This window comes from Reticulibacter mediterranei (genome assembly GCF_016587455.1).
Window position 1 is genome coordinate 517,075 of record NZ_BNJK01000001.1, and the last position, 55,658, is coordinate 572,732.

The following is a 55,658-nucleotide window of genomic DNA, read 5'->3' on the forward strand; positions in this document are numbered from 1 at the left end:
CCGTGCTCGCGCCACAGCATGGGTTCGATTCTGAGCCATCAGTTTCAGCAGAAGGTTGCTAACATGTTTCTTGACCGTCCTGAGTGATATCACCAGCCGGGTGGCAATCTCCTGGTTGGAAGCTCCTTGCGCGAGCAGACACAGAACCTCTTGTTCACGTGGGGTGAGTGGCTCAGCTAGCAGGGGAACGGCTTGAGAAGGTGGATAGGAGAATGATGAGGAGCCAATGAGGATGGGCTTCTTCTCAGCTTTCGGGCGTTGCTCATTTGCGAACCCGGCGAGCAATGTCTGGGCATAAGAAATCAGAGTGGGAGAAGCACCATGCAGCTGTTGTATATGTGAAGCAAGCCATATCTGAAGGATCTGATGCATTGGCTCTCCGACATCGAGAAAGACGCGCTGCTCACCCTCGGGTTCGGCTTCGGCGAGCAAACGATCAAGAACCTGGAGCGCCTCGTGGGTAGCCCCCGCCGCTTGTAGCGTGGCAACGTAGAGCGAGAGAACGGTGATCAGACTCCTCAGACGCGCTTCCTGCTTAGCTGCCTCCAGCAGCGCATCGAGCATCTGCAAGGCTTGTGAATACCGCTGTTCAGCCACAAGGACGCGCACCAGCGACAGAGAGGCACTTTCGTGGTTGTAGACGAGGAACTCCCGACGATAGGAGGTATGTTCGGCCCAGTCTATCGCACGAGTAAGGTTGCCCTGAGCCAGCCAGAGATGTACCCAGAGGCTTTCAATCCGGGAACGAAAGAGCAAGGTGCCGACAGATTGATGCAGGCTTTCCATCTGGCGCACGGCGTCTTCTGCGCCAGTGAGATCGCCCTGGGCCATGCAGCAACGTGCTGTGACCTCATAGGCTTCCATGAGAATATCCAGATATTGCATGGGTGCCGTCTTCTCGATGGCTCTCTGCGCAGCGCTGTTCGCGCGCTCAAGCTGATTCCAGGAGTACGCAAGCTGGGCCTGAAATAAATCGGGATACGCTGCTATCGGAAGTGGTCCTCCCAGATGATCGACTAACTGTTGGAATTCCTGACAATGCTCATGTGCCAGTCGTAACTGTCCAGAGGCGATCAACGCGGTAATCAGCCCCCAGAGGGTTTGGACTTCCTGATAATGATTCGGAGCCATCCTGGTCATTTCTCTGATTTCCTGTAAAGCTGCCACCATTATAGGAATTTTTCCCGACAGACGCGCTGTCATCGCAACACCGCCCTTCAGTTGCTGCCTCCACACCACATCGTCATCCAAAGAGAGGTGTTGCAGCGATTCCACGAGGCTGTTGAGCTGCTCTACGTTGCCATCGGAGAGCGCCTTTTTCCCCAGTTTCCATACCTGGAGAATCATCATCCGATGATGCAAGCGGTCCCGTTCAGCGTCCGTAAGAATAGCCTGATCTTTGTTCTGTAATGTCTGTTCCATACTCATCCAGAGCAAGTTCAGATACTCCTTTTCCACTCCATCAGTGAAAGGGGATAGCATATTGAACGCTAAGATATAGCTGGTGGCAAGGCGTGGATGTGCGTGTAAGACCTCCTGGGGGAGGTGCTTGATCCAGGTCAGTAGAGTTTTGAGTTCCCCCTGCAAATACAAACGTTCTGTATAGCCTTCCAGCAACTCAGCCACAAACCAAAAATCCTGCGAGGCCGTCGCATGAGAGAGCGCCTCGTGTAGCCATCCCTGTTGGTGATACCAGAGCGCTGCCTTTCGATGCAAGATGGGCACCTGCTCTGGTTGAGTAGCCTGTAAACGCGCCAGCAACACCTCGCGGAAGAGTGTATGAAAGCGATACCAATACCGCTCCTCGTCGAGAGGCACCAGAAAGAGATTGGCGCGTTCCAGAGCTTCCAACATTTGCTGACTGTCCTGTTCCCCGGTGAGTGATTGACAGGTCTCGGCATTCATCCGCTCAAGTACCGACGTATGTAGCAAGAACTGTTGCTGCTCTTTAGGCAAAGGTTCGAGGATCTCCTCTTGTACATAATCCCGGACTAGGCGATGATTGCCTGTAAATGCCTGGAGAAAGGCTGAGACACTAGTGTGTCTGTGCAAAGAGAGAGCTGCCAACTGGAAGCCAGTAATCCACCCTTCTGTACGTTTCTCCAAGTGAGCGACCTCTTCTGCTGAAAGAGAAATATCCATAACCTCTTTCAGAAATCTGGCAGACTCTTCGCCACACAAGCGCAGGCCCGTCTCGCGGACCTCGATTATTTGTCTTTTTGCTCGCAAGCGTGAAAGGGCCAGTGGTGGATCAGCGCGACTGGCCAGCAGAAGATGCATACTGGCTGGGAGATGATCGAGCAAGAACTGTAAGGAGTCATGAAGCGTCTGTTCGTGAATGAGATGATAGTCGTCCAGAATTAAAACAGTGTCTTGCGAAAGTGCTGCTAGCTCGTTGATGAGTGGAGTCAGAGCCACTCGAAGGCCAGGGGGTTGTAGGGAATACAGCATCGTGAGTGTGGTCTCTCCGATAGGAGGAGAGCACGCTTTCCGCAGGGCGGCAATCACATAGGTCCAGAAGCGCGTAGGGTCGTTGTCATGCTCATCAAGGGTGAGCCAGGCTACCTGACTGGTACTTTGGCAGGCCCAGGTTGAGAGCAACGTCGTTTTACCAAAGCCCGCTCCAGCCGAGATGAGAGCGAAGGGAATCGAGTAACTTTGATTGAGAATGGTGAGCAGGTGTGGGCGGTGAAGAGCCACAGGACGAACCGGTGGAATCGTGAACTTGGTTATTATCAAGTCTGGTTCAGGCAAAGAATCAGCCACCTTTCTTAAGGCCAGCTCTTATGGATATGCAGGCTTTGTTTATTAAGGAGGCAGACCTGGATCAATAGCTGCTTCTTTAGGTGTTAAGAGCTGTCCAAGTTGACCCACAACAGTACCCCAAACCCCTAGAGTATAACACATTCGTGACTTCGATCCGCATGCGCACGTCGATACCGCCTTCCTCGAACGTATATTTGCTATTGCTCAAGCTGACCCTCATATTGGAGGGTGTTGTCAACTTGGCAATAGAGCTGAACACTGTATTAGAATAGCTTCATGAAAACAAGCACGAGTACTCCCGATTACACAGGCTACCGCTTCCCACCTGAAATTATCAGTCACGCAGTGTGGCTGTATTTCCGCTTCTCGCTCAGTTTCCGTGATGTGGAAGAACTTCTGTCACAACGCAGAATCGTGGTGACCTATGAAACAGTCCGGCAGTGGTACCTGAAATTTGGGCAACCGTATGCTCCTGCCTCCGGCGCGCGAACCTGACCCATGCCAACTCCTTGCACCCTCGCGCTTCCTCTGATGAACCGTACACCCCTCACACCAAATGTTTAAGTTCTCCCAGCAAGTCGAAAACGACGAGTATGCTCTCTTGTTCAAAAACCACTACCAGATTTCACGGTAAGTCGCATATGTTCCAGTTTCTTGTAGATGCGCTCATCGAGGCGATAATGCCTGACGCCAAAGATGAAAGAGTCTAAAGGGAACCAGACGAACACCCATCCAACAACGGTCAGACCTTCCCCAATCACCTGTATCAGAAATGATGGGGAATACGTCAAGAGGCTGCCTACGCTGATGAAAATTATCAGGCCCACAATAGCCATCACGGCGGCCTCAACCGCACGCTTGCGTAATCCCTGCATCTCCTGTTCGATTTCCCTGATGCGAGTACGACAATACCGCGACACCGCAGCATTCGTCTTCTGCTTTAGATTCGGTGTGCTCTTCTCAGCAGGCAATACAATGGTCACATCTACTTCTTTGATTGTTGGATGAGCATACAGTTCTTTCGCCAGATATTCAATGCCCGAAGTGTAGCTGTACTCTCTGTACTGCTCTGAAAAAGGACTCAGATCGGGTTTACTGAAGAACTGTTCAATTGTGTCCAGATACAACGTGGTTTCATAGACTTTGTTTCTGCTCATAAAACACCTCGTTAGCGATGGTAGCACCTGTGTTTTTCCACTGTACATCGCTGTAAAGATGTACGCCTCCCTGTAGCGCTCCTTTCCCTGGTAGTGACACTACCAGTATTCGCACGCTCTGGTATAGCCTCACAAGCTGTGGCATGCTACTACCAGAATGAACACGCTCATAATAAGAGCTGTAATGTCACAATGAAAGGAAGTGCTCTATGAAGGCAGCAATGTTTAAAACTATTGGTCAGCCTCTTACTATTGAAGATATTCCTGAACCGGTGCCTGGGGCTGGCGAGGTCCTTGTTCGTGTGCTGGCGGCTCCAGTCCTGTCCTATGCCCAGGAAGTCTTCACCGGGCAAAGGCATTACCCTCTCTTGTTGCCACTCGCTCCGGGCTGTGGCGCGGTCGGGATTGTCGAGAAAACCGGTCCAGACGCCACTCGACTCAAACCCGGCCAACTTGTCCTCTGCGATCCTACCGTGCGATCACGTGACGATGCACTTTCCCCGGATATCATGCTGCAAGGCTGGACTGCACCCGGAGAGGGAGCACAGAAGCTCCAGGCCCACTTCAGGCATGGTTCTTTTGCCGAAAAAATGCTCTTACCCCTTGAGAATGCCTTCTCTCTCGACCATCTGCGTTCCATTGATCCTGCCAAGCTGACCTGGCTGGTAACGCTGTTAGTGTCCTACGGTGGACTCTTAGCGGCGAACCTCCAACCGGGGCAAGTGATTATGGTCAATGGAGCAACCGGCCACTTCGGCAGCGCCGCAGTAGCCCTTGCGGTGGCAATGGGAGCGGCTCGCGTCGTCGCACCCGGGCGCAATGAACAGACCCTCAACAATCTCGTACGCCGCTTCGGTCCACGCGTCCGCCCTGTTCTCCTCTCCGAAGATGAAACAAATGAGAGCAAACGCTCCGAAGCTGCTACAAGCTCTTCTATAAAGTATTCGGCCTATTCATTATCTGAACGTGAAGCGCTGAACCGCCAACGCTTTATGGAAGCGGCCGAAGGTCCAATTGATTGCCTGCTGGATCTCCTGGGACCGATCCATGATCCCGCACCCACCCGCCGGGGCATCATGACAGTGCGCCCTGGCGGAACAGCGGTCTTGATGGGAGGTGTGCAGACCAATCTGGATATACCCTATAACTACGTGATGCGCAACAACCTGGTGATTCGCGGCCAATGGATGTGTCCCAGACATGCGCCCAGCTTGCTCGTTGAGCTGATCCACAGTGGCCTGCTCAATCTTGAACCGTTCTCCGTCTCCACCTTTCCGCTCGAACAGGCCAATCAAGCCGTTCACTATGCTTACGAGCACGGCGGAGCTTTCCAACTCACGGCGCTCCAGCCATCTGGCATATAAAGGCGATCTTCTGACCTTGACCCGGTTTTCGGATCAAAGTCAGAAAGAGCTTCCTGACGCCGACTCATATGAGTCTTGACATATATTGAAAGTATTCCTTGCGATAAAAAATTGGCCCGGGCGAGGAAAGCGATCTCTCCTCATGAGCATCTGGTGGTCTTGACTGGAAGCCTGGAAGGTGTAAAGTGGGGAGAGAACGCTTCCCCAGAGAAGGATAAGACCAGATCCTTACGTTGATCGGCGTCTAGGTATTCTGCTCTTCACGCTGGATATAGCCCTTGAGGGCTTGCATATCACACATTAAAGGATGAGGATGCCAACCATCCCAACCAAGGCGTTCACGGGATAAGCCAGACTGGTCGAGGAGTCGATGAACCTCCTCGCAAATGGTGTGTACGAGTGAACCCCTTACTTCAATATCGAGGGTTTCTGCTAGTGATTGGAGCAGGGGTCAAGCTGTTGGGCAGAGGCTCGCTTGCGAAACTCGAACGCCAACCATTTCCAGTAGGGTCCGTAATCGTGTTCAAGCAGCAGGCAGAGCCGCATGACGGCTTCGGTAAAGTGTCCGAGCGCTATCTGGATGGCAACTGGATCACGCCTGTAGGTTAAACGATCCAGGAAATTGTACTGTCCATAGTGCCACACGTGAAAGAGTTCCTGCTCCACACGCGCCAACCAAATAGATCGAGGGTACGTGTGAAAAGCCGCGCGCCAGCGGGCAAACAAGCCCGCAGGATCGTAGAGCACATGACCGTGGCGAATACGATACAGAGCAAAATCGCGGTTGTATGTCCGATCCTTCATCTTCTGCCATGCATCTGGATCGTCATAGCCGATTTCGTCTCGAAAAAAGCGTTCAAGGGGCGTCACCTCGATATTCTCATCAGGATAGTGAAAGCGGAAGCCTTGCCACTGGCGGGGCGCGTCAGCACGCACCCGCCGAGCCAGTTCTTCCCCAGAGACAGTGTAATCCTCCTCAGAGAGAAACAGCGTGAACATCGGTCCCCACCCATGATCCTGTGAGAGGTCGTCGTCTGCACCATAGATTTGTGATCCGTGAAAAAGTCCTGCCATCACACGCTTCTCAAGGTGAGCAAAGTTCTCTCGGAGATAGGGGAAACCCCACTCCTGAAAAAAAGTCTGCGCGATCTCCAGTCCCTTTGTCATTTCATGTTCCCCTCATGGCTCGGCTCTCGACGTTCATAACGGCGCCTTGGCATGAACGTTCCCTCTCGGGTAATAAGCAGATTGCTTCCCCTGAAGTCCATCTTACATGCTTTCCTCGCCTGGGTCAATTTTTTCAGAACCAGCACTATCCATTCAAATGGCGTCATTTCCAGGCCGACACCATATTTGAACTGGCCCTAAAAGACCGTTTCCCTGGCATGCAGCCCACCGCGAAGACGCTGGATATCTCTGATCGGGGGCTGACCGAACAGGCGCGTGTATTCGCGACTAAAGTGCGAGGGACTTTCATAGCCAACCTGGAACGCAGCATCTGCCGCTTCTAGTGGGGTGGAGAGGAGCAGGCGGCGCGCCTCTCGCAGTCTGAACTGCTTCTGATACTGTATCGGACTCATCCCCGTGACTTCCTTGAAGTAATAATACAAGGACGAGGCGCTCATCTGGGCCTCTGCGGCTAATTCTTCAATACGCAGGGGCAGCGCGAAATCATGGCGAAGCCGCTTCATCACCTTCCCGATCCGTTGCGCATAGCTCCCGCGCAAAGCGAACTGCTTGATGACATCGCCCTGTTCGTTGTGGAGGACTCGATACATGATCTCACGGACCACATATGGCGCAAGCACTGGAATATCCTGCGGCGCATCCAGCAACCGGACAAGTCGTAGCGCGGCATCGTAGAGTGTCTCGTTCATTCGGCCTATCACCAGGCCGCGCCCGGATTCATAGCCGGGCTTCACTGGTTGGTCGGAGGCCTGGATTACATCGAGCATTTGGTCCATGTCAAATCGTAGATACAGGCAGAAATAGGGTGTTTCCGGCGAAGCCTCTACGACCTGCCCTATAACCGGCAAATGGACGGAAGCCACCAGATAGTTCGTTGCATCAAACCGGTAGCTCTCCTGTCCCAGTATGACCACCTTCGAGCCTTGCGCCACGACACACAGGGTGGGTTCATAGACGGTATGGATTGGCCCGGATATTCGGGACATACGAACAATGCGTAAAGCAGGAATCGCCGTCTCCTGCATACCATCCTGTTTCGCGAACCGCTCGATCACCTGTGCCAGGCTTCCCCCCCATTGTACCGACCTTTCATCCATGCATATCATCTCCAGTTTTCTGATCTCATTCTCTTCATCATATGCTATTTTGGAGGATTAGGCAAGAACGCTGGATCATTCAGCTACCGCCTTGCTTCCAAATGGCACTATCATGGATGTGTCTGAAGCAGTCAACAGATCATTCTTGGAAAAAGAAAGAGGGAGAACATGTCTGGTATTCAAAGAAAAGTTGTTGTCATTACGGGTGCAAGCAGCGGAATCGGCGAAGCAACGGCACGCCTGCTTGCCAGCCAGGGCGCTCATGTTGTGATCGGAGCCAGACGCCTGGAGAGATTGGAAGCCTTAGCCTCCGTCATACGTTCAGAAGGAGGATCGGTTGTGTATCACAGGCTCGATGTAACGGAGCTTGAACAGGTGCAGGAGATCATCCAGCTGGCAATGAGTCAGTTCGGACGCCTTGATGTCGTCGTGAACAACGCCGGGGTGATGCCGCTCTCACCCCTTGCGGCATTGAAGATCGATGAATGGAACCGCATGATTGATGTCAATATTCGCGGCGTCCTGCATGGTATTGCCGCCGGGCTTCCCATCATGACGGAGCAAGGGTTCGGTCAATTTGTGAATATCGCTTCCACCGCAGCCTATACGGCAGGCCCAACGACTGCGGTGTACAGCGCTACCAAATATGCGGTCAGAGCGATCACCGGAGCATTGCGACAGGAGGTTGGGCAACAAAATATTCGCGTCACACTCGTCTCCCCAGGGGTCACGGAATCCGAACTGGCCGAGAACATTTCGGACGAGGCAACGAAACACTATGTGGTAAATGTGTATCGTCGCCAGATCATTCCGGCGTCTGCTATCGCTGGTGCCATCGCTTATGCCATCGCGCAGCCAGATGATGTGGATGTGAACGAACTCGTTATCGGGCCAACCGCTCACATCTCTTAATGTTCTTCTCTCACTCAGCTCCCTCTCCCCGTTTTCCGCTTACGCTGAGAACGGGGAGAGGGAGCTGTTCACACACAAGTGGTCAAATGACAGCGCTTGTATGCGCATAGATGGATTAAATCTTGCGTTGGACATGTGTTCTGGTTGCTGAATGTTCAACCGCACCGCTCAGAAGCGCGTCGTCAGGTGGATTTGAGCGTGCGTAGCACGTATAATATATTATATAAGATTTAATTGCCGCAGCAATGCTTATATATTATATTGTGAGGTATATTTCGCATGAGAATAAGAGCTTGCTTATTTTAGTAGTAACGCGTATGAAAGGTCAGGTGCAAATACCTGAAATGCATTTCATGCTGCATCAGGGAGAGTACAGACTGCTCAATAATGTTGGTAAGATCAACGTAGCAGTTGTTTTGTTCTCGCCACCAGTAAGCATGATTGGGAATACCTGCGAGGAGTGCGGTGCGCCCACTTTCCTGTTTTGCAATCGGGATCATTGTATTAAGTACATCACGCAAAGTTTTCTTTACTGAGGAGTCAATATGAGGGATTACCATCCTTGAGCCTCGTAAATTTCTTGCCTGAGCTGTGGCGGCAAATCATCTAAGATAGCGTGAATGTCAATACCCTCATTATGATATTTGATCGTTTCTCCTTTATAGCTTTCAGGAGAGATTTTGCGTGCCGCACAGTGCATCGCGACGCCGAGCCAATCATCGTCACATACCGGAGAGCCAGATGCTCCTGCTTCGGTATCGGTAAGGTAGCGGAGGAGGTTCTTCAGGCAACGAGTGCTCCGAGTCAGCAATGACGACACTGCGTACATGCGCTGCATCCTGCTCCCATCGTCAGGACAGGCATGGAGTGGGAGGCTCCCTCGCGCCCTGCCGGAGAGAGCGAGGGGATCATCCGAGCCAGGAAAGCTGGCTGAGCCTGTGTGGGGCGCTGGGGATGAGAGGCGTCAGCAGTCTCAACCCCCAAAGAGGATAGCCCCACTCCTGCCAAGTGAGGAGGTCTCGCCAAGATAGCCGGGAGACGCATCCGTCTCTCATCGCGGCTCGGACGACTGTTCTGAGGGAATCGCTCGCAGGCAGGAGCTTCATGTGCTTGTTGAGCCAGGCCAGATAGTCAGTGCGCCCTTCCTCACCTAGAAGGGCCAAACCTCATTTCAGTTCAAGGAGGGGATCACGGGCAGGTGCGGTCCATCTCCCACGGGATGCGCAACGAGCTGATAACAAGCAAACAAAGAAGAAACGAGTGAGCATCTCAAGAGGATCTATCTCCGATATACGGGCATAAACAGTAAAAGAGGGTGCCAGAAATGTACCGGAGCAAAAAGATGGTGCGAACAACTCTTCCTAACTCCCGAACGCCTGGCAGAGACGATTTTTTCGACTCTCATGGCCCAGCTTGCGCGAGCCTTATCGAGGGTTGCAGCTTTCCGACACGAACGGAGAGCGCTACCTGCATCAGATCCGTCCGGTGTGTCTCCAGCAAGGCCCAATCGATGGTATCTTTAACAAGATATCGATATGCTTGTAGACAGCCACTTTGCTTGGGCGATAGAATTTGCTGGATTACTCTTGACATGTTACTGAATGTGTCATAGAATTGGAATGAGGGTTCATTCCAATTGAAAAGCAGGCTGTATGATGAGCAGTAAACGTGACCAGATCATTCTGGCGACTCGCGATCTCGTTTTCGAGCAGGGATTGCAGGACGTGGCCATGTCCCAGATTGCGCAGCGGGCGCAGGTTGGGATGGGAACCATCTATAATTATTTCCCCAGCAAAGAAGACCTCGTGTTTTGCCTGTTCAGCGAGATAAAGGCCAACATGAGCCTGCATGTTCTGGAAGGCTATGACGCAACGCAGCCAGTGGTTGACCGGGTTTTATACTTGCTGGGCAGCCTGGTTCGGCACAGCATTCAGCATCCGCGCGAATTTCTCCTCACAAATCAACTGGCGCAGATTCCTTTTATCCACGAACGGGCCAAAAGCGAGAAGGTGCCAGCGCTGGTCGTGGCTTTCAATCAAGTGATGATCGACGCCCAACAGCAGCACCTGCTCAAAGCGATGCCGCTCGACGTGATGTCAGTGTTGCTCTTGGGGACGACGAATGCGCTGGTCGAAGCACACATGAGGCAGCAAATTCACCTAGATCAGGCCACTATTGAGCAAGCGACGTCGGCCTGCTGGGATGCCATCAAACGTTAATTTTAAACGCTCGTTTTTTTTGTCTGGTATTTGGAATGAATGCTCACTCCAACTTCAGATTGAATACAGGAAAGGAAATCCTTCTGCAGAGCATTCACTATCACCGTTACGGCGGCCCGGAGGAGCGGATCGCCGTTGACCAGCAGAAAATGTCCAACGGATTTGAAATGGAGAAATGAGATGTCACCACAGAGAAGCAGAGCCGTCATCATGGATTCGTTCGGTGGGCTTGAAAAACTAGACCTGCGTGAGGTCGCTGAACCGCATGCCCACACGGGACAAATCCGGGTCCGCGTGGCTGCTGCTGGCTTGAACCCGATGGATTGGATCATGACTGCGAATGATACGGCAGGCGCCAGGTTCGGTCTGAGTCTGCCAACCGGTTTTGGCTCTGACTACGCGGGAACAGTGGACGAGGTCGGTATCGGAGTGACCGGGTTCGCCATCGGCGATCGAGTCTTTGGCAGCGCCATCTCGCGGTCCGTCGCTGACTATGTGATTATCGACCTTGAAGGATCTCTATCTCTGGGCGATGGGGTGCATCATACGCCAGACGGTATTGATGACATCACCGCCTCGACGCTCAGCATCGCGGCGAGGGCGGCTTCAGCAGCACTGGCCGTGCTCAAGCTTGAGCGGAGCGACACCATCCTGATTGGCGGGGCAGCCGGAGGGGTGGGTGTCTTCGCAATCCAACTCGCCCGCTTGGCCGGGGCAAACGTCATCGGCACCGGCTCCGCATCATCGTTTGACTACTTACGAGGCCTCGGTGCCGAACCGGTGACCTACGGCGCGGGCCTGGCCGAACGAGTACAGGCCCTTGCCCCCGATGGAATTACCGCAGCTACCGATTTATACGGATCGGAGACGGTAGAAGCCGCGCGTAAGCTCGGCGTTCCAGATAACCGTATCTCCGTTATCGCAGCTCAAATTCCGGGAGTAATAGGAGTTTCTGGAATCAATGCCGCCCCAGATACCCTTGAATACATTGCCGAACTGGTTGCTACTGGCAAGCTCCAGGTCCCCATTGCGGCGACCTACCCGATAGAACAAATCCGCTCGGCAGCCGAGTTTCAGTCCAGTCGTCATGTCCACGGCAAGGTTGTCGTCAAGTTCTAAACGTGGGTCAGGCCCGTGGGGCTCGTTCTCTGGCAAAAGAGGCGAAAAGCAGGCGCACCGGCAGCGCCGACGCGCCTGCTTTTCGCCTCTTTTTCTCTGTGGGATGGAGCGTTCACTTCACGATCGCATTCGCCAACAGGATCCCCCTTGCGATAGGGCGGCTGCACAAAAGGGATAACTTCGAGCTGCTCCTGAATTGGTTCGATGGCCTGAACCGATGATAACTCAGCCGCCGGGGCAAATTCAGTCAAACACAGAGGAAAGGGTGAGAGATGCTGTCCCAAATCCAATCGCAGGTTCCAGATCCATTGGTTCAAAATTTGCCAGAATTCCTGGCCACATGCAGTGCGAGCACACCAACGATCGGTGTCTTGTTCCTGATCTTCGGAGGCTCGAATGGTTTCGAATGAGCCTCAGTGCAGATAGAGATCAAGGACATCAGTGCAAGTGAAGGCAGAAGGGTTGACTGTTGTGAGAAACAATTCGTACACCGTCTCAGCCTGTAGAACTCCAATGGGCGGTTTGTTAGGAGAGGGAGATGGGTGGGTCGCAACGATCAAGCGCACTGTAGGTCCGGTTGGAGTGAGTGGCACCTCGGGGCAATCGAAGAGTGAGCGACTGGCTCCACTTGTCTTCATGAGTCCTCTGGTGATCGGGAGGGGATTGCAGACGGGTTTGAACTAGTGGGAGATCCAGGAGGCCATAATCTTTACAGCGAACAGTGATTCCCACGCCGGACTGCACCAGATCTTTAAGGACCATCCCATTGCCATACAATCCGTCCAATCGGATCATGATGTGGGACAACGGCATGCAGAGCCATCCTGCATAGCTGAGAATGGCGTCAAGTGCACGAGCCAATTCGCCACGATAGTCTCCAGTGCCAGGACCGCCAAACGTGCCGAGCCACTGGTGGGAATGTGCCTGGAGCACGGTCGTCCGCACGCGTGTGACTTCTCCCCTCTTGTCCCACAAACCACCAGGCGGAAAGGTCTGGGTAGTTCGCAGAACCCACGGGATGCGCAACGAGGTTGCTCCCTGGCATGAACTGGGCCACAGATGCGCTTGGAGGTGGCTAGCGACACTGTTACCTCCTCGCCCCCCGCCATCGGTGTTGAACGAGATGGTATTGTCAGGAACCATCCCGAAAGGCCGAAACTTTCGGGATGGTTCCTCTTACACAACCTTTTGCAGGTCTCTATCCCTTTACCGGTTGGTAGGTGAGGATCACTGTACCCGTCCTGGTTGGTTTTGTGGAGACGAGTTTCATCCTTTTGAGGGCATCCCCATCTTTGAAAAGTCGTTTCCCGCTACCCACAACCACAGGGTGGATCATGAGCATCAGTTCATCGAGCAGATCCTGTTGGAGGAGAGCGTGTACCAGACCAGGACTCCCGGCGATGCCGATGTTCTTGCCTGGCTGCTGTTTGAGCCGAGCAAGCTCCTCGGCGAGATCGCCCTTGAGGAGGATCGAGTTGTTCCACTCGACGCTGTTGAGCGTGTGTGAGGCGACATATTTGGGGACGGTATTAATATAGTTGGCGAAGAGATCATCAGTAACGGTCGGCCAGTATGAGACCCATTCTTCATAGGTCACTCTTCCTAGAAGCACTGCGTCCTGAGACGCAAGTTGTGCGTTCAGAGCTTCCCCCATATCTTCATCGAAGTGTTCTTGCCAGGTATTAGGAGCTTGGACAACGCCATCAAGCGCAATAAACAAACCCGAGACGATTTTTCTCATAAGAGATCCTCCTTGTGTTGTCATGTTACAGGGAAGAGTCTACTATGAGGGAAAGGGGTTGTCTTGTACAAAAACGAAAGCTGCTCGGGCCGGCTGTGATGGAGCAGTTGAGCAGGAGTTTGACCAATAAAACGCTGAAGTGATCTCGTCAGATGTGGTTGATCGTAATACCCTGCCAGCTCAATGGTATCAAGGATCGAGACACCTTGCTGCAAGAGAAGAGTAGCATAGCGGACACGTTCGATTTGGCGAGCCATGCTCTGGGTGACCCCGGTTGTCTGCAAGAAGTGATACTCGACGGAGCGGAGCGAGAGATCTTTCATCTTCCCTTGCAAGGCAACCTCGATGAGGGGATCGTGAGCCAGCAACCCGGCACGCACCAGCCGGTTCACAAAGATCTCCGCATTCTCGTAGGTAGGAAATTCCCAGGCAGAGCCAGAGAGCCAGAAGGTGTTCCTCGTCGCTTCAGGGAGAGTCACCCCTGTATCGATGAGACTTCTGGGAGGCAGATGCGTGAGATGCGTACCCAGCTTCAAGAGGATGCCAAACCACTCCCCATCAGAGGGACTGTCCCCAAGAGGCGTGGCTTTGGTCTCTGGTCCTCGCACGGTCATCGTCATCTTGCCATGCAGTTTGGTGACCACCAGTTCGCAGCGGCTCACGGCAATGGAGAGAAACGGGGTTGTGCCTTCGCTATGGCTACGCCAGATCCGTTCGACAAAAGGCGAGTCCGAGAGCCTTTCAGAGTCAATGATAATCATGTTTTTCCTTCCGTTTCCAGACTGCATTTTCATCCCATGATAGCACAAAGGTGCTGATTGCAGAAGGGCGACTGGTCTTCTGACTATGGGGTGCCACGCGTAGCCGCGAAGGGGTCCGAGAAGAAAGAATCCGGTGGCCGACAAGCGCAGGGGTAAGCCGTCGCCAACCCGAACAAAGCAGCAAAGGTGCTGGGGTGCCAAAGAGCTTGATCGTGACGTGAGCAGTTGTTGGGGAACGTGTATTGCGAGTTAGTGGGTCACTTGCCAAGTTCGTCACTGTTCATGACATGCTTGTAGAAGCGCGAGGCAGGCTCGTGATGGACGTCGAGACAGGGCATCTCCCTCGTTGAAGGGAGAGGCGAGAGCGAAGATTGAGCCGAGAACGAGGAGGCGTGTCACGCGCTCCCTCGCTTGGTCTGTATTGCTTTCTTCTGTCTGAGCTGTCGTATCATCTACAGAATGCTCAAATCGATCCAGACCAAGCATTCAATCGCTCAGTCGCGAAACCTCCCATTACCACTCATATCGGTGTTCGTAGTCTTTCAGTGAAATCAGGTTTCAATCGCTCAAACGAGGGGTGCAACTAACTCATTTCTGGAAATCGGGAAAATTCCCGATTCTGGATCGAAGAGCAGCGGCCAGCGCTCTTTCCATTGCGCCTAGATGATGTGGTGATAAACACGACCAAAGCTTGGGCGGCTGATGTACTACGCCGTCGCTGGCATAGGTGAAGGTGGTTTCTATCCACTGGCCTATGAGGGCACTTCAGGAGTGGAGTGGGCCATCAGAATAGTTATACCAGAACGGCCATTTTAATGTTGAGATTTACAGATTTACATGCAAAATCCGTCACTTATCAGATCAAATACTCTTGATTTTTTCACTTCTCTATGTTACTATTTCCTGGTTGGTCTTCCAACCAGGAAATAGCGAGAGATTATCAGTGAGTAAGGAAAAAGCGTCAACGACGCGCGAACAGATTATAGCTGCTGCATATCGAGTGTTGGCGGGGCAGGGATACGATGCGACAACTATCAAGGCGATTGCACGCGAAGCTGGTGTAGCACCGGGACTGCTGCACTACTACTTCGCTAGCAAAGATGATCTCTTGATCGAAGTACTCAAGGATATCTCGTCTCGCTACATGGTACGTATGCAACACCTGTTTCGGGAGTTGCCTGTCGATCAACTCGGGAAAGCCGGGATTGCCGGCGCATTGCACCGCACGTTTGAGGAACCAGAAGTCTATCGTCTGCGCTATGAACTGTTTGCTCTCGGCTTGCGTAACCCTGTGCTCCTACCAGTCGTTAGGTCTTTGTTAGAAAATAGACGGCAAGGAATCGGTCAGGTGGCACAAAGTGCTACTCAAGGACACGACATCGATGTTGAGGCACTCACCGCTATTCTTCTTGCTACCTTTGATGGCCTGGCTTTGCAACATCTTGTCGATCCCAATTTTGATGTTGAAAGAGCTTATCGAACTCTTTCGAAAATGATCGATGCACTTCTAGCTACCACGTAAAGCGTTTTTTTGTGTATAAAATTGGTTGGTCATCTAACCAATTCCTAACTTCGTCGGGAAATTTTGTACGAATAACTTTCATTCTTCCGTAGGAGCCCGATTTATCGCTATACCATTCAAATAAGGAGAAACTGAACTTATATTGATGAGCTAAAATCAATCGAATTGAGCACTTACAGGATCTCCTGCCCATCCTACCTGGAGGCTGAACTTGAAAGCTCATACGCGTGTTGGTCACATCCTGATCGCCCGGATACGTTCATCCACCTCTCAACAGACAGGTACAACGGTCGTGGACTATCGTGGTCTTCACACGATCTCCACTTCTCGACTTTGTTGCGATCAATTTGCGATCATTCTTAGATCAGTGTCAGATCAGCTTTCTCTGGCGCCTCTGCCTCCTCTCGACAGGCCCACTGGCGCGTGGTAATACCAGCGACGATTGATCCCAAGCCAACGGCATAAGGTTCGCACAGAGATCTGAGGGAACTGCTCCCGGAGTTCTTTGATTACTTCGTGGCGTTGGTGGACGGAAGCAGTTGCAGCGCTTTTTTTAACACGGAGTTCTCCAGCGCCAGTTGCCCGCAGAAGCGTTCGAGTTCGGCGACCCGTGCTTCCAACACTTCGACTGATGGTCGTTTCTCTACCTGGTTCTGGTCATCAGCATAGGAGCATCACTGCTCTGGTTCTGGCTCTTGAAAAGCAGCATTGGAGAGTTCCATCTCCCAATCGCCCACCAATCCCTCAAGGGGGCGTCTTTGCCTGAATATGGATGGAGTCACTGTCCGTGTTTTCTCCTTTCCATTCTCAGAGAGACGCGCGCCAGTCTTACTTCACCACACGAAACGAGAGATGGGTGGCGCCCGGCGTCTCAAGCGTGCGAATATGTTCCAGGTGGATCGGTTTTGAGCCAAGGTGATCGAAGAGGCGCACGCCCTCACCCAGCAGGACATGGGCCACGCTCATATTGATTTCGTCGAGCAGGCCCGCCGAAAGCGCCTGTTGGACGGAGCTTCCCCCGTGCAGGGCAATATTTTTCTCGCCTGCAAGCTCCCTGGCTTTGGCAATCGCGCTCTCGATGCCCTCGGTGACAAAGTAATACTGTGTTTGGCCCTGTTTGAGGGGTTCGCGAGCTTGCGATTGCAAGACAATCACCGGGCCGGGAAGAGGTGTGCCATCAGGCATGATCCACCCCTGCTCATTCTCAATCTGATGAAAGCTTCGGTGTCCCATAATCACTACGCCGCCCTCGTTGAGTTGATCGCCTATGACCTCATAGAAATGTTCCATAGCGCGTCCCATCCAGGCGAAGACTTCTGAGACATTATCATTTTTATCGGCGATAAAGCCGTCGAGCGAGATTGAAAGGCCAAACGTCACTTTTCCCATAGTGTTTCTCCAATCTTTGTGAATGCTCTGCTACTTCATCGTTTCCAGCAGCTCTGTGAGGCGCGCATAAGAATCGTTGAGTCCTTCTTCCATGCCGCTCTGGAGCGCACCATCACGGTCGGCAACCGACTGGAAGACGGATTGAGCGGTAAGCCTGGTCCTGCCGCCGGGCAAGGCTTCCAGGGTGAGCGTTTCGAGGCACACATGTCCTGCTTCCGGCAGCCCTTCGAACTCAAAGGTGTCGATTATACGTTCGGGCGCGCAGACTTCGTGATACACTCCATGAAAGCCGTATTCGTTGCCGTCAGGGTCTTGATTGATAAAGCGCCACAGGCCGCCAGATCGCACGTCCATCTTATCAACCAGGGTTGAAAGACGTCTCGGCCCCCACCATTGCGGGACAAGCTCTGGATCGGTGAAGGCTTTAAACACCAGCTCACGCGGCGCGTCGAATTCGCGCGTGATGATCATTTCCTGTTTCCCTGGCTCTGCGGTAACGATTGTTTTGTTCTTGCCTGCCATTTCTCGTTGCTTCCTTTCAAACTCCACTGCTTAGCGTGGCCGGTAACACACGCGCATAACGCCAGATTTGTATGTCTTCACGCGAACCCTCTCCAGATTGACCTTAGTGGTAAACACACTTTGCCCCTGGCCGATGACGACAGGATGAACCGTCAGCACGTACTCATCAACCAAACCGAGGCGTACAAACGTTTGCGCGGTGCGAATGCCGCCGGGCACGGCCAGGTCTTTTCCGGGCTGCTGCTTGATCTTTTGTACTGCTTCAACTAGCTCGTCATCGCTCTTTACCACAAGCTGCTTTGTATTCTCCCACTCGAGTTTTTCTTCCCTGTTCGAGAGAATAAACGTGTGTAATCTATTTACGGCCTGCGCAATGGCACGCTCTTCCGAAGGTGCCGAAGGGTTTTGTGCGACGCCCAGCCAGTAGGGAATCATCCCGGAAGCAGTCGGGTAGCCAACAAATCCATCATCAACTTCTTGAAAGAAGGCAACAATGTCATCGTTGAGCTCTTGGTCCGGCTTCTGCGACATCCAGTCCAACTCGCCGTTTGGCCCGCAGAAGAAGCCATCAAGCGTCATCGTCATATTGAGAAGAACTTTTCTCATGGGTCCTCCGTATGCATATTCATCCTCTCATCTACTTTTTAGTTCGTTCTTCACCCATTTCTGTTTTTCCCGTTCGAGCACCTTATCCAGTGCCTCAAAGCGCTCTTCCCACCTCTGTCTCGTCTGCTGAACCCATGTTTCAAATTGAGACAGTGTTTGTGGATTGAGGCGGTACAGGTGCCTCTGCGCGCGTTTTTCCATCACCACCAGTTTGGCCTCGCGTCGTAAGATCTTGAGGTGCTGCGAGACCGCCTGCGGGCTGACAGGAAAGTGCCCGTAGATGTCTGTGGCAGTGAGTTCGCCGCAGTTGGCAAGGAGTTCTAAAATGGCCCGTCGTGTCGGATCGGAGAGCGCAACAAACATATCCATGGACACATTATAAACCATTTGCTTTATCAAGTCAATACTTAAATACGGTTGGCCGGTAGTATCTAAAACGCTCACGCAGACGGAGACGGCTTCTTACCACGCATTCCTATCTGAACAATCGATTAGAACAAGATCAATGTGGGATCAGCAGCGCTCTTCTCCCATGCGTGGGTTTGGCAGCTTCACCTCGGCTTCGCGCTTCTGCCGCGCATGTGAAGAAGTGCGCCAGTTCTTTCGCTTTCGCACCACCATATCGCAACACGTTTCTTTGTCAGACCGACGTGGTCTGTTTCGTCAATGATTGGATGCATTGAAAGACATGATGCTCGTGGCTTCACCTTTCTGTAGGTGAGAAGTCCTAACACGTTTTGTTGCTTCCTGTGTTTTCAGTTCTAACACAGCCCCACCCTTGCCTGAAGGCGCAATACCTGAGTAAACTAGTAAATGATGGGGTTCTAGAAAAAAAGGCGATTACCGCCCTCCCTCATCATCACCTGTCCGCCGCAGGCGGCCCGAGCAGTTTGCACATAGTGTTCGTTCTTAGCTCAGGAAAAGCTCACAATGGATCATAAACAGCGAGAGAAAACGATTATTCAGTGGCGCCTCCTCCTTGGTGTTTTTTTCGTCGCATTGATTGCTCTAGGAGCGCTTCTCGCCTTCTGGATAAATTCCACCTCCTTCCTTGAGGATGGACCCTGGATATTTTTTCCAGGCGTTCCATTACTGATGCGCTCCCTCTATAGTGCTGTCTTCATTGGCATTTGTTCCGTCGGTCTATGTTGTTGCTTTTTCAAAATAGGAGGTCGTTGCTGGGAGGAGGCGAGAAGGCGCAAACAAAACTGGCTTACCAGATATGGAGTTCAGGTCTCTGCCACGGTGACCGATCAGAAAGAGGAAGAGTCGCTTGACGCAGATGCGAAGACCTCCTACCTCCTGCAACTCACGTGGTCGGATCCAAAAACAGGAGCACCACTGTCTTTTTGGAAGAAGCCGCCTCACCATGGAGATGTCTTTGCCGCCTATCCTCGCGGAACCACCCTTTCGGTCCAGTATGATCCTGCTGATCTCTCCTTTTCCTTTGTGCAATGGCTATCAGTACCACGACGGAGAGCATTGAGCATTCTTACCCAGACCACCGCAGGTATTTTTGTTGGCGGTAGTGTAGCTCTACTCGCTGGCGACGTGCTCTGGTGGCAAGAAGCGCGCAAGAGAACTACACACTCCATCTCCTACCGGGGTCACTCGGACCCAGTGAGAACGGTTGCCTGGTCCCCTGACGGGAAGCTGATTGCCTCTGGCAGCACTGATGGAACAGTCCATATATGGACTGCAACTGACGGGAAGCGTCTCTTTCTTTTTAAAGGCAGCGAAGAGAGCTCGGGGCGAGATGTCACCGCAGTCGCCTGGTCCCCTGATGGCACACGCATCGCCTTTAGTCTGAGCGGGCTGTCAACAAGCCTCGCACGCTCTTATGGGCTGAAACCTTCACCCTCAATTGTTCAGGTATGGAACGCGAGCGATGGTCGCATCCTTTTCGTCTATCAGGGCCATACAGATCGTGTGAATACAGTGGCCTGGTCCCCCGACGGCATGTGGATTGCCTCCGGTAGCGATGATAAAACGGTCCAGGTCTGGAATGCCAGTGATGGGAGGCGTGTGAGTGTCTCCCCCCCTTCTAGTCACATGGTAGATACTAGCGTAGAAACGCTCGCCTGGTCCCCCGATAGCCAAAAGATTGCTATCGGCAATTTGGATGGGACGATCCAGGTATTGAATGCAGCAGATGGGAGCCTGATCTCGACGTATAATAATGCCTCGCCATCTACGAATTCAGATCTTACAGAGAAAAAATCATTTCTCTCTACGGTGGCCTGGTCCCCCGACGGCACGCGTATCGCCTCTGGGGGCGATGACAAAATGGTCCAGATCTGGAATGCCACCAGTAGCGACGACAACCCGATCTTCACCTACATCGGTCATTCAGGTGGTGTAGAGACAGTTGCCTGGTCCCCCGACGGCACGCGTATCGCCTCTGGCAGCGCAGATAAGACGATCCAGGTCTGGAATACCGACGGTCAGGGCAATGACATCGTCCTCGCTTATCGAGGCCACACAGATACGGTAGATGCAGCCGCCTGGTCTCCCAACGGTATGTGGATTGCTTCTAGCAGCGAAGATAAAACGGTCCAGATCTGGAGTCCCACCATATAGGGACCCAGAGAGGGAAGACTTCTCTGCAAACCCAAACCATTTCTCACCGTCGGGTCGGCGGCAGAACCTGCTGCCAATCGGTATAACCACGCACCCGTATATGGCGCGGCGGATGGGGAGGCCGATAAAACTGTGCTCCATAGAGAAAGGTGGCATCCATTTTTCCTCCAGATAGTTCTGTCCATATATGGATAAGATGCGTATAACTATTTTTCATGCAAATAGCATGATCACGTGCTATCCTTTGATGGCTCCTAATGTGAGTCCACGGGCCAGGTATTTTTGTACCAACAAGCCCAGCACAATCATTGGGAGCATAATCACCGTCGCAGCCGCACTACTTCCCCCCCAGTCTACCGACTCAGCTCCGACAAAACTAAAGATGGTCACGGGCAGCGTTCTGGTATTCACACCGGTCAACACGACCGAAAAGAGGAATTCATTCCATGAAAAGAGAATGCAAAGAACCGCAGTTGCAGCCAGCGCTGGTGTAGCCAGCGGCAAAGCTATATGCAGAAAAACCATCCAACGCGAACATCCATCAATCTGGGCAGCTTCCTCCAATTCAACAATCACATCTGCGAAGAAACTCTGCATCATCCAGATCACAAAAGGGAGGCTAAAGGTTGTATGAGCGATAATCGCAGCGGCGTAAGTGTTCAGCAGAGATATGTTCTGCATCAGGCCATAAATTGGAAGCACCAGCGCAATCGATGGAACCATGCGGCAGATGAGAATGCCTAGCGAGACAAATCTGGCGCCTGGAATAGATAACCGTGAGAGGCTATAGGCCGCAGCGGTCCCGAAAAGCAGTGAAAAGGCTGTGGTACAAAGGGCTACAATAACGCTATTCATAAAGTACCTCAGAAAATCGGTGTGCAAAACTGCGTTACTATAGTTCTTGAGCGTTGGCTGAAAGATAATTCGTGGAGCGCCTGTAAAAATATCGATGGGATCTTTGAAAGACGTGAAAACGATTAACGCCACCGGCCCTAACGTCCAGACCAGGAAGGCACCGATAACCAGACCACGTACCACTGGCTCGAAGCGAAAAGAATGCGACTTCGAGGTTTGCACAGATGCCTGCATCTCCTGACTCCTTCTAAATTCTTCCGCGAATTAAACGTATCAAGATCAAACTAAGCAGAATAAGCACTAGCAGCGTCACGACTGAGAGCGCCAGACCATAACCGAGTTGAAAGGTCTTGAAGACTGTGTTGAAGTCATACAAACTCATGGTCTCCGTTGATATTCCTGGTCCACCACCAGTCAGAATGTAGATCATATCGAATGTACGAAATGCATCCATGAAACGAATGAGAATGGTAAGCAACAGCACCGGGGTCAAGAGGGGAAAGGTGATGTACCAGAACGATTGCCAGCGCGAAGCTCCATCGATCTTTACCGCCTCATACAGCTCACCTGGGAGAGCAGAGAGACCCGCCAGAAGCACCAGAATAACAAATGGTGTCATTTCCCAGGTATCGACGATCATGGTAGAGAAAAGAGCTGTTCCAGTGGATGTAAGGCCGCCAAAGTGGCTTCCATTCGGAATAAAGCTGAGCAAATAGTAGATAACCCCATTTGAAGGATCAAACATATAGTGCCAGATTAATCCGACAACGACAGGTGTAATCATCAAAGGGATGAGAATTGCCGCATTCACAACGTTCTTCAAGAAACGCAGTTCTGTCAGAAGGAGCGACATCCCCAGACCAAGCGCAATTTCTATTGCACACGCGCCGACCGCAAAGATACCGGACGTCTTGATCGCATTCCAGAAATACTGATCAGCAAATAGTGCCTGGTAATTCTGAAAGCCGATGAACTTCTGGCTAGCTTCTGGATCTGTTAAATTCCAGGAGCGCAGACTCATTATGATGGCATAGATCGTAGGGCCGACAATGACGACCATTAGAATGAGCAGTGCCGGAAGAAGCATCAGATAAGGGAGAAGATGTCGATCGAACTGATGAGTTCTTACCTTTTGGGCCAGAGATACCGCCTTCAAGGAGCGAGTAGATTTTGCAATCATAGCATACCTTCTCATTATTTTATGCCTGGTGCCCATAGATGACAGGGCTTTTCAGTTCTCCGCTCAAAGGGGGGCAGGGGTCTCCCTGCCGGGGTCTGGGGTGTCCCCAGTTTCCTTCCCTCCTTCGCGCGCCGCCTGCGGCGGCGCGCAAAAGAGAAGAAAAAAGGTTTTTGCGGGGACACCCCGCACCCTGGCAAAGGGCTGCCGCCCTCTGCACTCCTGCTAGATGGGAGAATTGGAAAGCCCTGCCATAGATGATGAGTTTTGCCGAAGAGAACCTGTGACGACCATTCTGGATGGTCACGTGGGATTGGATGGCAAAGACTGATTGCTCTACACCATCCAGTCCGGGAGATCAATCATCTGGTGACTGATCTCCCAGACTGCTTTACCTCCTCTACGTTAGCAGAGGAAAAAAGCAGAAGGCAAAAGTTATACGGTCGCAGTTCGAGCGTGAGTCAGCAGGTGGGTTCGCATACTAACTCTTCATCGCCTGGGTAATCTGCTGTTGCGCCTGATTAAGAGCAGTTTGGGAACTGAGGTTTCCGCTTGATACCAGCGCAATCTGACGCTGCATAATCTGAGAGATTTTAGCGCTTCCTGGTATCAAAGGCTGTGTCTTCCCATTTTTTAGCGCATCCTGAACGGCTGGAAGCCAGGGTTGTTTTGCGACAAGACCAGAAGCAGTAAAGAGCGAAGCTCTTGCTGAGATGGTAGCATCCAATTCACCCAGTTGCTGAGCAACACGTTTACTGGTCAGATAACTGATGAGAAGATACGCAGCTTTGGGATTTTTGCTATCCTTATTCATAGCCCAACTCCAGGATGCCAGTGTGCCTGATAACTGGTCTTTATAGGGCAGAGCGAGATATCCAAAGTCGCTGGAAAACTTTGTCTGAGAAGGATCAACAAATTGGTTCGCGATCCCCGAAATGGTGATGCCCATCGCGACATTGCCATGCAGGAGATTAGCATTGACATCATCCCACTCCCACTGGAGGCTGCCAGTTGGCCCGGTTTTCAAGAGATCGCTCCAATACTGAAGGGCGGCTACCCCCGCGCTGGAGTTCACTGTTGATACTCCCTGAGCGTTAAAGTAATCGCCTCCCGCCGAGCGCATGAATGATGCCCACACATCGGTTCCATCGGCAGAACTTTTTGCGGGCATGGCGATTCCACCCATACCATGCTGTTTAAAGTACTGCGCATCTTTTAACGCGTCATTCCAGGTAGCGGGAACTGGGAGATGTGCGCTCTGAAGAAGATCTTTCCGATAAACCAGGATGGGAGTTTGCACAAACGAGGGTAACGCGTAAAGTGTTCCATTGTATTTTCCGGTTTGGAGAACGGAAGGCATGAAATCGTTGAGATCGAAATTAGCCGGGGTCAGCGAAGGATCGTTGCTGTATTGCTGGAGAGGCTGAAGCCAACCTGATTGCGCATACTGCGGGAGCCAGACCTCTGGCACCCAGAGCACATCGTAGTTTGCAGTGTGGCTGGTGAAATCAAGAATCTGTTTCTGCTGCAAGTTGTCATATGAAATGGCATCCATGGTCACCTGAATACCCGTCTCTTTGGTAAATTCAGGGAGAACTTTTGCCATCGCATTCGCATCTGGACCCGCCCAGCGCGAGAATGTCAGATGGACGCCCTGGTAAGGTTGGGCCGAGTTCTGGACAGATGTGCCTCCACATCCTGTTATCACCAGCAGTAGACAGCCGGTTGTGAAAATAGCGATCAATGCTTGAGAGAGCTGCTTCATTGAATACTCCTCCTGAGGGTATTCCCTTTTGCTTTAACCAGGAATAGACAATCATGAACGGGAAATAGATGTGAAAACTACCTTCGCACTCAATGGACTCTTTTCTCATCCCTCCTTCCTAAAAAGGCGATATTTGGAGGTCATTTCTCTTTGGAGAGGATGACTTCCGTTTTGCTACGCGCAGCTTCATAGCCTGCGGCGATAATACGACACGCCTGTAAACCATCTTCGACGCTGGTACGAAATGGCAAATCCTGGCGGAAACGGGCAATGACATCTTCGACTTCGCGACGGTAATGGAGCGCATTTGTGGGCCAGCTCTGATAGTCGTGCGGTTCACTTTCTGCAGGCTTTATATGTGGCACAATCCAACCAGATAATACAGGTGAAGTCTGGGTCTCCGTGTAGAGACGCAAGGAAGGTGCTGGCGCGGTGAGTTCGACAATCATAGTACCTGCTGTGCCATAAATCTCAATGACATTGCGCATCCCGATATCTATGTGAAGACTCCAACTTGTCTGCAATTCACCTAGTGCTCCATTGTGGAAGCGCAAGGTTGCCACTGCTATATCCTCCACCTGTAGATGCTTTTTTTCTCTATTTATCATTGTTGCGTATATTGCATCAACGTTACCAACGTACCAGCGCAAGAGATCGACCGCGTGTGATCCTTCATCGATGAAGGCACCACCACCACCCTGGATAGGATCTTCCATCCACCTAGCCATGTACTCAGGACAACCTATCTCGCGTATGCCGGACAGACCGATCATCGCTCTGGCTGAAAGAATAGTACCCAGCGTGCCCGTCTCGATAATAGCCCTGGCTCGTTCAGCTTCTGGAATATAGCGACTGACAAAGCCAACAGTAAAGCGAATATTGGAATTGTTTACCATATACGCGATGCGCTCGGCATCCTCGATGGTTGTTGCCATTGGCTTCTCGCAGAAAATATGTTTCCCTGCAGCTACCGTAGCTTCGACGATCTCTACATGTCGGTTATTCTCCGCGTGGATAAAAATCAGATCGAGATCTTCGCGCGAGAGTAAATCGTGATAGTTGGTATAAAATGTCTCTACTCCATAGGTGGCCGCTGCCGCGCGCCCGCGTTGTTCATTATCATCAGCAATGGCTACAATTTCTACTCCCTCAATTTCCCCAAGGGCGCGGGCGCGAAAGTCTGCGTGGACGTGGGCAAAACTGATCATTCCCACGTTTATTTTCTTACTCATGCTCCTCTTCTTTCGTGCGAACTAACCTGTTCCGCTTTCCCACTGCGAACGGAACGATAGGCGGCTTCGGCCAGGCGCAAAATAGCCAGCCCGTCTTCACCAGTCGAGCGGCAAGGTTTGTTTTCCTGGATACAGGCGAAAAAGTGGGTAAACATGGCGTCTGTGCCGAAGAAAATATGCTCGGCCATCGGAAGTGGATACGTCCATCCTTTACTTTCCTCCGAACGCTTTCCCCAGTAGGTGTAGCCCGTCTGGCTGTAAACTCGCAGATGCTGCGAATGCAGCATATCGATCAAAACTCGTCCGGCTGTGCCATAGACTTCAAAGCGTGAATCCATTTCTCCAACCATTGACCAGCTATCTTCAGCCACCCCGATGACCCCATTTGCAAAGCGCACGGTCAAAACAGCCGTGTCTTCCAACGGAATGTCATGTACAAACGTATCGGTTTCCGCGTACACCTGCGTGGCTTCAGAGTCCGCTATAGCGCGTAAGAAGGCAAGACTATGGATTGCCATATCCAGAATACAGCCACCGCCAGCGATAGCAGGATCGTAAGACCAGGGAGCATGCGGACCCTGGATGCCCTCGGACGCTCTAACGCGAAAAACTTTGCCAATCGCCCCTTCGTCGATGGCTGCTTTCGCCTGTTGCACTGCCGGGATAAAAAGACCGTTCTCGGCATAGAAAATTCGCACATTCGCCAGGCGCGCCGCTTCTAGCATTGCTTCTGCCTGTGCTGCATTCGCAGCCAGAGGCTTAATACAAATAATATGTTTCCCTGCCTGTGCTGCCGCGATAGCTATTTCGGCATGCAAACTGTTAGGTGTACAAATATCGACAATCTCTACCTCCGGGTTCGCCAACAAATCGCGATAATTGGTGTACCAATGGGGGACTTCAAAATCCCGTGCAGCGGCTTCAGCGTGTTGTGCTGAACGCGAAGCTACTGCGACCACGCGTACAGCTGGATTCGCTTGCAAGGCGGGAAGATGCACGCCCGTTCCCCAGCTTCCACAGCCAATGAGGCCGACTCCTAACTTGTTCATCGGCGCACCTCCTTTTGTGGTCGAGGGGCAACAGCAGATACGGCCTCTTCACTGCTTAAAGGAAGCGCTACACTTGCCGCGTTTCGCATCATGGAGAGTTCTGCGGCGAAAGCCAATTCCAGGGCAGCTTTTCCATCAGTGCCCGAGGCCACCAGCGGTTCAATCCCTGCAATAGTTGCTGCGAAATGTTGTGCTTCTGATGCGTAGGTAATATCCCAGAGCGTATCCTGAAAGTTCCAACCGACCTTTGGCGTGAGCAACGAAACTCCAGAGGCATCTTTTATATGGACAACTGAGGGTTGGCGTTGCAGGAAATCCACAAAAGCAGAACCTTTCGTTCCATAGACCTCGAAGAAGAAATCTCCATAACCTGTTGTCCAACTCCCGTAGATGTTGCCAAAGGCACCACTGGTGTAGTGTAACGAAACCTGGGCATTATCAGTAGACTGAAAGCGCCGCGCGCCATCCAGGACGTAGGCCCCCCCCTGAGCTTGTATCGACTGGATGGGTCCACCCAGCCAGCGCCATAAATCCAGAAAATGAATCATCGTATCGATAACCAGCCCCCCACCCTTATCCACCTGGTAGAACCAATCGTTATTGGGCATCCAGCCAAAAGCGGAGCCGCGCAACGAAATAATATCGCCAAGAACTCCATCCTCGATCAGGCGTTTGATTTGTGCAATTGGCGGCGACGAACGGAGCATAAAGCCGACCTGGAGCTGCACTCCTGCTTCCTGGCAGGCTGTAGTAATCGTATCAGCTTCTGCTAGCGTCGGCGCAATTGGTTTCTGGCAAAAGACATGCTTGCCTGCTCGTGCGGCATCCACTGCCACCTGCGTATGAGAAGGGGTTGGGACTGCAATGATGACGCCATCAATATCGGGGCGTGCCAGCAATTCCTGATAATCGTAGTAGGCATCCAGGTGAAAGGCAGCGGCGAGACTATCCGCCGCTTCAGGAACTACATCAGCAACGGCAAGCAAACGCGCACCTGCTACATTAGTATACGCTTTCGCATGAACCCTGGCGATTCTACCCGCCCCAATCAGACCTATTCCAACCATTGCAATTTCTCCTTACTTCTGCGTTTCAAGAAGAATTTCACGCCCCTCGCGGGCTGAACGGTAAGCAGCGAGGATAAGTCCGAGGGCAGCCTTTCCATCCTCGCCAGTCACATCTGGCTGGAGGTCTTCCTGGACACATTTCACCATATGTTCAACAATGCGCTTGTAGCAAATATCCGAGCGCTCATCGCCCACCCAATCATAATAGGTGCGCCCTGTGTAGGGAGCAATGCGTGAAGCAACCTCCATCTGAGGGCTTTTCTGATAGTGCAATTCAATTTCACCCTCAGTGCCGCTGATAGTACAGCGGTCAGGGCTGGTGAGTGGACCGTACCACTCAGCTGCGTGCCAGCTGCTCTCAATCGTGCCAATCTGTCCACCTGCAAAGGACGCAGTACAAATACCATAGTCTTCAACTGGCAAATTTTTATAGGTGAGATTCCCAATTTTTCCATAGACAGAAGTTGCATTGCTATCAAAAAACCAGCGCAACGCGTCGGCGAAATGGGCTCCGTGGTCCAGAAAACCGCCTCCTCCGCCTTTGGCCGGGTCTATGTACCATCCTTGATCTTGCACATCTGGCGCATCGCGGATGAAATCGACAGGAATACGAATAGAATAGAACGCAGAAGTTGGTTTTCCTATCACTCCTTCTTGAATCAATTTTTTTGCTCGTTGATATGCTGGCAGGAATCGCAGGAGATACGCCATCATCAATTTAACGCCATGTCGATGTGCAGCCTCAACGATTCGCTCGGCGTCCTCCATTGTCGTCGCAATTGGTTTATCGAGGAGGATATGTTTCCCAGCCCGGGCCGCAGCAATACAGTGCTCTGCATGTGCTGATGTGAATGACGTGATGACGACAATATCAATATCGGATCGCTCAAGCAGAGCTTCATATTCCTTATATGAAGCCCCCGCGCCATAGCGTCTGGCAAATTCTTCAGCGTAGTTCTTGCGTTCGTCGGCGACTGCAACAAGGCAAGCGCCGTCAATACCTTGCTGTAAATAGTGCGCCATCGGATAAGCATGATAGTGGTTATGCAAGCCAATAACACCTATGCCAAGTGTCTTCATGAATGCTCCTTTAGTACATGACATACTACCTACACGTCGTACTGCTGTTCGGATGTATAGGCACAAAACCCCTTCTCAGGCTACGTACCTGAGAATGAGAGGGACGCGTTTGATTTGTAGGCTGGTGGAACAGCGTGAAACGTGAGATGTGGAAGCTCTATAGATACCTTTACGTGCCAGATTGGCGTTCTGTCTATTTTCCTCCTTTCTTCAGTACATAAATGGGTTGATAAAGATACTTTTCTCAACTACCAGAAGATGTGCGTACAATGATAGAGCAGGGTAGGATCAGTGAAGTTGGCTCTAGCTTTTCGCCCTTAATTAAGGAAATAAGCATGTTTACCGCTACTTTCCCCATCTGCTCTAGCGGCATTTTCACTGTAGTTAAAGGCGGATGAGTAAATGTTGAGAGAATATTGTCATCAAAACCTGTAATTGCCAGATCGGCGGGTACTTGCATGTTCGCTGCCTTGACAGCGCCGAGACAGCCTGCCGCGATGATATCGCTTCCTGCGACAATAGCCGTTGGCTGCTCTACACGAGGTAAAGCTAGCAGTTTTTGAGTGGTCTGATAGCCATAGTCAGCCTTAAAGGGACCGACAGATACAAGATCCATATTATAGTCTAGTCCCTCTTCTTGCAAAGCAGAGCGATAACCTTCGAGACGCAAATGACAAGCATAAAATTCTTCTGGTCCATTTACCAACGCAATACGCCTATGCCCTTGCTTGATAAGCATGCGAGTTAGGTAAGCTGCCGAACAGTCGTGTTCGCAATCAACCCAGGCGACCTCTTTGCGCTCATCGCGATGCCCGATGATCACTGTAGGTATCTCTTGTTCCAGAAGCTTATCAATAATATCGTCACCGATACGAATATCAGGCAACAATACGCCATCTATCTTCCCTTCCGCCGCCTCGCGTAACAAACGTTGATTACGCTGTTCATGTGAACCGGTAATCAGGGTGAGCGTATATCCTTCGCTCGCAAGTGCATCTCCGATTGAGCCGACCAGCTCAGGAACAATGGGACCGGCAAATAATTCTGATGCTGTACTGGAAAGCGCAAGTCCGATGGCAAAGCTCTGACGAGCCAGCAGACTTCGTGCGAAAAAACTGGCTCGATATCCCTGTTGCTGAATAATTGCCTGGATATGCTCACGCGTTTTTACGCTCACTCCAGGCTGATTATTCAAAACGCGCGATACAGTTCCAGCAGAAACTCCTGCTAGTTCGGCGATATCGTGAATAGTCAACTTTTTATTATGATGATTGGATACGACCGGCATCTCTTTCCTTTACCTTTTACGCAATCGGTTTAGTAAACCGATTACAGTATACTTGGTGACTTCTTTCGTTGTCAAGAGGTGGTGGACAGACACTACGAACATGACTCATCCCGAATTGATACCGTTGGGAAACCCAGAATCAGCTAGACAAGACGAGGTGAGTCAGGTAAGATCAGATGGGGGCTTGAGCTATGCCCATACGGTCATCTTTCACTGGCTGGATCAGACCCTCTGTGGAAAAACGTGCAACGGTCCAACCGATCCAACCGCCCCCAGGCATTCATCGAAATTTTCAAAAAGTACGGGGGAGAAAAAGCGCAAAAAAAGCGCAAGAGGTGCTCCAGCATGCTCGGCTCATCTGACGAGGCCAGTCGATGAAAGATTCGGAGATTTTCATCCAGACCTCCTCTCAGTCAGTACCTTCAACGCCGTCCTGGTTCGGGGAGGTGACTGTGATCGCTCACTATCTTCGGCACCTGGGTGTACTTGCAGACATTTCAGAGCGCGTGCGCCTTGCCCGGCGTCGGTTCGGACATTACGACCTCACTGACTTTGCGGTCGTGCTTCTGGGTTATGCGATCAGTGGCGAGCGCACCCTCGAAGCGTTCTATGATAACGATAATCCCGTGGCGGTGATGGCGGAGAAAGACAAACAATTTCGCTCGTTTGATGCGTTGGATGATGGTTTGCTCCACGCACGAGGGTTCAGATGGAGGATGCCAGGCAGGCTGAAGGGCGCATGTGAGACTCCTTGAAGCAAGCTCTCTAGAATGCTCTTGCTGTCAGCGGGTGCGAATCCGTGTTCACACCCGCTTTGCAAAAGGGCCGGGGGAGGAATCAGAGACTCCTCTTGGGCTGGGTGAGATGTTCAGGTTGAACAACGAGAACGAAATGTTCCATGCCCGGTTGATGAAACGGGTACGTGTCTCGTCCGAGATACCGTTTCGTCAGGGCATTGAGAAAGTGCAGATCGGGATCTTCCTCGATGCGGACGACCTTTCCGCGTATCTCAAGGGCGCGGTACGGGTCGTTTGGGTCAACAATGGAAAGCGCGAGGCGAGGATCACGCTGGAGATTGCGGAACTTCTGGCGATCTTTCCTTTGACTGAAACGGATGTGGCTGCCATCCCAGTCGAACCAGACAGGGGTGTTTTGTGGCTCACCTTTCGGCCCAATGGTGGCGACATGGGCCAGGGTGGCTGTGTCCAGCAGATCAGTGTATGCCTGTGGAATATCTACCATCAGCGTGTGTTTCCTTTCATCATCAGAGCAATTTTGCCGTCGAACCAACGACGCTCAATCTGGTCGGTGCAGTCAGCGGCACTTCAGGAGAACTTTCGACAAGCGCTGTTCTCCACGCTTGGAGCGATTCTAGCTGGGAAAAACGTCTGTTCTGCTTCTTCATGCTCGCAGAAAAGGAAGTGGAGAAATGTCTTTCCGTCCTCTTTGATAAAGATGCTCAATCCGATATCTGTCCGATCTAAGGCTCGCAGGTCCTCCAGAATCCGACGAATATACTCCTGGTTCTCTGCTGCGTACCCGGCTCTCACCGTGTACTGAATGTGTGTGATGATCATCACTCATCATCTCCTCTTGGTCGTCAACGCACAGAAGCGCTTCGCGCCGTGGATGGTCCATCTCTTGTGTGTCCATCTTTTTCCTCGGATCTACCCGAGCGCTTCTCCTAGCTGAGCATACCCTCCATCAACGCTGCCGAAGCGTTCCCAGTTGGAGAGACACTCATTTATGAAACTGTCGGGAAGAGCAAAACTGTGCGGTCTGATCAGGGAGATTTTTTCCTCAATAAGATATGCCTCCACGCCGAACAGCACCTTCAACTCAGGCAGGATAGATTGCTGGGCGTGAGCGCTCGAAGTTAACCCCTGGCGTCTTTCTCGATGAACCAGGACCCATCCAGTATGTGGCTCGACGCAAGAATGCCGAGGAGTTTGCCCGCTTCCTGTATACGCTGGCCCACCAATGTGGCTTGAACAGAGCGGCAGAAGTGGTAATCTTGGGAGATGGCGCCCGGTGGATCTGGCGTCTGGCGGAGGAGCACTTCCCCAACGCAGTGCACATCGTAGATCTCTACCATGCCCGCGAACACATATGGGACGTGGCCAATGCGGCTCATGGGCCAGCTACGCCACAGGGAGCCGCCTGGGCTAAACAGGCCGATGATCTGCTCTCCCGTGGCAAGATTAAGGAAGACCTGGAAAGGACCAGTGAGGTTGACCCGTTCGAGTCCAGTCACTCCTCTTCTCCCCTATGAGCCTCCTCATGCTGCTCAAGGTAGTGGAGTACATCGTTGCACCAGCTAATATAATTTTGTTCATACCCTATGGTGTATTTGAAAATCAGTTCTGCCATAGCTAAGGATTCACTGTTTCCCTGTGACATTGCCAGATACTTGGTTCGCTTTGCATCCAATTCCTGCTCATGCATAGAGAGCCGTTCTTGGTGCAGCGCGATCTGCTCACGGAAAATAGCCTGCATGTGTTTGGGATCTGCCACCCAGAGGCTATAGGCTTTCAAGAGAAATTCATCGCGTATGATTGCTGGAGAGGTCGAGGATTCTACCCAGGCCCGAAGTGCTACCTGACCTGCTTCTGTAATCTGATAAATTTTTTTATCCGGGCGCTTGGCTTGTTGTTCGATAATCTGGTAGGTTGTGAAGCCCGCTTCCACTAATTGGGCCAGTGCCGGATAAATTTGGGTATGACTGATTGCCCAGAACGGACCAAAATGTTTTTTCAGAAGCGTTACAAGATCATATCCTGACAATGGTTCGCGTGCTAACATCCCCAACAAAATGTATGCTAGTGTGTTCATTGAAACTATCCTTATGTTATAACGTAACATATGTAAGCAATTGACATATTGCAAAAGAGTGTGCTATGCTGCTGTGTGTCGCACACTAGCATAGGGTTATCGCGTATGAGCTATCCCTATTCTAGCAAGTGATCTACCCTCTTGCAAGCACAAAGGAGCAGTTCATCGATTTCTGATCGTTTTTTAGTTGCGAAAAGGAGTTTAGAATGATCCTGTCTACAAATACGAGGCATCCTCTCCAGTTGCTCACGGTGACTTTACGTGTCAATGGAAAAGATTATACGCTGGAGCTTGACTCTCGTGTCACTCTGCTCGATGTACTCCGCGAGCATCTTGCTTTAACCGGATCGAAGAAAGGATGTGATCATGGGCAGTGTGGAGCCTGTACGGTTTTGCTCAATGGGAGACGTATCAATAGCTGTCTCGCGCTGGCGGTCGCTTGCCAGGGAGCAGAGATCGTCACGATTGAGGGGCTTGGCGAGGGCCAGCAGTTGCATCCAATGCAGCGGGCTTTTATCGAGCACGATGCCTTTCAATGCGGCTATTGTACCCCTGGTCAGATCTGTTCAGCGGTTGGGATGTTACGCGAGGCGAAGGCTGGCTGGCCCAGTGTGGTGAGCACAGACCTGACAGCTCAGCATGTCGTTCTCGATGAAGAGGAGATTCGTGAACGGATGAGTGGCAATCTCTGTCGCTGTGCCGCTTACGCAAACATTGTTCCCGCAATTGCCGAGGTGTCTCAACAGGGACCGATAACAGATGAGGAAACACGCTAATGAAACCCTTTAGATATGAGCGGGCCCAGGATGCCGCGAGTGCCGTGGCTTTGGTCTCGCAGGCCACGCATGCTGGCTATCTTGCTGGAGGAACCAATTTGGTAGACCATCTCAAGCTCGGTGTGAGCCAGCCAGATGTGCTTGTCGATATTACACAACTGCCCTACGATCGTATCGAGGCTCTCCCAGATGGTGGCGTCCGTATTGGGGCTCTCGTCCGTAACTCCGATCTTGCGGCTGACCTACTCATTCGCGAAAAGTTTCCTTTCCTTGCTCAGGCCTTGCTAGCGGGGGCTTCGGGACAGATTCGCAATCAGGCGACGATTGGGGGAAATCTCTTACAGCGGACACGCTGCGTCTACTTTCAGGATGTCACCAAGCCCTGCAATAAGCGTGAACCCGGCAGCGGTTGTCCCGCTCGCGACGGCTATCATCGCAGCATGGCGATTTTAGGAACCTCAGAAGCGTGTATCGCAACACATCCTTCCGATATGGCTGTGGCGCTGGCTGCTCTTGGTGCTAGCGTCCATGTGTTGGGTCCACAAGGAGAGCGGGATATCCCCTTGCTCGATTTCTATCGCCTTCCCGGCGATGAGCCGCAACGCGATACGGTGCTTGAGTATGGTGAATTGATCACTGCGATTGAGGTGCCGGGGCTTCCCTTTGCCACCTCCTCACGCTATCGGAAGGTACGAGATCGAGCCTCCTATGCCTTCGCACTCGTCTCGCTCGCCGCCGCCGTCGATGTGGATCAAGGGGTGATCCGCGATGTGCGACTGGCATTCGGTGGGCTGGCGACCATTCCCTGGCGCGCACAGAAGGCCGAAGCAGTCCTACGCGGCGCACCTGCGGCCGAAGCGTCTTTTGTGCAAGCCGCCGAAGCTGAACTTGCCAATGCCCGACCTTTACGTGAGAATGCATTTAAGATTCAGCTTGCTCGCAACATTCTGATTCGTACCTTGCAGGAGCTTGTAGAAGGGAGCCATTCATGATCCAGGTTACCAAACCCTTGATTGGTGCACCGATCAGCCGTCTTGATGGACCCAGGAAGGTGACGGGAACCGCTACCTATGCCTTTGAGTATCAGTTTGAGGATGTGGTGTACGCTTTTCCGGTTCAAAGTACGATTGCAAAGGGCCGCGTCGTTGCTATTGATGCTACCCATGCCCGTACCTTGCCCGGCTTCCTCGGGTTGATTACTCATGAGAATGCTCCCAAGGTTGCTCCGGTTGGACTCCTTGGCCCCAATAATGATTTGGCAGTGCTGCAATCGGATCGTGTCGCCTATCGCGGACAATTCATTGCAGTGGTTGTAGCGGAGACCCTGGAGAACGCGCGCCGGGCCGCTGAACTCCTCGATATCCGGTATGAAGCGTTGCCTCCCGATGCAGAGTTGCGTGCCGACCGCGCTGATCTTGTGAAGCCGCAAGCGCTTGCTGCTGGCATGGCTACGGACACTGAGTATGGTGATGTCGAGGCTGCTCTCTCGTCTTCTCCTGTCCAATTGGATCAAACCTACACCACACCTGCGTATCATCATAATGCCCTGGAGCCTCATGCGACAATCGCGATCTGGAAAGATGATAGTCTGACGCTCTACGACTCAAACCAGGGACCTCATGCTGTTCAGCATATTGCAGCCACAGCCTTCAATCTCCCACCTGAACGTGTACGCGTGATCTCCGCCTTCGTTGGAGGAGGCTTTGGCTCTAAAGGTGGTAACTCGCATTTTATTCTGACGATCATGGCAGCCCAGCTTATAAAGGGAAGACCTGTGAAGATGGCCCTGACGCGTCAGCAGATGTTTGCGGTGGTCGGCTATCGCACACCGACGATCCAGCATTTGCGCCTGGGAGCCGAGCAGGATGGACAGCTCATGGCTATCTCCCATGAGGTTGTGGAGCAGACTGGCATGCTTCATGAGTTTGCCGAGCCAACCGCGAGCGCTACACGCATGATGTATGCTGCGCCACATCGCCGCACTGCACACAGGTTGGCACGCCTCGATGTGCCGATCCCTACCTTCATGCGTGCTCCGGGCGAGTGCCCAGGAATGTTTGCCCTCGAATCGGCCATAGATGAACTCGCGCTGGCTTGTGGCATCGATCCTATCGAGTTCCGTATCAAGAATGATCCAGCGGTCGATCCCGAATCCGGTCTGCCCTTCAGTAGTCGCAACCTTGTCGCCTGTCTTCGCCAGGGAGCTGAGGCCTTTGGTTGGCAGCAGCACCCACGTCAGCCTGCAACATGGCGAGAGGGACGCTGGCTCATTGGGACTGGAGTTGCCGCTTCAACTTTTCCAGTAGTGTTTTTCCCCTCAACAGCCAGCATCCGTGCGGAACGCGCTGATCACTATCGCGTGCTCATCGATGCCTCGGATATCGGAACCGGAGCCTGGACGGTCTTGGCACAAATTGCTGCCGATGCTCTTGAAGTTCCTCTAGAACAAATCCATCTAGAGATTGGCGATACTAATCTCCCGATGGCTGGACTCGCTGGCGGTTCTGCTGGCACGGCCTCTTGGGGATCAGCGATCATGGATGCAGCTCAGAAGTTCCGCGCCACATTGTACGGTGAGCTAGGAGGGAGGCTGCCGGAGGGTGGGCTGGAAGTGAGAGGTGGGCTGGAGCGCAGTCCCTATGCTGGCCAGTATGCAATGCATTCTTTTGGCGCACAGTTCGCGGAGGTCCGTGTCCATATGGATACTGGCGAAATTCGTGTGCCGCGTATGCTAGGTGTGTTTGCTGCTGGCCGTATCATTAACGCCAAAACCGCGCGTTCGCAGTTCCTGGGCGGCATGACGATGGGCCTCTCAATGGCACTCCACGAGCAGAGTGTGATGGACCCACGCTTTGGAGAGTATGTCAACCACGATTTTGCGGAGTACCATATCGCGACAAATGCCGATGTGGGAGCTATCGAGATTCAGTGGATTGATGAGGTTGATCCCTACGTCAACCCTGTCGGTGCCAAGGGTATTGGCGAGATTGGAATCGTTGGTACTGCGGCAGCAATTGCCAATGCCGTCTACCATGCGACAGGCATTCGTGTTCGCGACCTTCCTCTCTCACCTGATAAGCTGCTCGCCTCGCTCTCTCACTAGAGATGTTCGTGTGCCATATGCTTGAATGACTCTCGTTGGGAGGACGGTACACGAACATCGAATCCAACAAAAGAGGGAGAGGTATCAAACGATATGAGCGGTAAGAAGGGGAGAGAAAGGGCCTTGCTCCGTTCCTTGCAGGCCCTTATCCTCTCTCTCTTCTTTGCCCACGTTCCATGATGGGCGGACAAGGATAAGCTTGCCCTGGTAATGAGTTGTCCATCTCTGATAGCGTGGTCGCCAGGCGATTTTGTCGGCTGTATGCTGGAAGATTGCAACTTCCTTGCCAGCCTGTTACAATCAAGGAAATCTTCTTGTAGTGATGATGCCGAGCGAGGGCTGGCCGCTGCCCTCGCTCGGCATCATCACTACCAAACGCAAGATCGGATTGGAGGCAGCCGACTATTTTCAGCGTCAGGGCGATTGGATCGCTTTCAGCAAGGATGCAACGAGAGCCATATTGAGACAGATCTATCCTAACGAGGACTCTCCCGAACGCTTGTTCCTGGAAGCTCTCTTTGAGGACAATCCTCAGAAAGTGGAGAATATAGCTCATAATCTGTCCCAAGTATGCCTCTGGGAAATGTTGCTCCTCTATAACGAACACGGAATCCTTTCCCTCTCCTTCCCCTTTCACAGAAAGATAGGCACTACTTACATGGAAACGCTCCTCAATGGATTCTGGAGATCAACCAAGCGCCGACGAATGGAGATAACACCAGACTAGAACATGCTATCAATGAGGTGGAAGCAAGTCACAGGGTCATGCATGCAGCACGTATGTGCATTGTTCTTACACAACGGACCTGCGATCCAACCCATCTGGAACGCGCCCGAATCGTGTTTGAACAACTGGGGGACCGTCGCTCTTTGTCCAAATTGGAGGAGGTAGAGGCGGCATTAGTGGGTCGCTAATATGTTTCCATCCGCTTCCTGTTGTTGTCGAATAAAACGGATCAGGCCCACTCACGGACGGCCTGGGAATACAGACCACGCGCCGCAACTCTTGAAGAAAAGCTTATCAAGGAAAGATTACCGACGTAGCTTTTTTTCGCCAGTTTAACTGCTAGTAAGCTCTTCCCCTAAAAATTCGGCATTCTCATGTTCCGCCTGCGCTATCCACAATAGCGCGGAACATGAGAATGGCAGCTAAAAAGTTCGGTTTACTGTGCAAGATTTTCCAGGCTTTGTCCAGTACTTCTTGGGCCCAGTAACCAGACATCAAGACAGACGAGCCCCATGATTATGGCTGACCCGATAAAGAAAACCGTAGGGCCTGAGGTGGTCAAAATCGGCAGGGCTATAAATGGCAATGCTGCACTGGCCAGGCGGCTGATGCTATAAGCCGTTCCAACTGCTGAGCCTCGGATACGTGTTGGGAAGATCTCTGCCTGATAGATATGATAGGCGTTTGAGAAGACGTTGCTCATGGTTGTCAATAAAAAACCAGAAACAATGAGCACTGGCACGGAGTCCGCAAAGCCAAAGCTCAGACCGAATACGGCCATAAGAAACGCTGTTGCAACGATCAGCCACTTGCGTTCCATACGTTCGACGATTGGAATGGAGATGAGTGATCCAAATGGGTAGCCCACGTAGATGAGCGCTGTATAACCTAACGTGGAAACTATGTTGAAGCCTTTCGCTATCAGAATAGTTGAAGCCAGCGAACCGAAACCATAGTAACCAACCGTCTGGAATAACTGGAAAATCCAGAGCATGGTCGTGCGTTTCGTGTAAACACCACGGAACATTTCGCCGAAAGATGAATGTTTTTGTGATTCGCTTTCGCTGGCTGGCGTTGTCGGTTCAGCCAGCTGCGTGAGTTTCAGCTCCTGCATCGCTGCTTGCTCAAAGCTTTCTATAGCAGTGTTGGCCGCTTCAGTGCGATTGCGGATCTCTAGCCAGCGAGGAGACTCAGGCAGGTTACGGCGAGTAAACCAGATGATAAGTGCGCCCAGTGAGCCCAGTATGAAGAGCCAGCGCCAGCCAGGAATGAGAAAGTTTGTCGGCACAAGAAACTTTCCGGCAAACCCGGAGGCCGGGACGCCAAGAAATCCTACAGTGTAGGCCCAGGCTGTATAGCGTCCACGGGCCTGTTTGGGAAGCATTTCACCCATATAGGCGTCTGTCAGAGGAAGTTCTGAGCCGAGACCTATACCTGCCAGAAAGCGGAAGATAACCACAAACAAAACGTTAGGGGCGAAGGCCGCGGCAAGGGAGAATAGCGAGTAGATAAAGAGATTCACCATATACATGGTACGCCGACCAACATGGTCTGCCAGGCTACTCATTACAATTGCGCCAACGAACATCCCGAAGAAGCCAGAGCCAATTACTGCAGCTTTTTCAAGCGCATTCAGATTGTAGAGCGTGCCCAGCACAGTTCCTATAATGCCTCCGAGAAAGACATCGTAGATGTCGAAGAAGGTACCCAGGCCCAGGATTAAAGCGAGTTTGCGGTGCAATGAGAAGACAGGTAAGCGATCCATGCGTGCTGCTATGCTTACCTGCGTTTGAGTTACTGCCATAGATTGATGCCTCCATCATTGAGGGAAACGCATCTTGCGATGCCTGTCAATTTCAGTAGGTTGCTTGCTATCACTGCCCGTACTTCCACCATTGGATGCAGCTTCTACTATCATCTGGCTTCTCCAGGTGATAAGGTAAGCTTCAACAGATCAATGTATATGGCCAGACACCTCCTTTTGAGAAGCACGCGAACTGGCGATTTTTGTCCCTGTGAAGGGATGCAGGTCGCTTGATTTGCCCACTTTTGCTACCTGGGATGCCAGATGGTGCCCCACTATTGCCGGCAATTTGCGTCCCTCGGCGATGAGCTGGTCAAGATCAATACCTGTATGAAATCCCATCTCGTGCAACATATGAACCAGGTCTTCGGTTGAGATATTTCCAGTCGCATTGGGGGCAAATGGGCAACCGCCGATTCCGCCTAACGAAGATTCAAAAAGCGTGACGCCGCTGCGTAAGCCTGCAAAGGCGTTTGCCAGTCCCATACCTCGTGTATTATGGAGATGAAGGCCTAAGATAATCTCTGGGAAGCGTTCTCTGACTAGAGAGAGCGTTTGCTCTATCTGTAAGGGAGCTGCGGCGCCATCTGTATCTGCTAAAACAACCGTGTGGATGCCCATATCAACGAGCTTTTCAGTTATCCATATCACGCGCTCAACAAGCGTGCGACCCTCAAAGGGACAATGAAATGCTGTCGCGATAGTTCCCACCAGGACGGTCTCCGGGTTTTCCCGTTGCACAAAAGTGCAAACCCTTGCCAATTGGGCGAGTGATTCGCGCACGCAGCGGTTCAGGTTTGCCAGGTTGTGGCTTTCGCTGGCCGAAAGAACAAGATGCAGTTCGGTGATGCCTGTGGCCAGAGCGCGTTGGGCTCCCTTTATATTGGGAACAAGCGCGCTGTAAACCACTCCCAGATGATGCGGTAAGCGGGTTACCAACTCATCTGCATCAGCTAGTTGCGGGACGACTCTGGGATGCACAAAGGAGGTGACCTCAATTGAGGTAATGCCAGCCTGGACCAGCCCCTCAATCACCTGGATTTTTGCCTTGGTTGAGACAACGCGATCTTCATTCTGAAAGCCATCACGAGTAACAACCTCGGTCACTTTTATGTGTGCAGGCATCTGTGTTGGTGAGTTATTATCGTGCATACAGCCTCCTTTTCATTGCTCTAACCGATAGTGGGTGTGTTTCTCTAGCGTTGGACACTATATTACTTTTGCTTGCTTGAGTGCCTCGATCTGCTTGGGAGAGAAGCCCAGGAATTGACGATAAATCTCATCATTGTGCTCTCCAAGAGTTGGACCTGGCCATTGTGTTTTGCCTGGGGTTTCGCTGAGTTTGGGAACAATGCCAGGGAAGCGCACGTGTTTTTGTTCGCGGTGTTTTTCTATGGTGACTATCTGATCCTCAAGCATGCCTCTAGCCTGAAAATGTGGATCGTTGGCTATATCGGCGGCATCGAAGATGGGACCAGCGGGCACGCCAGCTTCGACCATTGTTTCAATGACCTCGGACAGCGTATGCTGCGAGGTCCAGTCAGAAATAACTTGATCAAGAAACTCTCTATGCTGACTTCTGCCGACGTTATCAACAAAGCGAGGATCTTCGCTCAAACCTGGCTGGCCAATTGCCAGCATCAGACGTTTAAAGACGGCATCCGCGTTACCCCCAATTACTACCCACTTATTTTCCTGGCAGATATATGTATTAGAGGGAGTAAGTCCTGGCAAGACGTTACCTGTGCGCTGGCGGATCATGCCGTACCCATCGTATTCTGGTAGCAGGGACTCAGTGATGGCAAAGACTGCCTCGTAAAGCGCGACATCGACGACCTGTCCATAGCTGTGCACGATGTTGCTTGTTGGAACCTGTTTTCCCTGGCGTTCTCGGTGAAGCAGGGCAATAAGTGCTCCGATAACCCCAAACAGTCCAGCTAGCGAATCGCCCAAACTAACTCCAACGCGGGTCGGTGAACGATCAGGGTAGCCTGTCAGGTAGCGTAGCCCACCAATGGCCTCAGCGACACTGGCGAAACCAGGCCGGTCCCGGTATGGACCATTCTGGCCGTACCCTGAAATGCGCACCAGAATCACATTTGGATTGACTCGCTGCATTTCTTCATATCCCAGATGCCATTTCTCCAGCGTACCAGGCCGGAAATTTTCTAGCACCACGTCTACCCGTTGAATCAACTTGAGCGCAATCTCCTGGCCCTCTGGCTTGCGTAAATCAAGGGTAATCGATTTCTTGTTGCGCGCGTGGAAAGACCAGAACAGGGAGGTATCGCCCTGGAAAAGACGCCATTGACGTAATTCGTCGCCTTCCTGTGGGCGTTCAACCTTTATCAGCTCGGCTCCAAATTCAGCAAAAATCCTGCCGGCATATGGTGCGGCAATAAGATTGCCGAGTTCCAGTACTCGCAGACCACTCAGTGGTCCGGGTTGCCTGTCCATCAGTCTCCTCCTGATGCATCTCTAACTGGCCCAGAATCCGGTCTCTCAAACGGCAATCGAAATGGATAACAGAGAGGCATGCATCGGCAAAACTGGTCTCTCTTCGGATTCTCTGGCAGCACTGCATAGCTTAATCAAGTAGTACCATGGAATCAATCACCTGTCAACCTTGATTAGATAAATCAATCTTTTTTAGTAGTAAGGAGCATATTACCTTGATTGTGACTATCAACATATTGTATGCTAGATAAAAATAGTAGGAAAGGTATCCCTGGCAGTGGGAGACGCATTGGTTTATGGAAAAGAATCGCTATTTAACGGCTCAGGAAGCGGCTGCTGAGCTTGAGATTAGCCTGGATACGCTCTATGCCTATGTGAGCCGAGGATTGCTGCGTTCGGAAACCAGTGATGGACCGAAAAGAAACCGCTGGTATCCTTTAGAAGATGTCCAGCGACTCAAGAAGCGTAAGGCCGAAGCTCGTCATCCCGAACAGGTGGCTGCGGGTACAATCCAGGCGGGCACACCGGTAATGGAGTCAGCCATTACGATGATGACAGAGGATCGCTTCTTCTATCGAGGATACGATGCGCTCAAGCTTGCCACCACTCACACGGTTGAGCAAGTAGCGATGCTTATCTGGTCGGGTGATATGACGAATGAGCACGCTCTATTTGGGCACACGCCATTGGAAAGCCTGCTGGTCCAGTATCAGAAGATTCGCCCACACCTTCGTGGCTTGGCCGCATTGGAGGCGTTTCAGGTATGTTTGCCGCTAGTTGCGCATGATGATATTGCGGCCTATGATTTGCGTCCCGAAGCCGTTGCTCAGACGGGTGCACGTATTCTGCAATTGTTAGCGATCATTGCAGCTGATGGACGCGGGACGACCTACGAAATTGCGCGTACGGTACAACAGGGATGGGTTCCTGATGATGAGCGAGCCAGAACATTATTAACGGCTGCTCTCATCCTCTGCGCTGATCAGGAATTTAATGTCACTACCTTCGCGGCCCGTTGCGTGGCTTCATCTGGCTCAACTCCTTACGCAGTTGTTTGCTCAGGTTTAGCGGCTCTCCAGGGGATTAAGCACGCTGGACAAACCGAAAAAATAGAAGCGTTCTTTCGGGAAGCAGGTTACCCGGATGGGGTTCGCGCGTCTATTACAAGTCTTCTCAAACGCGGCGAGCCTATTCCAGGTTTTGGGGAAGTTGTGCCAGGATTTGGCTCCGTTTTCTATCCCAGAGGCGATCCACGAGGAAAGCTCTTGCTTGAGTTGACAGCTCGGATTTATCCGCAGTCTTCTGCTGTGCTCATCGCGCAACGCACCGCCGATGAAACGTATACATTGCTGGGTGAACATCCGACAATCTTTTTTGGACTAGTCGTACTGGCGCGTGCGTTGAATTTGCCGCAGGGCAGCGCCATCGCGCTTTTTGCTTTGGGACGAACCATTGGCTGGATTGGGCACAGTATTGAGCAATATCAGGCCAACCAGGTTATTCGTCCGCGCGCTCGCTATATCGGACCTCTTCCACATAAACAGGACTGATTTGATGTAGAAAACGGGAAGCTGAGATGGCGTTACGTGACGCCATCGAACACATCGTGCTGGATTTTCCAGGCTACGGCTATCGGCGTGTGACCCATGTACTCTTTGCGAGCTGTCTGGAAAATCAACCAGAAACGGGTGCATCGGATCATGGAGATCATGATTATACTATCAACTCGCTAAGAACCAGTCGGTAGTATAATCATGATTTATTAATTACTTGTTCTATTTTTTTCTAATCAATACTCCGAAAAAGATAGTAACGAACTAATCACTAGTTTTTATACTTTTGTACTACTTTTCAATCATGCGTTGACAGGGCAACAGTGAATACGGTATATATTTCTCGTTCACCTATACATCACCTTAATTTATGGATTTAGATGTATGGATCATTTAGCAAGAGAAGATAAAGCGTTTGGATAGTGATGGCCGCTTAGATAGGAGAAAGCATGATAAACATTCGTCCAAAAGTCCTGATTATACATAATGAGGCCTCTACTTGCCTCTTTATCACCTCAATCCTTCAACAAGCAGGATATGAGGTAGATATCTCGCTGATGGGACAGGAAGGTCTTGCGAAGCTAATGAGTTGGCGGCCTCAGTGTTTGATTGTGGATGTGCTGTTGCCAGATATGAGCGGATATGCAATTTGTCGACGTGTACGCCAGAACTTTCCCGAAGAGATGATTCGTATTTTCCTTATGAGTTCTCAGGAAGCTGCTCTCGATCAGAGCTATGGCTTACGTCAGGGGGCAGATCATTATCTGTCGCAGCCCTTGACCGCCGAGACACTCCTGCTGGAGATCTGGCAACACCTTCCTGACGACTTGCGTACTGCAATCCCCCCTCCTTCACCAGCCCCCCTTCAGCCATTACTCTCGTTTCATGCGCTTCTGGAGTTCACTCCACGACGTTTGCCAGATCATGAGATGATGCGTGTGAGCAGTCCTTTTGCCGATCCTGGCCCATTGAAGCATGAGCAGACCCGCCGCCTCTATAGTGCTATTAACGGCAAAAAAACAGTGAGCGAGCTTGCTATGACTCTTGGTGTGAAGCCAGAAGAAACCGCCAGACTTCTTTGTATGCTGCTCAAAGAGAAGCGCATTCAGATGCACGATATAGATGGACAACTGATAGACGAGACGTCTGTTTGTTCTGCACTCAAGCACACAGAAGGTTGACAACCCACCTTCTTCACAGTTGCTCACATCTTATTTCCTGCACTTCCTCTACCTGATAGGAGGTATAGTATGAACTCTCAAGCACTTGTAGACATTCTTCTCGTGATTCAGATCATTATTACTCTGCTGATATCAGTTCAGGCATTTTATCATTATGTGAAAACGAAGGGAGACATTCTTTTTTCTGTTGGTTTATCGATGAGCGTGATTGCATTAGGAGGGATTACCGGATTGCTTGAAGATACTCTCCTTGCTAATAGTACATTCAATAGCCTCTGGTTTCGCTATATCGGACAGACTATCAGCTATTTATTTATCCTTTTGATTAGCTTGCGTGGATCAGAGGCGTATATTCAGCGCCTCAAATGGTGGCATATTGGTGGCACGATACTCCTGCTTGCACTGCTTGTGTTTACGCCTCTCATCCCAGTAAACTCTGATCCCACGATCTTAGCTCTGCTTAGCGGTTCGCGAAGTGCCGTCTGCTTCGCAATTCTCTTGAATTACACCGCTATTTTTATGAACAAACGGACGCGCTTTAGCCTCTTGATGGGACTAGCGTTTCTCTTTATCACTTTCGGCATCTGGGTCTATACAATGGAATTCTTCTTACCCCACCTCCTCTACCTGGATTATGTTGGGGATGGTATACGCATTCTTGGCCTTGTGATCTTATTGGCTGCTCTCTTTCTAGGGTAGGCGAACTAACCAGGATATGCAGATAAAGCTTTACGCCTCTTAACTGTGTCGTGCCTGTTTGCGGTCTATTGGTGATAGTGCTGGAAGAACTCCCAGATTACCTGACTTGCATCCAGGTGGGTTCTGTCAGAACTGAGATCACAGAAAAGCTTATCGAACAAATGGAATGCTCGTCTCTCGCTTGTTGACCTATAGGGAACTTCCTTGCGAGAACTGGCTCAGGAATATGGGGTCACCTGGACAATGAGATTGACCCATTTTTACGGAGGCCCCAAACCCTTGGGGTTAACAGATGAGTTGTTTGTAGCCTAAGGAAGAATGCCGTCGAACTCGGTTGTAAAAGCCCGCAGTGTACTCAAAGATGGTTTGCCTGGCTTGCGCCCGACTCACGAAGGGAAAGCTTTCAATATACTCAGCCTTGAGTGTCCCGAAAAACGACTCGGTCACGGCATTATCATAGCAATTGCCTGTTCGGCTCACGCTGACAGTGATATGGAATGAAGCCTCCAAAGAGCTGTAAGCATTGCTCATATATTGCGATCCTCGATCAGAATGAAAGAGTAACCCAATTCCTGGACGCCGACTAAGCAACGCCGTCTCAACCACTCGTCCTGGTTCGCGGCCATAGCCCATCCTACTACTCGGCGTGAGAAGAGATCAAGCACAACAGCAAGGTAGAGCCATCCCTCATAGGTGAAGACTAGCAGTAATATCGCCCATCCACTTTTCATAAGGAATTTGCCCTCTTGTGACTATGATGCGGATGCAATGCTAGCGCTGCTCACGAATAACGATAATAATATATTGACAAACAATAAATCATGTGCTAAGATATGGTTATCTAATACTCATTGAGGTATTCATTATGAAACGAAGTTCAACATTATTCTTAAAAGGTGTTATTTTACTTGTCGCAATCGGCGCGCTTGCTGGCATGATTCGGTTTCCTCAAACTGAAGGAAGAGCTACTAACTTAGATCTCATCAGTATTTATACAGATCCGTTTACTATCTATGGGTATATAGCTTCAATTCCTTTTTTTGTTGGTTTGTATCAGGCATTCAAATTATTAAATCTTATCGATGCTGATAAAGCTTTTTCTCAAAATGCTGTTAATACACTCAGAAATATGAAATTTGCTTCTCTCAGTCTTATCGGTTTTATTGCATTAGCAGAGTTTTATATCCGTTTCTTTGCGCATGGTGATGATCCAGCAGGTCCGACGGCACTTGGAATTCTTGCATCTTTCACAGCCATTGTTATTGCAACCGCTGCTGCTGTTTTTCAAAAGCTTCTACAAAATGCAGTAGACATAAAATCAGAGAATGACTTAACAATATGAGGCGCGCATTATGGCAATAATAATAAATATCGATGTAATGCTGGCTAAGCGGAAAATGAGCGTCACAGAACTTACTGAAAAGGTAGGTATAACCATGGCTAATCTTTCGATACTGAAAAATGGTAAGGCAAAAGCTATCCGCTTTTCAACTTTGGAAGCGATTTGTAAAGCTTTAGATTGTCAACCTGGAGACATTCTGGAATATAAGAAATAACGAACTGACTTCAAGCGGTTTATAATTACATCTCTCTAATGTCATTTGACAGGGTTCTGAATGCTGAGGCTCTAGTGAAAATTGCTGTCCGGCAGCACAATAGAGTTGCTTGACCATTCCCCAAGTTCTTCAACCTCGATGAAGCAATCGCCATCAGTTCATAGAAGAAAACAAACAAAAGTTTCCCATCTCCACGGATCGTGAGGCAGACCTCATCCATGTACTATTTGTCGCCGCAGCGAGAACGGCGGCGCAATTCATTGGCAGAGGATTGACCAAATGTGAGGCACCATTTCCTGACCGTTTCCTAGGTCACGACAATTCCTCGCTGCGCGTCGTCCGCTCTTCCACATCGCGAAAACTCAGCGAAAAGCGAACATACAGCCAGACTGCGTCACTGATAATTTCTGGTGGAAAGCGGTATCCTTTCTCATTGGGAGCGGTGGCTTTTGTTTTCATGGAACTACTTTATCAGCTTTGTTACCAAGTTGACAATACCTCTCCTTCCCGTCCAAACACGAGATCCCTATCAGCCACCCCAACTACAAAGAGACAGGGCCACCTCCTTCTGAGATTAGGCTTGCTTCGCTTTTTCGTAGGAAGCATCCGCAATCCAAAGCTTGCTCGTTACAAATATCTCATCCCTGGGAACGCCACTGTGTTGTATGCCTCGGCCTACTGCTTCTTCATTCTGATAGGACGCCGCGGTATCAATTAAACGGTAGCCGGTCGCCAGTGCGGTAGCAACGCTTTGTTCAGCTTCCTCCTGACTCATCTGAAAGACGCCGAAGCCTAACGTTGGTATTTTTGTACCGTTCGATAATGTGATGGTTGGAATATTTGTCATGTGATCTCCCTTACAGGTATAGCTCAATCCGTGTTCCTACTTCGTAGTCTCAAACATTACCCTTTTCCAAATGCCCTTTTAGTAGCGATCTCCCAAAACCGTGATGGTGGACATGGCATGGTCAATCTCTCGCAAATCACCTTCGGTCAACTCGACCTGGACTGCGCCGATGTTCTCTTCTAAGCGCTCAATCTTGCGGCTGCCCGGAATAGGCACGATCCACGGTTTTTGTGCGAGCAGCCAGGCCAGCGCAACCTGCGCGGGCGTCGCATGTTTCTGCGTTCCGATGCGCGCCAGCAGGTCAATCACCGCTTGATTGGATGTGATGGCCTCTGGTGTGAAGCGCGAGTTGCGACTGCGAAGGTCCGAGCTATCGAAGGTGGTATGTTCGTCGATCTTGCCTGTCAGATACCCTCGACCAAGCGGACTGTAGGGCACGAAGCCGATGCCCAGCTCTTCGCAGGTTGGTAACACGTCCTCTTCTGGGGCTCGCCACCACAGCGAGTATTCGCTCTGAACAGCCGTTACTGGCTGGACGGCGTGAGCGCGGCGGATGATCTCCGCAGAGGCTTCTGACAGTCCGAAATGCTTCACTTTGCCAGCGTCGATCAACTCCTTCACGGCTCCTGCGACCTCTTCGATGGGGACGTCAAGGTCGACCCGATGCTGATACAACAGATCAATGGCCTCAACCCTCAAGCGCTTGAGCGATGCCTCGGCGACCTGCTTGATGCGCTCCGGACGGCTTTGAAACCGCTCCATCCGGGACTTCCGTCGGCATTGAGTTGAAAGCCGAACTTGGCGGCGATGACCACTTGCCCCCGAAAGGGAGCCAGCGCTTCCCCCACCAGTTCTTCGTTGGTAAAAGGGCCATAGACCTCAGCCGTGTCGAAGAAGGTAATGCCTCGGTCCACTGCCTCATGGAGAAACGCGATCATCTCTGCTGTATCTCCAATCGGTTTATCTGCAAAGGTCATACGCATACAGCCAAGACCAAGGGCTGAGACTTCCAGACTGCTGTTTCCAAGGAATCGTTTCTGCATATGCTGCACTCCTGGCCAGTTTATTGCTCGTCAAAAACGCGTTTGGCGACGGTAATGGCCGACATGGCCTTCGGCCAACCAGCATAAAACGCGAGATGGGTGATCACCTCTTTGAGCTCTGTCTCCGTCAGGCCATTGTCTTTTGCTCTCATCTGCTGGAAGCGTTCGTGCGACTGGTGAGATTGGTCGGTTCTCCTGCCCACGCACGGGTGCTTGGACCCTTGATCACGCGAGAGATTCTCTACTGGCTTCTCATCGGAGAGCAGGGGAGTCGGCTCCGTCACCTGGCGCTTCAAGGAGGCTATACTCCCGATATCATCCAGGCGGTCAAGCGACTCCGCCAACACTTCGATCAGCCCCTACGCATCGAGGAGATCGCGCGGGATCTCGGCATGAGTGTCTCAGGGTTCCACCACCACTTCAAAACGGTCACTGCGCTCAGTCCCTTACAGTTCCAGAAACAGTTACGGCTCCAGGAGGCTCGTCGTCTCATGCTCTCCGAAGATCTCGATGCCACAAGTGCGGCTTATCGTGTCGGATATCAGGACGCCGCGTACTTCAATCGTGAATATAAAAGCCTCTTTGGCATCCCTCCCATGCGCGATGTGCAACGGTTGCGAGGCGAAACGCTCGCCTTCTCTGGGCAGTGAGAAAGGCGACGCGCTTCATAGAAGAGAGAATATGCTTTGCACAACGGAGGGCTACTCCCTCTGTTGTGCTGGCAATGTTGGCCTGGTTCTCCTCGTCAGGCAGGATTCTTCCGAAAAAGAAAGGGTCATGCTAGAAATACTCGTATTGCTCGCTACTCTGCCCCTGATGACAGCTAACGTAGCGCTACCCCTATCAAGGCATGAACAATTTTTGGAAGAGCTTTCCCTAACAAGAAACCTCTCGAAATCTCTTTTCGTCTTTATGAGCCGCCTTCGCCCAATTTGCCTGTCACTTCGTAAATATCTGGTACAAGGGAGTCTCTCTTTTCTTTTCCAGATCTTCTGGACGACTTTTGCTCTACGGAATACGTCGATCCATGACACGTTCTGAGAAACATGGAACAATTCCCTGTTCTATGCTACGATAGCACCATCACAGCAGCACTGTGATGGTGCTATGATTTTGTGTGGCCGTTCTTTTGGGGAGAGAAAGAGGACACCGTTTATGCTCATCTCACCATTCGGAGATATGCTCAAGGCGTTTCGCAAGCGCAAACGTATCAGTCAAAGGGCATTGGCTGAGCGGTTGGGCGTGCATCACAATACCATCTGGTCCTGGGAACAGGGCAACTACCTCCCTGAGGGGAAAAGGATCGTCCTGGAACTGGGGCGTTTGCTTGGACTGAGCGAAGCAGAAACACGACAGCTTCTCGAAGCCAGTCTGACCGCGCTTTCGCCTCACTGGTCTGTGCCCTATCAACGCAATGTGTTCTTTACCGGACGAGGCACCTTGCTTGACCAGTTGCATCAGCTCCTGCATACGGACCATGCGGTGGCCCTCACCCAATCCTATGCATTATATGGGCTTGGTGGGATTGGCAAAACCCAGATCGCCCTGGAGTATGCGTATCGTTACGCCCTGGAGTATAGTGCGATCTTCTGGATTGAGGGAGAAACGGTTGAAAGCATCCTGGCGAGTCTGGGTCGCATTGCCGAACACCTCCAGTTTCCAGAGCGTGGAGACAGCGATCAGCAACGGATGGTGGCAGCGGTGCAGCACTGGCTGACCACGAATGGCACGTGGTTGTTGATCTGGGATAACGTCGAGGATCCAGAACTGCTTTACCAATTTCTCCCCCCGACCCGTCAGGGAGCCATTCTCATCACCACACGCCGTTCCTCTCTGGGAACCCTGGCTCATAGCCTTGAGTTGTCACCCATGACGCTCGATGAGGGTGCGGCGTTTGTTTTGCGGCGCGCTCATCTCAACAAAGCAATGAGGTCTGACGAGAGCAAACCACACCCTTCTGAATGGGGGACTGCCCAGGAACTCGTCAAGGTGATGGGAGGATTACCCCTGGCCCTCGACCAGGCTGGCGCCTATATCGAAGAAGCAGGATGCGGTCTAAGCGACTACTTGCAACGGTATCAGGAACAACGGGTCCCGCTGCTGGGGCGGCGAGGAACCTTGGGGCGTGATCATCCTCACCCTGTCACCACAACCTTTCGTTTGGCCTACGAACAAGTGAAGCAACAACATTCCCTCGCGGCTGATCTGTTGTGTTTGTGCGCTTTTCTTGCCCCAGAAGGTATCCCTGAGGGAATCTTTCTTGGCAGAACCGCCTCTTCCGAAGGAACTGCTGATCGCATTGTCACAGATCTCTACCAATTCGATCAGGCAATCGGTGCGTTGCGGAACTTCTCGCTGGTGCAACGACAGCCCGAGATGCAAATGCTCTCGCTGCACCGCCTGGTCCAGGTGATTCTGCAGGAAAGTATGAGCGAACAAGAACACATGCAGTGGCAGCAGCGCGTAGTCCACCTGCTCAATGCGGCCTTTCCGGCTGTCACCAGTGACACCGGGACAGAAATATGGGAGCCCTGTGAGCAGCTGATTCCCCACGTGATGGCCTGTGCCGTCACGCTCCCTGCTTGCCTCCAGAGCCAGGAATTCGCTGAGCTACTCCTGAAGGCGGCGGACTATTTGGACCAGAGGTCCCAGTACGAACGAGCGAAATCGCTGTATCAACAAGCACTCCAGATCCAGATCCAGTTGTTCGGTCTGGAACATCCCCACGTTGCCTCTTTACAGAGCAAGCTTGCCTATCTCTATCGACTCTTGGGCAACTATGAGCAGGCAAAACTGCTGTTTCAGGAAGCTTCGCATGTTCTAGAACATGCGTTGGGACTGGAGCATCCAGAAGTAGCGTACCCCCTCGAAGGGCTCGCAATGGTCTACTATGAGCAGGGCAAGTACGAGTTGGCAGAGCCGTTGCAGCAACGAGCGCTGCTGATCCGGGAGCAGGCACGGGGCCTAGAGCACCCGGAGGTTGCCTTGTCGCTCAACCGGCTGGGAAATGTCTACTACGAACAAGGCAAGTACGAGCTGGCAGAGGTAGTGTATCAACGATCACTGCAGATCCGCGAACGGGCATGGGGGCCGGAGCATTTTCGGGTGGCAGGCCCACTCAGCAATCTGGGCGACCTCTATCGGGAGCAGGGCAAGTATGAACTGGCGGAATCGCTTTTCCAGCGGGCAGTGCGCATCGCGGAACAGGCCTTAGGCCCAGCACATCCAGATGTGGCTTTTACGCTTGTGAGCTTGGCTGATCTCTACCGCGAGTGGGGCAACTCGACGCAGGCCGAGGAGTTGTATCAGCGGGCGCTTGCTATTGCTGAGCAAGCGCTTGGGCCGGAGCACCACGCAATCGCGTATCCCCTCCATGGTCTGGCGCTTCTCTACCAAGGACAGGGCCAATATGAACAAGCCGAGGCCTTGTTCCAGCGCGCATTGCAGATCCGTGAACAGCGTCTTGGCCAGGATCATCCGAAGACAGCACAAACGCTCCACGACCTGGCTCTCTTTCACCAGTTTCAGGACAAGATGAGCGAGGCTTAGACCAAACGTACTCTTCAGATCCGCACGCGGTTGCCGGGCCAATCCACACAACCCACCCTCCCAATACTGCCTGATCCATCGCGCTATCGGTCGCAAGCGGCACCCCCGATGCTCGTGACAGCTCCGCTTTCGACACCCCGTCTTCCACACACGCCCTCACCACGCGCATACCGCCGGTACGCTTCCGCCCGCTGATCTCATTGAGAAGCAACAAATCAATCAGTACCACGGAAAGGAAATGCGGTTGTGTTGCAAGAAGGAAACTGATCTGTCAAAGTTGAGAGAAAAGAACCAAAGAGGATCAAACATGACCGAGCAACACCCGTTCAACAGTGGAGTACTGTACTGGGAAGGCTGGCATACAAGAAGCGCCAATGGTGTGGCCTTTGCCCCGATGGCAACCTGCTCGCGAGCAGTGGGAATGATGTCGGCATCCGGTTGAGGAGAAGGTAGACAATCCTGAGCGAGGCTATCCAATCCGCGTTGACAGAATACCCATGATGCTTACGCGTTGTCGCACGCGCACCGAGCCCGCCGAGTCTTCCCATCCCCTTGCGCATGGATAGGAAGAGCGGATGGGTGGGGGTGAGCAGTATTCATTGACACCGATGCGGTCTCCATGCTATCATCTGGCCGATGAGTAAAAGATATCTGTTCCCCTCAGGCGGTGTGAAACCGCTTTTGACCGCGTAAGCCCGGCACAGATCGCGCTTACGTGGCTGTTTGTGAATAGCGCCCTCCTCACGCGCAGCGCTGATCGCGTTGGTGCGAGGATATGCGTTGTCTTCATCCTACGATGGATCTCAGCCCCGTGTTGATTGGACCGCGCCTCGGTTGCCGGGCTCCTTTTGCTTCCCTTCTTGCAGAAACAAGTCGAACGAAAGGATGTTTCATGATCAACACGGAAGGCATTCCACCACAACCCGTTTCCCTTTGGCGCAATCGTGACTATCTGTTGCTCTGGCTCGGCAACGCCGTCTCCTCGCTCGGCACTTCATGCACACAGTTTGCGTTTCCACTGCTCATTGTGGGACTGACGCGTTCGATCGCTGCTGCCGGGCTGGCGTATAGCCTGGGACAGCTTCCCTACGTCCTGTTGAGCCTGCCCGCCGGGTCGCTGGTGGATCGCTGGCCGCGCAAACGCGTGATGCTGCTCTCTACCTTCTGCTTGATGGTGTGCGTGGCGAGCATTCCCCTGACGCTGGGCCTTTCCAGCGGACCACTGCGGCTGCTTCTCCTCTACGCCATCGCCTTTGGCCTGGGAGCCATTTCGCTTTTCTACGAGCTGGCCGGATTTGCAGCACTGGCATGGATCGTGCCAAAGAGCCAGCTCACCACAGCAGTCGCACAGAACGAGGTGATTGTTGGCTCCAGCGCGCTTGTCGGACCCGCCCTGGGTAGCTGGCTCTTTAGCATCAGCAGGCTGCTCCCGTTCGTCACCGACGCGCTTTCCTCTCTGATCTTGCTCAGCTCACTCTTCTCCATCCGCTCGCCCATGCAAGATGAACGGAGGACGCAGCGTCACCACCTGCTCCAAGAAGTGCGCGAGGGGCTCACCTGGCTACGGGAGCATGAGGTCATACGCTCGATCTTCCTCATTTCCAGCTATCTCAACCTCACCATCACAGCCAGTATGCTTCTCGTCCTGGACATTGTGCAACAGCAGCATATCCCGTCGGTGCTCTACGGCCTGATCGGAGCATGTGGCGGTGTCGGGAACCTGCTTGGCGCGGCGCTCTGCCCGCCGTTGCAGCGGCGCATACGCATAGGTCTCACGCTTCGCTGTGCCCTGATCGTGTTCGTAGTGCTCTTCCCTCTCTATGGCTTCATCACGACGCCACTGCTGTTGGGAGCCGTCTTCGCTGCCATCGCTCTCTCCGACTCGATCCGTGCTGTCTTCATGGACAGTTATCGCTTTGCGGTCGTCCCAGATGCCCTGCAAGGCCGCGTCAATGGCGTCTCTCGCCTGATCTTGTTCAGCGTCCAAACCCTCGGCTCCTTCGCACTCGGGCTGAGCCTGGAGCATCTGGGCGTGTTGCCGACCGTGGGCATCGTGTGGAGTGGCCTGTTTCTGATCACCGGATGGCTGTTTCTCTCTCGGCGCATGCGGCAAGCGACATTCCCACAAGCGTAAATCCCACCATGCTGCAGCTGATACGGGAGATGTGGGGCTTCTCTCCTGTGAACAAGAAAAGCTAAACGAACTACAATGAGGAGCGATACGTGATGCTCAGAGGGTGGTTCTAGCCCGTCGCGCCAAACTCAGGCAAGACAAGTTGCTGCGCCAGAGGAACGATCTTGCCTGGTTTCTTGCGCGCGATGGGTTCTGGTCGCCTCAAAGCTAAAAGCCACTCTGTCCCTGCATTTCCCTCTTTGCATGTTTGTTGTTCTCCCGCGCCTGACTTATGCCAGCTTATCATCACGGAGAATGGCGGCATATTGTCACAAAAATGAGGCGGAATGTTGGGATTGACCCATGAAGCAACATGATTTACGGCCTTGTTTTGACGAAACACAAAATCTTTCACCTTTTCTTCATGGTGTAACATAGGAGCGTCTATATTGCTGAGCAGGAAAAGTGAAAGACGCCTGGGCGCGCTTCGCCAGCCCCGTTCAAGGAGCCCTGTTGCCAGAGAACAAGTCGCGCATGTTCTCGGTAACATCGCACTCATGGGAAGAAAAAGCATCTTCAGTGAAGCTTTTGGCAAAGAGAGAAGAACAGATGAACCCGATAAACATTTCCACAGAAACCGCGAGAAGAATCGCAGAAATGGATCAGACCTTACTCTTTCACCAGGTCATGACGCAGGCCCACCGCTGGTTTCAGCCATATGAACAGCCTGAATGTGACTTGCAGAACCAGCTTGATATTTTAGCTTCTGATGTTCACATCCAAACATCTTTAGGCGAAGCAAACGGCCACCAGGTATACGCACAGAGATTCACCAGTTTGCCTGCGAACTGGCGCAACGCTCATCATGTCCAGACGGCTACGGTAAGACGGCTCAACGATGGCGTGTCTGCACTCAACAAAGAAGAGTTTTCCTTGTGGAATACAAAAAACATCACATCGGC

54 protein-coding genes and 9 pseudogenes (2 of these 63 only partly in view) are annotated in these 55,658 nt (G+C 51.9%); 27 read left to right on the plus strand and 36 right to left on the minus strand.

Going from position 1 to position 55,658, the window contains the following annotated elements; genetic code table 11:
* Nucleotides 1-2,754 carry the 5' portion of a winged helix-turn-helix domain-containing protein gene (locus K3T83_RS02470; RefSeq protein ID WP_220201399.1) on the minus strand. Its footprint begins 18 nt before the window's first position, so the window shows 2,754 of its 2,772 coding nt (coding positions 1-2,754); its start codon is at nucleotides 2,752-2,754; the stop codon falls past the left edge of the window.
* 288 nt (nucleotides 2,755-3,042) lie between these two features.
* Here K3T83_RS02470 and K3T83_RS02475 point away from each other — a divergent pair.
* A pseudogene (locus K3T83_RS02475) lies at nucleotides 3,043-3,255 on the plus strand (IS6 family transposase); the annotation flags it as partial.
* A gap of 116 nt (nucleotides 3,256-3,371) precedes the next feature.
* On the opposite strand, the gene K3T83_RS02480 reads toward K3T83_RS02475, so the two are convergent.
* Nucleotides 3,372-3,923, minus strand: coding sequence for an MFS transporter (locus tag K3T83_RS02480; RefSeq protein ID WP_220201400.1), 552 nt, complete (start codon nucleotides 3,921-3,923; stop codon nucleotides 3,372-3,374).
* A gap of 209 nt (nucleotides 3,924-4,132) precedes the next feature.
* Here K3T83_RS02480 and K3T83_RS02485 point away from each other — a divergent pair, with 209 nt between their 5' ends.
* Entirely contained in the window at nucleotides 4,133-5,287 is a 1,155-nt protein-coding gene (locus tag K3T83_RS02485; protein ID WP_220201401.1) for an alcohol dehydrogenase catalytic domain-containing protein, read from the plus strand.
* Nucleotides 5,288-5,719: 432 nt separating this feature from the next.
* Here K3T83_RS02485 and K3T83_RS02490 read toward each other — a convergent pair whose 3' ends face one another.
* Both K3T83_RS02490 and K3T83_RS02495 read right to left on the minus strand, forming a co-directional pair.
* A complete protein-coding gene (locus tag K3T83_RS02490) occupies nucleotides 5,720-6,454 on the minus strand; it encodes a DUF4037 domain-containing protein (protein WP_220201402.1) in 735 nt (244 codons plus the stop codon).
* A gap of 197 nt (nucleotides 6,455-6,651) precedes the next feature.
* Nucleotides 6,652-7,572, minus strand: coding sequence for an AraC family transcriptional regulator (locus K3T83_RS02495; RefSeq protein ID WP_220201403.1), 921 nt, complete (start codon nucleotides 7,570-7,572; stop codon nucleotides 6,652-6,654).
* 168 nt (nucleotides 7,573-7,740) lie between these two features.
* Between K3T83_RS02495 and K3T83_RS02500 the strand changes: the two genes are divergently transcribed.
* Nucleotides 7,741-8,484, plus strand: a complete 744-nt coding sequence (locus tag K3T83_RS02500; RefSeq protein ID WP_220201404.1) for an SDR family oxidoreductase — start codon at nucleotides 7,741-7,743, stop codon at nucleotides 8,482-8,484.
* A gap of 302 nt (nucleotides 8,485-8,786) precedes the next feature.
* Here K3T83_RS02500 and K3T83_RS02505 read toward each other — a convergent pair whose 3' ends face one another.
* The 4 genes and pseudogenes from K3T83_RS02505 to K3T83_RS56105 form a co-directional block, all read right to left on the minus strand.
* On the minus strand, nucleotides 8,787-9,005 hold the full coding sequence (locus tag K3T83_RS02505) for a hypothetical protein (RefSeq protein ID WP_220201405.1): 219 nt from the start codon (nucleotides 9,003-9,005) through the stop codon (nucleotides 8,787-8,789).
* 32 nt (nucleotides 9,006-9,037) lie between these two features.
* Complete coding sequence (locus K3T83_RS02510; RefSeq protein ID WP_220201406.1) at nucleotides 9,038-9,313, minus strand: trypsin-like serine peptidase; 276 nt, start codon at nucleotides 9,311-9,313, stop codon at nucleotides 9,038-9,040.
* Complete coding sequence (locus K3T83_RS02515) at nucleotides 9,289-9,468, minus strand: hypothetical protein (RefSeq protein WP_220201407.1); 180 nt, start codon at nucleotides 9,466-9,468, stop codon at nucleotides 9,289-9,291. Before K3T83_RS02515 ends, K3T83_RS02510 begins: the two co-directional genes overlap by 25 nt.
* Before the next feature lie 336 nt (nucleotides 9,469-9,804).
* Nucleotides 9,805-10,058: pseudogene (locus tag K3T83_RS56105) on the minus strand (Tn3 family transposase); the annotation flags it as partial.
* Between the two features lie 78 nt (nucleotides 10,059-10,136).
* Here K3T83_RS56105 and K3T83_RS02520 point away from each other — a divergent pair.
* Together K3T83_RS02520 and K3T83_RS02525 are read left to right on the plus strand one after the other, a co-directional pair.
* Complete coding sequence (locus K3T83_RS02520; protein WP_220201408.1) at nucleotides 10,137-10,703, plus strand: TetR/AcrR family transcriptional regulator; 567 nt, start codon at nucleotides 10,137-10,139, stop codon at nucleotides 10,701-10,703.
* 180 nt (nucleotides 10,704-10,883) lie between these two features.
* Entirely contained in the window at nucleotides 10,884-11,822 is a 939-nt protein-coding gene (locus K3T83_RS02525) for an NADP-dependent oxidoreductase (RefSeq protein WP_373324573.1), read from the plus strand.
* On the opposite strand, the gene K3T83_RS02530 is transcribed toward K3T83_RS02525, so the two are convergent.
* The 4 genes from K3T83_RS02530 to K3T83_RS02545 form a co-directional block, all read right to left on the minus strand.
* Nucleotides 11,819-12,139 (minus strand): hypothetical protein, encoded by a 321-nt coding sequence (locus K3T83_RS02530; protein ID WP_220201410.1) that lies wholly within the window; start codon nucleotides 12,137-12,139, stop codon nucleotides 11,819-11,821. The two genes, K3T83_RS02525 and K3T83_RS02530, sit on opposite strands and share 4 nt — an antisense overlap.
* A 208-nt stretch (nucleotides 12,140-12,347) precedes the next feature.
* On the minus strand, nucleotides 12,348-12,848 hold the full coding sequence (locus K3T83_RS02535; protein WP_220201411.1) for a hypothetical protein: 501 nt from the start codon (nucleotides 12,846-12,848) through the stop codon (nucleotides 12,348-12,350).
* 172 nt (nucleotides 12,849-13,020) lie between these two features.
* The gene (locus tag K3T83_RS02540) at nucleotides 13,021-13,563 is read right to left on the minus strand and encodes a dihydrofolate reductase family protein (RefSeq protein ID WP_220201412.1); all 543 of its coding nucleotides are present in this window, start codon (nucleotides 13,561-13,563) and stop codon (nucleotides 13,021-13,023) included.
* 20 nt (nucleotides 13,564-13,583) lie between these two features.
* Nucleotides 13,584-14,324 carry a helix-turn-helix domain-containing protein gene (locus K3T83_RS02545; RefSeq protein WP_236064793.1) on the minus strand — a complete coding sequence of 247 codons (741 nt, stop codon included), beginning with the start codon at nucleotides 14,322-14,324 and terminating at the stop codon, nucleotides 13,584-13,586.
* 943 nt (nucleotides 14,325-15,267) lie between these two features.
* Here K3T83_RS02545 and K3T83_RS02550 point away from each other — a divergent pair.
* Entirely contained in the window at nucleotides 15,268-15,846 is a 579-nt protein-coding gene (locus K3T83_RS02550) for a TetR/AcrR family transcriptional regulator (protein ID WP_220201414.1), read from the plus strand.
* An 828-nt stretch (nucleotides 15,847-16,674) separates the two neighbouring features.
* On the opposite strand, the gene K3T83_RS02555 is transcribed toward K3T83_RS02550, so the two are convergent.
* The 4 genes from K3T83_RS02555 to K3T83_RS02570 are packed head-to-tail and all read right to left on the minus strand — an operon-like array spanning nucleotide 16,675 to nucleotide 18,732.
* Nucleotides 16,675-17,235, minus strand: coding sequence for a dihydrofolate reductase family protein (locus tag K3T83_RS02555; protein ID WP_220201415.1), 561 nt, complete (start codon nucleotides 17,233-17,235; stop codon nucleotides 16,675-16,677).
* A 30-nt stretch (nucleotides 17,236-17,265) separates the two neighbouring features.
* Entirely contained in the window at nucleotides 17,266-17,757 is a 492-nt protein-coding gene (locus K3T83_RS02560) for an SRPBCC family protein (protein ID WP_220201416.1), read from the minus strand.
* A gap of 30 nt (nucleotides 17,758-17,787) precedes the next feature.
* Nucleotides 17,788-18,363, minus strand: a complete 576-nt coding sequence (locus K3T83_RS02565) for a dihydrofolate reductase family protein (RefSeq protein WP_220201417.1) — start codon at nucleotides 18,361-18,363, stop codon at nucleotides 17,788-17,790.
* Between the two features lie 27 nt (nucleotides 18,364-18,390).
* Nucleotides 18,391-18,732: an ArsR/SmtB family transcription factor gene (locus K3T83_RS02570; protein WP_236064794.1), complete on the minus strand. Its 342-nt coding sequence runs from the start codon at nucleotides 18,730-18,732 to the stop codon at nucleotides 18,391-18,393.
* Between the two features lie 107 nt (nucleotides 18,733-18,839).
* On the opposite strand from K3T83_RS02570, the pseudogene K3T83_RS56110 reads away from it, so the two are divergent.
* Both K3T83_RS56110 and K3T83_RS02575 read left to right on the plus strand, forming a co-directional pair.
* Nucleotides 18,840-19,033, plus strand: a pseudogene (locus K3T83_RS56110) (IS6 family transposase); the annotation flags it as partial.
* 260 nt (nucleotides 19,034-19,293) lie between these two features.
* Nucleotides 19,294-20,943 carry a WD40 repeat domain-containing protein gene (locus K3T83_RS02575; protein WP_220201418.1) on the plus strand — a complete coding sequence of 550 codons (1,650 nt, stop codon included), beginning with the start codon at nucleotides 19,294-19,296 and terminating at the stop codon, nucleotides 20,941-20,943.
* 237 nt (nucleotides 20,944-21,180) lie between these two features.
* Here K3T83_RS02575 and K3T83_RS02580 read toward each other — a convergent pair whose 3' ends face one another.
* The 8 genes from K3T83_RS02580 to K3T83_RS02615 all read right to left on the minus strand — a co-directional run bounded on the left by K3T83_RS02580 (nucleotide 21,181) and on the right by K3T83_RS02615 (nucleotide 30,456).
* Nucleotides 21,181-22,032, minus strand: a complete 852-nt coding sequence (locus K3T83_RS02580; RefSeq protein ID WP_220201419.1) for a carbohydrate ABC transporter permease — start codon at nucleotides 22,030-22,032, stop codon at nucleotides 21,181-21,183.
* Nucleotides 22,033-22,045: 13 nt separating this feature from the next.
* The gene (locus K3T83_RS02585) at nucleotides 22,046-22,978 is read right to left on the minus strand and encodes a carbohydrate ABC transporter permease (protein ID WP_220201420.1); all 933 of its coding nucleotides are present in this window, start codon (nucleotides 22,976-22,978) and stop codon (nucleotides 22,046-22,048) included.
* A gap of 478 nt (nucleotides 22,979-23,456) precedes the next feature.
* Nucleotides 23,457-24,740: an ABC transporter substrate-binding protein gene (locus tag K3T83_RS02590; RefSeq protein ID WP_220201421.1), complete on the minus strand. Its 1,284-nt coding sequence runs from the start codon at nucleotides 24,738-24,740 to the stop codon at nucleotides 23,457-23,459.
* Nucleotides 24,741-24,880: 140 nt separating this feature from the next.
* Nucleotides 24,881-25,972, minus strand: coding sequence for a Gfo/Idh/MocA family protein (locus K3T83_RS02595; protein WP_220201422.1), 1,092 nt, complete (start codon nucleotides 25,970-25,972; stop codon nucleotides 24,881-24,883).
* Complete coding sequence (locus K3T83_RS02600; RefSeq protein ID WP_220201423.1) at nucleotides 25,969-27,021, minus strand: Gfo/Idh/MocA family protein; 1,053 nt, start codon at nucleotides 27,019-27,021, stop codon at nucleotides 25,969-25,971. Before K3T83_RS02600 ends, K3T83_RS02595 begins: the two co-directional genes overlap by 4 nt.
* Nucleotides 27,018-28,088, minus strand: coding sequence for a Gfo/Idh/MocA family protein (locus K3T83_RS02605; RefSeq protein WP_220201424.1), 1,071 nt, complete (start codon nucleotides 28,086-28,088; stop codon nucleotides 27,018-27,020). The genes K3T83_RS02600 and K3T83_RS02605 overlap by 4 nt, the downstream gene beginning before the upstream one ends.
* A gap of 12 nt (nucleotides 28,089-28,100) precedes the next feature.
* A complete protein-coding gene (locus K3T83_RS02610) occupies nucleotides 28,101-29,168 on the minus strand; it encodes a Gfo/Idh/MocA family protein (RefSeq protein WP_220201425.1) in 1,068 nt (355 codons plus the stop codon).
* A gap of 244 nt (nucleotides 29,169-29,412) precedes the next feature.
* Nucleotides 29,413-30,456 carry a LacI family DNA-binding transcriptional regulator gene (locus tag K3T83_RS02615; RefSeq protein WP_220201426.1) on the minus strand — a complete coding sequence of 348 codons (1,044 nt, stop codon included), beginning with the start codon at nucleotides 30,454-30,456 and terminating at the stop codon, nucleotides 29,413-29,415.
* 374 nt (nucleotides 30,457-30,830) lie between these two features.
* On the opposite strand from K3T83_RS02615, the gene K3T83_RS02620 reads away from it, so the two are divergent.
* Nucleotides 30,831-31,211 carry a hypothetical protein gene (locus tag K3T83_RS02620; RefSeq protein WP_220201427.1) on the plus strand — a complete coding sequence of 127 codons (381 nt, stop codon included), beginning with the start codon at nucleotides 30,831-30,833 and terminating at the stop codon, nucleotides 31,209-31,211.
* Nucleotides 31,212-31,293: 82 nt separating this feature from the next.
* On the opposite strand, the gene K3T83_RS02625 is transcribed toward K3T83_RS02620, so the two are convergent.
* Nucleotides 31,294-31,698: a PPOX class F420-dependent oxidoreductase gene (locus K3T83_RS02625; protein ID WP_220201428.1), complete on the minus strand. Its 405-nt coding sequence runs from the start codon at nucleotides 31,696-31,698 to the stop codon at nucleotides 31,294-31,296.
* Between K3T83_RS02625 and K3T83_RS02630 the strand changes: the two genes are divergently transcribed.
* Both K3T83_RS02630 and K3T83_RS02635 read left to right on the plus strand, forming a co-directional pair.
* Complete coding sequence (locus K3T83_RS02630) at nucleotides 31,677-31,940, plus strand: hypothetical protein (protein ID WP_220201429.1); 264 nt, start codon at nucleotides 31,677-31,679, stop codon at nucleotides 31,938-31,940. The two genes, K3T83_RS02625 and K3T83_RS02630, sit on opposite strands and share 22 nt — an antisense overlap.
* Before the next feature lie 437 nt (nucleotides 31,941-32,377).
* Nucleotides 32,378-32,728, plus strand: coding sequence for a hypothetical protein (locus K3T83_RS02635; RefSeq protein WP_220201430.1), 351 nt, complete (start codon nucleotides 32,378-32,380; stop codon nucleotides 32,726-32,728).
* On the opposite strand, the gene K3T83_RS02640 is transcribed toward K3T83_RS02635, so the two are convergent.
* Nucleotides 32,707-33,288 carry a PadR family transcriptional regulator gene (locus K3T83_RS02640; RefSeq protein ID WP_220201431.1) on the minus strand — a complete coding sequence of 194 codons (582 nt, stop codon included), beginning with the start codon at nucleotides 33,286-33,288 and terminating at the stop codon, nucleotides 32,707-32,709. The two genes, K3T83_RS02635 and K3T83_RS02640, sit on opposite strands and share 22 nt — an antisense overlap.
* Before the next feature lie 206 nt (nucleotides 33,289-33,494).
* On the opposite strand from K3T83_RS02640, the gene K3T83_RS02645 reads away from it, so the two are divergent.
* The 5 genes from K3T83_RS02645 to K3T83_RS57125 all read left to right on the plus strand — a co-directional run bounded on the left by K3T83_RS02645 (nucleotide 33,495) and on the right by K3T83_RS57125 (nucleotide 38,082).
* Nucleotides 33,495-34,064 (plus strand): 2Fe-2S iron-sulfur cluster-binding protein, encoded by a 570-nt coding sequence (locus K3T83_RS02645; RefSeq protein ID WP_220201432.1) that lies wholly within the window; start codon nucleotides 33,495-33,497, stop codon nucleotides 34,062-34,064.
* Nucleotides 34,064-35,056, plus strand: coding sequence for an FAD binding domain-containing protein (locus K3T83_RS02650; protein ID WP_220201433.1), 993 nt, complete (start codon nucleotides 34,064-34,066; stop codon nucleotides 35,054-35,056). Before K3T83_RS02645 ends, K3T83_RS02650 begins: the two co-directional genes overlap by 1 nt.
* A complete protein-coding gene (locus tag K3T83_RS02655; protein ID WP_220201434.1) occupies nucleotides 35,053-37,167 on the plus strand; it encodes a xanthine dehydrogenase family protein molybdopterin-binding subunit in 2,115 nt (704 codons plus the stop codon). Before K3T83_RS02650 ends, K3T83_RS02655 begins: the two co-directional genes overlap by 4 nt.
* Nucleotides 37,168-37,489: 322 nt before the next feature.
* The gene (locus tag K3T83_RS02660) at nucleotides 37,490-37,894 is read left to right on the plus strand and encodes a hypothetical protein (RefSeq protein WP_220201435.1); all 405 of its coding nucleotides are present in this window, start codon (nucleotides 37,490-37,492) and stop codon (nucleotides 37,892-37,894) included.
* Between the two features lie 53 nt (nucleotides 37,895-37,947).
* Nucleotides 37,948-38,082 (plus strand): hypothetical protein, encoded by a 135-nt coding sequence (locus K3T83_RS57125; protein ID WP_268963430.1) that lies wholly within the window; start codon nucleotides 37,948-37,950, stop codon nucleotides 38,080-38,082.
* A 248-nt stretch (nucleotides 38,083-38,330) separates the two neighbouring features.
* Here K3T83_RS57125 and K3T83_RS02665 read toward each other — a convergent pair whose 3' ends face one another.
* From K3T83_RS02665 to K3T83_RS02675, 3 genes are all read right to left on the minus strand, one after another.
* Nucleotides 38,331-39,698 (minus strand): MFS transporter, encoded by a 1,368-nt coding sequence (locus tag K3T83_RS02665; RefSeq protein ID WP_220201436.1) that lies wholly within the window; start codon nucleotides 39,696-39,698, stop codon nucleotides 38,331-38,333.
* Between the two features lie 150 nt (nucleotides 39,699-39,848).
* Complete coding sequence (locus tag K3T83_RS02670; RefSeq protein WP_220201437.1) at nucleotides 39,849-40,850, minus strand: hydroxymethylglutaryl-CoA lyase; 1,002 nt, start codon at nucleotides 40,848-40,850, stop codon at nucleotides 39,849-39,851.
* A 57-nt stretch (nucleotides 40,851-40,907) separates the two neighbouring features.
* Nucleotides 40,908-42,155, minus strand: a complete 1,248-nt coding sequence (locus K3T83_RS02675; RefSeq protein WP_220201438.1) for a CaiB/BaiF CoA transferase family protein — start codon at nucleotides 42,153-42,155, stop codon at nucleotides 40,908-40,910.
* Nucleotides 42,156-42,451: 296 nt separating this feature from the next.
* Between K3T83_RS02675 and K3T83_RS02680 the strand changes: the two genes are divergently transcribed.
* The 4 genes from K3T83_RS02680 (at nucleotide 42,452) to K3T83_RS02695 (ending at nucleotide 45,588) form a co-directional block, all read left to right on the plus strand.
* Nucleotides 42,452-43,705 (plus strand): citrate synthase family protein, encoded by a 1,254-nt coding sequence (locus tag K3T83_RS02680; protein ID WP_220201439.1) that lies wholly within the window; start codon nucleotides 42,452-42,454, stop codon nucleotides 43,703-43,705.
* A 26-nt stretch (nucleotides 43,706-43,731) separates the two neighbouring features.
* Nucleotides 43,732-43,902: a hypothetical protein gene (locus K3T83_RS02685; RefSeq protein WP_220201440.1), complete on the plus strand. Its 171-nt coding sequence runs from the start codon at nucleotides 43,732-43,734 to the stop codon at nucleotides 43,900-43,902.
* Between the two features lie 255 nt (nucleotides 43,903-44,157).
* Nucleotides 44,158-44,889, plus strand: coding sequence for a response regulator (locus K3T83_RS02690; RefSeq protein WP_220201441.1), 732 nt, complete (start codon nucleotides 44,158-44,160; stop codon nucleotides 44,887-44,889).
* Between the two features lie 69 nt (nucleotides 44,890-44,958).
* Complete coding sequence (locus tag K3T83_RS02695; protein WP_220201442.1) at nucleotides 44,959-45,588, plus strand: hypothetical protein; 630 nt, start codon at nucleotides 44,959-44,961, stop codon at nucleotides 45,586-45,588.
* A 285-nt stretch (nucleotides 45,589-45,873) separates the two neighbouring features.
* Here the strand turns inward: K3T83_RS02695 and K3T83_RS57750 are convergent, their stop codons facing one another.
* Nucleotides 45,874-46,119 (minus strand): integrase core domain-containing protein, encoded by a 246-nt coding sequence (locus K3T83_RS57750; protein WP_220201443.1) that lies wholly within the window; start codon nucleotides 46,117-46,119, stop codon nucleotides 45,874-45,876.
* Nucleotides 46,120-46,313: pseudogene (locus K3T83_RS57755) on the minus strand (DDE-type integrase/transposase/recombinase); the annotation flags it as partial. It abuts the gene before it with no gap.
* Nucleotides 46,314-46,453: 140 nt separating this feature from the next.
* Here K3T83_RS57755 and K3T83_RS02710 point away from each other — a divergent pair.
* The gene (locus K3T83_RS02710) at nucleotides 46,454-46,930 is read left to right on the plus strand and encodes a DUF2975 domain-containing protein (RefSeq protein WP_220201445.1); all 477 of its coding nucleotides are present in this window, start codon (nucleotides 46,454-46,456) and stop codon (nucleotides 46,928-46,930) included.
* A 10-nt stretch (nucleotides 46,931-46,940) separates the two neighbouring features.
* The gene (locus tag K3T83_RS02715) at nucleotides 46,941-47,144 is read left to right on the plus strand and encodes a helix-turn-helix domain-containing protein (RefSeq protein ID WP_220197227.1); all 204 of its coding nucleotides are present in this window, start codon (nucleotides 46,941-46,943) and stop codon (nucleotides 47,142-47,144) included.
* 226 nt (nucleotides 47,145-47,370) lie between these two features.
* Here the strand turns inward: K3T83_RS02715 and K3T83_RS02720 are convergent.
* The 4 pseudogenes from K3T83_RS02720 to K3T83_RS02740 all read right to left on the minus strand — a co-directional run.
* Nucleotides 47,371-47,603: pseudogene (locus tag K3T83_RS02720) on the minus strand (IS6 family transposase); the annotation flags it as partial.
* 118 nt (nucleotides 47,604-47,721) lie between these two features.
* Nucleotides 47,722-47,991 (minus strand): annotated as a pseudogene (locus K3T83_RS02725) (aldo/keto reductase); the annotation flags it as partial.
* 78 nt (nucleotides 47,992-48,069) lie between these two features.
* Nucleotides 48,070-49,034: pseudogene (locus tag K3T83_RS02730) on the minus strand (aldo/keto reductase).
* Between the two features lie 20 nt (nucleotides 49,035-49,054).
* A pseudogene (locus K3T83_RS02740) lies at nucleotides 49,055-49,183 on the minus strand (carboxymuconolactone decarboxylase family protein); the annotation flags it as partial.
* On the opposite strand from K3T83_RS02740, the pseudogene K3T83_RS02745 reads away from it, so the two are divergent.
* From K3T83_RS02745 to K3T83_RS02755, 4 genes and pseudogenes are all read left to right on the plus strand, one after another.
* Nucleotides 49,184-49,684 (plus strand): annotated as a pseudogene (locus K3T83_RS02745) (helix-turn-helix domain-containing protein); the annotation flags it as partial.
* 505 nt (nucleotides 49,685-50,189) lie between these two features.
* Nucleotides 50,190-52,583 (plus strand): FxSxx-COOH system tetratricopeptide repeat protein, encoded by a 2,394-nt coding sequence (gene fxsT, locus K3T83_RS02750; protein ID WP_220201450.1) that lies wholly within the window; start codon nucleotides 50,190-50,192, stop codon nucleotides 52,581-52,583.
* 307 nt (nucleotides 52,584-52,890) lie between these two features.
* A complete protein-coding gene (locus tag K3T83_RS57130; protein ID WP_268963431.1) occupies nucleotides 52,891-53,025 on the plus strand; it encodes a hypothetical protein in 135 nt (44 codons plus the stop codon).
* A gap of 450 nt (nucleotides 53,026-53,475) precedes the next feature.
* Nucleotides 53,476-54,717, plus strand: a complete 1,242-nt coding sequence (locus K3T83_RS02755) for an MFS transporter (RefSeq protein ID WP_220201451.1) — start codon at nucleotides 53,476-53,478, stop codon at nucleotides 54,715-54,717.
* A gap of 109 nt (nucleotides 54,718-54,826) precedes the next feature.
* Here the strand turns inward: K3T83_RS02755 and K3T83_RS02760 are convergent, their stop codons facing one another.
* Nucleotides 54,827-55,099, minus strand: a complete 273-nt coding sequence (locus K3T83_RS02760) for a hypothetical protein (protein ID WP_220201452.1) — start codon at nucleotides 55,097-55,099, stop codon at nucleotides 54,827-54,829.
* A gap of 62 nt (nucleotides 55,100-55,161) precedes the next feature.
* On the opposite strand from K3T83_RS02760, the gene K3T83_RS02765 reads away from it, so the two are divergent.
* Nucleotides 55,162-55,658: the 5' portion of a hypothetical protein gene (locus K3T83_RS02765; protein ID WP_220201453.1), read on the plus strand. It continues 67 nt past the right edge of the window; 497 of the gene's 564 nt are visible here — the first part of the coding sequence; it begins with the start codon at nucleotides 55,162-55,164; the stop codon falls past the right edge of the window.

What these genes read in the sequence shown, in the direction of transcription:
- K3T83_RS02480 (WP_220201400.1), bottom strand. Translation starts at nt 3,923, where the DNA reads ATGAGCAGAAACAAAGTCTATGAAACCACGTTGTATCTGGACACAATT.
- K3T83_RS02485 (WP_220201401.1), top strand. Translation starts at nt 4,133, where the DNA reads ATGAAGGCAGCAATGTTTAAAACTATTGGTCAGCCTCTTACTATTGAA.
- K3T83_RS02490 (WP_220201402.1), bottom strand. Translation starts at nt 6,454, where the DNA reads ATGACAAAGGGACTGGAGATCGCGCAGACTTTTTTTCAGGAGTGGGGT.
- K3T83_RS02495 (WP_220201403.1), bottom strand. Translation starts at nt 7,572, where the DNA reads ATGGATGAAAGGTCGGTACAATGGGGGGGAAGCCTGGCACAGGTGATC.
- K3T83_RS02500 (WP_220201404.1), top strand. Translation starts at nt 7,741, where the DNA reads ATGTCTGGTATTCAAAGAAAAGTTGTTGTCATTACGGGTGCAAGCAGC.
- K3T83_RS02510 (WP_220201406.1), bottom strand. Translation starts at nt 9,313, where the DNA reads ATGTACGCAGTGTCGTCATTGCTGACTCGGAGCACTCGTTGCCTGAAG.
- K3T83_RS02520 (WP_220201408.1), top strand. Translation starts at nt 10,137, where the DNA reads ATGATGAGCAGTAAACGTGACCAGATCATTCTGGCGACTCGCGATCTC.
- K3T83_RS02525 (WP_373324573.1), top strand. Translation starts at nt 10,884, where the DNA reads ATGTCACCACAGAGAAGCAGAGCCGTCATCATGGATTCGTTCGGTGGG.
- K3T83_RS02540 (WP_220201412.1), bottom strand. Translation starts at nt 13,563, where the DNA reads ATGAGAAAAATCGTCTCGGGTTTGTTTATTGCGCTTGATGGCGTTGTC.
- K3T83_RS02545 (WP_236064793.1), bottom strand. Translation starts at nt 14,324, where the DNA reads ATGATTATCATTGACTCTGAAAGGCTCTCGGACTCGCCTTTTGTCGAA.
- K3T83_RS02555 (WP_220201415.1), bottom strand. Translation starts at nt 17,235, where the DNA reads ATGGGAAAAGTGACGTTTGGCCTTTCAATCTCGCTCGACGGCTTTATC.
- K3T83_RS02560 (WP_220201416.1), bottom strand. Translation starts at nt 17,757, where the DNA reads ATGGCAGGCAAGAACAAAACAATCGTTACCGCAGAGCCAGGGAAACAG.
- K3T83_RS02565 (WP_220201417.1), bottom strand. Translation starts at nt 18,363, where the DNA reads ATGAGAAAAGTTCTTCTCAATATGACGATGACGCTTGATGGCTTCTTC.
- K3T83_RS02570 (WP_236064794.1), bottom strand. Translation starts at nt 18,732, where the DNA reads ATGGATATGTTTGTTGCGCTCTCCGATCCGACACGACGGGCCATTTTA.
- K3T83_RS02575 (WP_220201418.1), top strand. Translation starts at nt 19,294, where the DNA reads ATGGATCATAAACAGCGAGAGAAAACGATTATTCAGTGGCGCCTCCTC.
- K3T83_RS02580 (WP_220201419.1), bottom strand. Translation starts at nt 22,032, where the DNA reads ATGCAGGCATCTGTGCAAACCTCGAAGTCGCATTCTTTTCGCTTCGAG.
- K3T83_RS02585 (WP_220201420.1), bottom strand. Translation starts at nt 22,978, where the DNA reads ATGATTGCAAAATCTACTCGCTCCTTGAAGGCGGTATCTCTGGCCCAA.
- K3T83_RS02590 (WP_220201421.1), bottom strand. Translation starts at nt 24,740, where the DNA reads ATGAAGCAGCTCTCTCAAGCATTGATCGCTATTTTCACAACCGGCTGT.
- K3T83_RS02595 (WP_220201422.1), bottom strand. Translation starts at nt 25,972, where the DNA reads ATGAGTAAGAAAATAAACGTGGGAATGATCAGTTTTGCCCACGTCCAC.
- K3T83_RS02600 (WP_220201423.1), bottom strand. Translation starts at nt 27,021, where the DNA reads ATGAACAAGTTAGGAGTCGGCCTCATTGGCTGTGGAAGCTGGGGAACG.
- K3T83_RS02605 (WP_220201424.1), bottom strand. Translation starts at nt 28,088, where the DNA reads ATGGTTGGAATAGGTCTGATTGGGGCGGGTAGAATCGCCAGGGTTCAT.
- K3T83_RS02610 (WP_220201425.1), bottom strand. Translation starts at nt 29,168, where the DNA reads ATGAAGACACTTGGCATAGGTGTTATTGGCTTGCATAACCACTATCAT.
- K3T83_RS02615 (WP_220201426.1), bottom strand. Translation starts at nt 30,456, where the DNA reads ATGCCGGTCGTATCCAATCATCATAATAAAAAGTTGACTATTCACGAT.
- K3T83_RS02620 (WP_220201427.1), top strand. Translation starts at nt 30,831, where the DNA reads ATGAAAGATTCGGAGATTTTCATCCAGACCTCCTCTCAGTCAGTACCT.
- K3T83_RS02630 (WP_220201429.1), top strand. Translation starts at nt 31,677, where the DNA reads ATGCCTGTGGAATATCTACCATCAGCGTGTGTTTCCTTTCATCATCAG.
- K3T83_RS02625 (WP_220201428.1), bottom strand. Translation starts at nt 31,698, where the DNA reads ATGGTAGATATTCCACAGGCATACACTGATCTGCTGGACACAGCCACC.
- K3T83_RS02640 (WP_220201431.1), bottom strand. Translation starts at nt 33,288, where the DNA reads ATGAACACACTAGCATACATTTTGTTGGGGATGTTAGCACGCGAACCA.
- K3T83_RS02645 (WP_220201432.1), top strand. Translation starts at nt 33,495, where the DNA reads ATGATCCTGTCTACAAATACGAGGCATCCTCTCCAGTTGCTCACGGTG.
- K3T83_RS02650 (WP_220201433.1), top strand. Translation starts at nt 34,064, where the DNA reads ATGAAACCCTTTAGATATGAGCGGGCCCAGGATGCCGCGAGTGCCGTG.
- K3T83_RS02655 (WP_220201434.1), top strand. Translation starts at nt 35,053, where the DNA reads ATGATCCAGGTTACCAAACCCTTGATTGGTGCACCGATCAGCCGTCTT.
- K3T83_RS02660 (WP_220201435.1), top strand. Translation starts at nt 37,490, where the DNA reads ATGATGCCGAGCGAGGGCTGGCCGCTGCCCTCGCTCGGCATCATCACT.
- K3T83_RS57125 (WP_268963430.1), top strand. Translation starts at nt 37,948, where the DNA reads ATGTGCATTGTTCTTACACAACGGACCTGCGATCCAACCCATCTGGAA.
- K3T83_RS02665 (WP_220201436.1), bottom strand. Translation starts at nt 39,698, where the DNA reads ATGGCAGTAACTCAAACGCAGGTAAGCATAGCAGCACGCATGGATCGC.
- K3T83_RS02670 (WP_220201437.1), bottom strand. Translation starts at nt 40,850, where the DNA reads ATGCACGATAATAACTCACCAACACAGATGCCTGCACACATAAAAGTG.
- K3T83_RS02675 (WP_220201438.1), bottom strand. Translation starts at nt 42,155, where the DNA reads ATGGACAGGCAACCCGGACCACTGAGTGGTCTGCGAGTACTGGAACTC.
- K3T83_RS02680 (WP_220201439.1), top strand. Translation starts at nt 42,452, where the DNA reads ATGGAAAAGAATCGCTATTTAACGGCTCAGGAAGCGGCTGCTGAGCTT.
- K3T83_RS02685 (WP_220201440.1), top strand. Translation starts at nt 43,732, where the DNA reads ATGGCGTTACGTGACGCCATCGAACACATCGTGCTGGATTTTCCAGGC.
- K3T83_RS02690 (WP_220201441.1), top strand. Translation starts at nt 44,158, where the DNA reads ATGATAAACATTCGTCCAAAAGTCCTGATTATACATAATGAGGCCTCT.
- K3T83_RS02695 (WP_220201442.1), top strand. Translation starts at nt 44,959, where the DNA reads ATGAACTCTCAAGCACTTGTAGACATTCTTCTCGTGATTCAGATCATT.
- K3T83_RS57750 (WP_220201443.1), bottom strand. Translation starts at nt 46,119, where the DNA reads ATGAGCAATGCTTACAGCTCTTTGGAGGCTTCATTCCATATCACTGTC.
- K3T83_RS02710 (WP_220201445.1), top strand. Translation starts at nt 46,454, where the DNA reads ATGAAACGAAGTTCAACATTATTCTTAAAAGGTGTTATTTTACTTGTC.
- K3T83_RS02715 (WP_220197227.1), top strand. Translation starts at nt 46,941, where the DNA reads ATGGCAATAATAATAAATATCGATGTAATGCTGGCTAAGCGGAAAATG.
- fxsT (WP_220201450.1), top strand. Translation starts at nt 50,190, where the DNA reads ATGCTCATCTCACCATTCGGAGATATGCTCAAGGCGTTTCGCAAGCGC.
- K3T83_RS57130 (WP_268963431.1), top strand. Translation starts at nt 52,891, where the DNA reads ATGACCGAGCAACACCCGTTCAACAGTGGAGTACTGTACTGGGAAGGC.
- K3T83_RS02755 (WP_220201451.1), top strand. Translation starts at nt 53,476, where the DNA reads ATGATCAACACGGAAGGCATTCCACCACAACCCGTTTCCCTTTGGCGC.